This window comes from Oceanobacillus sp. CF4.6 (genome assembly GCF_051262635.1).
Classification (GTDB): domain Bacteria; phylum Bacillota; class Bacilli; order Bacillales; family Amphibacillaceae; genus Oceanobacillus.
The window spans coordinates 115,344-173,014 of sequence record NZ_JBIMEX010000003.1; the positions used below are offsets into that span (position 1 = coordinate 115,344).

General features: G+C 40.9%; 55 protein-coding genes (1 of these 55 only partly in view). 2 read left to right on the plus strand and 53 right to left on the minus strand.

The features are described from left to right. The first annotated feature begins 13 nt into the window (after positions 1-13). Complete coding sequence (locus ACHABU_RS07450) at positions 14-196, plus strand: hypothetical protein (RefSeq protein WP_435763900.1); 183 nt, start codon at positions 14-16, stop codon at positions 194-196. A gap of 296 nt (positions 197-492) precedes the next feature. On the opposite strand, the gene ACHABU_RS07455 is transcribed toward ACHABU_RS07450, so the two are convergent. From ACHABU_RS07455 to spoIIR, 34 genes are all read right to left on the minus strand, one after another. Further along, the gene (locus tag ACHABU_RS07455; RefSeq protein WP_435763902.1) at positions 493-1,506 is read right to left on the minus strand and encodes an AimR family lysis-lysogeny pheromone receptor; all 1,014 of its coding nucleotides are present in this window, start codon (positions 1,504-1,506) and stop codon (positions 493-495) included. Between the two features lie 200 nt (positions 1,507-1,706). Then, complete coding sequence (locus tag ACHABU_RS07460; protein ID WP_435763904.1) at positions 1,707-2,606, minus strand: peptidoglycan DD-metalloendopeptidase family protein; 900 nt, start codon at positions 2,604-2,606, stop codon at positions 1,707-1,709. Between the two features lie 712 nt (positions 2,607-3,318). After that, entirely contained in the window at positions 3,319-4,500 is a 1,182-nt protein-coding gene (gene spoIID / locus ACHABU_RS07465; protein ID WP_435763906.1) for a stage II sporulation protein D, read from the minus strand. A gap of 121 nt (positions 4,501-4,621) precedes the next feature. Next, a complete protein-coding gene (locus tag ACHABU_RS07470) occupies positions 4,622-5,638 on the minus strand; it encodes an ABC transporter ATP-binding protein (RefSeq protein ID WP_435763908.1) in 1,017 nt (338 codons plus the stop codon). 2 nt (positions 5,639-5,640) lie between these two features. Beyond that, positions 5,641-6,594 (minus strand): NlpC/P60 family protein, encoded by a 954-nt coding sequence (locus ACHABU_RS07475; protein WP_435763910.1) that lies wholly within the window; start codon positions 6,592-6,594, stop codon positions 5,641-5,643. A gap of 360 nt (positions 6,595-6,954) precedes the next feature. Continuing rightward, the gene (locus ACHABU_RS07480; protein ID WP_435763912.1) at positions 6,955-8,049 is read right to left on the minus strand and encodes a dipeptide epimerase; all 1,095 of its coding nucleotides are present in this window, start codon (positions 8,047-8,049) and stop codon (positions 6,955-6,957) included. Between the two features lie 55 nt (positions 8,050-8,104). Beyond that, a complete protein-coding gene (locus ACHABU_RS07485; protein ID WP_435763914.1) occupies positions 8,105-9,022 on the minus strand; it encodes a S66 peptidase family protein in 918 nt (305 codons plus the stop codon). Between the two features lie 285 nt (positions 9,023-9,307). Further along, complete coding sequence (locus ACHABU_RS07490; protein ID WP_435763916.1) at positions 9,308-10,987, minus strand: peptide ABC transporter substrate-binding protein; 1,680 nt, start codon at positions 10,985-10,987, stop codon at positions 9,308-9,310. 16 nt (positions 10,988-11,003) lie between these two features. After that, entirely contained in the window at positions 11,004-12,005 is a 1,002-nt protein-coding gene (locus ACHABU_RS07495; RefSeq protein ID WP_435763918.1) for an ABC transporter ATP-binding protein, read from the minus strand. Positions 12,006-12,013: 8 nt separating this feature from the next. After that, entirely contained in the window at positions 12,014-12,970 is a 957-nt protein-coding gene (locus tag ACHABU_RS07500; RefSeq protein ID WP_435763920.1) for an ABC transporter permease, read from the minus strand. Position 12,971: 1 nt separating this feature from the next. Continuing rightward, positions 12,972-13,904, minus strand: coding sequence for an ABC transporter permease (locus ACHABU_RS07505; RefSeq protein WP_435763922.1), 933 nt, complete (start codon positions 13,902-13,904; stop codon positions 12,972-12,974). 47 nt (positions 13,905-13,951) lie between these two features. Continuing rightward, on the minus strand, positions 13,952-14,776 hold the full coding sequence (locus ACHABU_RS07510) for a M55 family metallopeptidase (protein WP_435763924.1): 825 nt from the start codon (positions 14,774-14,776) through the stop codon (positions 13,952-13,954). 294 nt (positions 14,777-15,070) lie between these two features. Further along, positions 15,071-16,408, minus strand: a complete 1,338-nt coding sequence (murA, locus tag ACHABU_RS07515; RefSeq protein WP_435763926.1) for a UDP-N-acetylglucosamine 1-carboxyvinyltransferase — start codon at positions 16,406-16,408, stop codon at positions 15,071-15,073. A gap of 35 nt (positions 16,409-16,443) precedes the next feature. Next, a complete protein-coding gene (locus ACHABU_RS07520; RefSeq protein WP_435763928.1) occupies positions 16,444-17,157 on the minus strand; it encodes a YwmB family TATA-box binding protein in 714 nt (237 codons plus the stop codon). An 82-nt stretch (positions 17,158-17,239) separates the two neighbouring features. Beyond that, positions 17,240-17,470 carry a DUF1146 family protein gene (locus tag ACHABU_RS07525; protein ID WP_435763930.1) on the minus strand — a complete coding sequence of 77 codons (231 nt, stop codon included), beginning with the start codon at positions 17,468-17,470 and terminating at the stop codon, positions 17,240-17,242. Between the two features lie 214 nt (positions 17,471-17,684). Continuing rightward, positions 17,685-18,080, minus strand: a complete 396-nt coding sequence (locus ACHABU_RS07530) for a F0F1 ATP synthase subunit epsilon (RefSeq protein ID WP_435763932.1) — start codon at positions 18,078-18,080, stop codon at positions 17,685-17,687. Positions 18,081-18,183: 103 nt separating this feature from the next. After that, complete coding sequence (gene atpD, locus ACHABU_RS07535; protein WP_435763934.1) at positions 18,184-19,578, minus strand: F0F1 ATP synthase subunit beta; 1,395 nt, start codon at positions 19,576-19,578, stop codon at positions 18,184-18,186. Between the two features lie 39 nt (positions 19,579-19,617). Next, complete coding sequence (gene atpG / locus ACHABU_RS07540) at positions 19,618-20,478, minus strand: ATP synthase F1 subunit gamma (RefSeq protein ID WP_435763936.1); 861 nt, start codon at positions 20,476-20,478, stop codon at positions 19,618-19,620. A 128-nt stretch (positions 20,479-20,606) separates the two neighbouring features. After that, entirely contained in the window at positions 20,607-22,118 is a 1,512-nt protein-coding gene (gene atpA / locus ACHABU_RS07545; RefSeq protein ID WP_435763938.1) for a F0F1 ATP synthase subunit alpha, read from the minus strand. A 19-nt stretch (positions 22,119-22,137) separates the two neighbouring features. Then, the gene (locus ACHABU_RS07550; RefSeq protein ID WP_435763940.1) at positions 22,138-22,683 is read right to left on the minus strand and encodes a F0F1 ATP synthase subunit delta; all 546 of its coding nucleotides are present in this window, start codon (positions 22,681-22,683) and stop codon (positions 22,138-22,140) included. Beyond that, positions 22,680-23,207 (minus strand): F0F1 ATP synthase subunit B, encoded by a 528-nt coding sequence (gene atpF, locus ACHABU_RS07555; protein ID WP_435763942.1) that lies wholly within the window; start codon positions 23,205-23,207, stop codon positions 22,680-22,682. Before atpF ends, ACHABU_RS07550 begins: the two co-directional genes overlap by 4 nt. A gap of 134 nt (positions 23,208-23,341) precedes the next feature. Further along, the gene (gene atpE, locus ACHABU_RS07560; RefSeq protein WP_435763944.1) at positions 23,342-23,554 is read right to left on the minus strand and encodes a F0F1 ATP synthase subunit C; all 213 of its coding nucleotides are present in this window, start codon (positions 23,552-23,554) and stop codon (positions 23,342-23,344) included. Positions 23,555-23,598: 44 nt separating this feature from the next. Beyond that, the gene (atpB, locus tag ACHABU_RS07565) at positions 23,599-24,315 is read right to left on the minus strand and encodes a F0F1 ATP synthase subunit A (RefSeq protein ID WP_435763946.1); all 717 of its coding nucleotides are present in this window, start codon (positions 24,313-24,315) and stop codon (positions 23,599-23,601) included. A gap of 122 nt (positions 24,316-24,437) precedes the next feature. After that, entirely contained in the window at positions 24,438-24,815 is a 378-nt protein-coding gene (locus ACHABU_RS07570) for an ATP synthase subunit I (protein WP_435763948.1), read from the minus strand. Positions 24,816-25,388: 573 nt separating this feature from the next. Then, complete coding sequence (locus ACHABU_RS07575) at positions 25,389-27,575, minus strand: S8 family serine peptidase (protein ID WP_435763950.1); 2,187 nt, start codon at positions 27,573-27,575, stop codon at positions 25,389-25,391. A gap of 283 nt (positions 27,576-27,858) precedes the next feature. Continuing rightward, positions 27,859-28,488 (minus strand): uracil phosphoribosyltransferase, encoded by a 630-nt coding sequence (gene upp / locus ACHABU_RS07580; protein WP_435763952.1) that lies wholly within the window; start codon positions 28,486-28,488, stop codon positions 27,859-27,861. Between the two features lie 134 nt (positions 28,489-28,622). Then, on the minus strand, positions 28,623-29,858 hold the full coding sequence (glyA, locus tag ACHABU_RS07585; protein WP_435763954.1) for a serine hydroxymethyltransferase: 1,236 nt from the start codon (positions 29,856-29,858) through the stop codon (positions 28,623-28,625). Between the two features lie 70 nt (positions 29,859-29,928). After that, positions 29,929-30,504, minus strand: coding sequence for a TIGR01440 family protein (locus ACHABU_RS07590; protein WP_435763956.1), 576 nt, complete (start codon positions 30,502-30,504; stop codon positions 29,929-29,931). Between the two features lie 110 nt (positions 30,505-30,614). Continuing rightward, positions 30,615-31,907 carry a methyl-accepting chemotaxis protein gene (locus ACHABU_RS07595; RefSeq protein WP_435763958.1) on the minus strand — a complete coding sequence of 431 codons (1,293 nt, stop codon included), beginning with the start codon at positions 31,905-31,907 and terminating at the stop codon, positions 30,615-30,617. Between the two features lie 14 nt (positions 31,908-31,921). Beyond that, entirely contained in the window at positions 31,922-32,527 is a 606-nt protein-coding gene (locus ACHABU_RS07600) for a low molecular weight protein arginine phosphatase (protein ID WP_435763960.1), read from the minus strand. Between the two features lie 814 nt (positions 32,528-33,341). Beyond that, entirely contained in the window at positions 33,342-33,890 is a 549-nt protein-coding gene (locus tag ACHABU_RS07605; RefSeq protein WP_435763962.1) for a manganese efflux pump MntP, read from the minus strand. A 115-nt stretch (positions 33,891-34,005) separates the two neighbouring features. Next, positions 34,006-35,031, minus strand: coding sequence for an L-threonylcarbamoyladenylate synthase (locus ACHABU_RS07610; RefSeq protein WP_435764195.1), 1,026 nt, complete (start codon positions 35,029-35,031; stop codon positions 34,006-34,008). A 210-nt stretch (positions 35,032-35,241) separates the two neighbouring features. Continuing rightward, the gene (locus ACHABU_RS07615; protein WP_435763964.1) at positions 35,242-35,643 is read right to left on the minus strand and encodes a hypothetical protein; all 402 of its coding nucleotides are present in this window, start codon (positions 35,641-35,643) and stop codon (positions 35,242-35,244) included. A gap of 76 nt (positions 35,644-35,719) precedes the next feature. After that, on the minus strand, positions 35,720-36,325 hold the full coding sequence (spoIIR, locus tag ACHABU_RS07620; protein ID WP_435763966.1) for a stage II sporulation protein R: 606 nt from the start codon (positions 36,323-36,325) through the stop codon (positions 35,720-35,722). A 455-nt stretch (positions 36,326-36,780) separates the two neighbouring features. Here spoIIR and ACHABU_RS07625 point away from each other — a divergent pair, with 455 nt between their 5' ends. Continuing rightward, complete coding sequence (locus ACHABU_RS07625; protein WP_435763968.1) at positions 36,781-36,912, plus strand: hypothetical protein; 132 nt, start codon at positions 36,781-36,783, stop codon at positions 36,910-36,912. Positions 36,913-37,011: 99 nt separating this feature from the next. Here ACHABU_RS07625 and prmC read toward each other — a convergent pair whose 3' ends face one another. The 19 genes from prmC to ACHABU_RS07720 form a co-directional block, all read right to left on the minus strand. Beyond that, positions 37,012-37,881 carry a peptide chain release factor N(5)-glutamine methyltransferase gene (prmC, locus tag ACHABU_RS07630; RefSeq protein WP_435763970.1) on the minus strand — a complete coding sequence of 290 codons (870 nt, stop codon included), beginning with the start codon at positions 37,879-37,881 and terminating at the stop codon, positions 37,012-37,014. 1 nt (position 37,882) lies between these two features. Then, positions 37,883-38,953 (minus strand): peptide chain release factor 1, encoded by a 1,071-nt coding sequence (prfA, locus tag ACHABU_RS07635; RefSeq protein WP_435763972.1) that lies wholly within the window; start codon positions 38,951-38,953, stop codon positions 37,883-37,885. Between the two features lie 285 nt (positions 38,954-39,238). Continuing rightward, a complete protein-coding gene (locus ACHABU_RS07640; protein ID WP_435763974.1) occupies positions 39,239-39,367 on the minus strand; it encodes a hypothetical protein in 129 nt (42 codons plus the stop codon). Positions 39,368-39,539: 172 nt separating this feature from the next. After that, the gene (locus ACHABU_RS07645) at positions 39,540-40,160 is read right to left on the minus strand and encodes a thymidine kinase (RefSeq protein ID WP_435763976.1); all 621 of its coding nucleotides are present in this window, start codon (positions 40,158-40,160) and stop codon (positions 39,540-39,542) included. 174 nt (positions 40,161-40,334) lie between these two features. Further along, a complete protein-coding gene (locus tag ACHABU_RS07650) occupies positions 40,335-40,580 on the minus strand; it encodes a type B 50S ribosomal protein L31 (RefSeq protein ID WP_379497448.1) in 246 nt (81 codons plus the stop codon). A gap of 181 nt (positions 40,581-40,761) precedes the next feature. Further along, the gene (rho, locus tag ACHABU_RS07655; RefSeq protein ID WP_435763979.1) at positions 40,762-42,042 is read right to left on the minus strand and encodes a transcription termination factor Rho; all 1,281 of its coding nucleotides are present in this window, start codon (positions 42,040-42,042) and stop codon (positions 40,762-40,764) included. A 614-nt stretch (positions 42,043-42,656) separates the two neighbouring features. Further along, complete coding sequence (locus tag ACHABU_RS07660; protein WP_435763981.1) at positions 42,657-43,943, minus strand: UDP-N-acetylglucosamine 1-carboxyvinyltransferase; 1,287 nt, start codon at positions 43,941-43,943, stop codon at positions 42,657-42,659. Positions 43,944-44,104: 161 nt separating this feature from the next. Further along, positions 44,105-44,749, minus strand: a complete 645-nt coding sequence (gene fsa / locus ACHABU_RS07665; RefSeq protein ID WP_435763983.1) for a fructose-6-phosphate aldolase — start codon at positions 44,747-44,749, stop codon at positions 44,105-44,107. Between the two features lie 107 nt (positions 44,750-44,856). Continuing rightward, positions 44,857-45,714 carry a class II fructose-1,6-bisphosphate aldolase gene (gene fba / locus ACHABU_RS07670; protein ID WP_435763985.1) on the minus strand — a complete coding sequence of 286 codons (858 nt, stop codon included), beginning with the start codon at positions 45,712-45,714 and terminating at the stop codon, positions 44,857-44,859. Positions 45,715-45,985: 271 nt separating this feature from the next. Beyond that, the gene (locus ACHABU_RS07675) at positions 45,986-46,345 is read right to left on the minus strand and encodes a response regulator (protein WP_435763987.1); all 360 of its coding nucleotides are present in this window, start codon (positions 46,343-46,345) and stop codon (positions 45,986-45,988) included. 170 nt (positions 46,346-46,515) lie between these two features. After that, positions 46,516-48,129, minus strand: coding sequence for a CTP synthase (locus tag ACHABU_RS07680; RefSeq protein WP_435763989.1), 1,614 nt, complete (start codon positions 48,127-48,129; stop codon positions 46,516-46,518). A 180-nt stretch (positions 48,130-48,309) separates the two neighbouring features. After that, positions 48,310-48,795 (minus strand): DNA-directed RNA polymerase subunit delta, encoded by a 486-nt coding sequence (rpoE, locus tag ACHABU_RS07685; protein ID WP_435764198.1) that lies wholly within the window; start codon positions 48,793-48,795, stop codon positions 48,310-48,312. A 514-nt stretch (positions 48,796-49,309) separates the two neighbouring features. Continuing rightward, entirely contained in the window at positions 49,310-52,552 is a 3,243-nt protein-coding gene (gene icmF / locus ACHABU_RS07690) for a fused isobutyryl-CoA mutase/GTPase IcmF (RefSeq protein WP_435763991.1), read from the minus strand. A gap of 85 nt (positions 52,553-52,637) precedes the next feature. After that, entirely contained in the window at positions 52,638-53,246 is a 609-nt protein-coding gene (locus tag ACHABU_RS07695; protein WP_435763993.1) for a TetR/AcrR family transcriptional regulator, read from the minus strand. Next, entirely contained in the window at positions 53,243-54,184 is a 942-nt protein-coding gene (gene meaB / locus ACHABU_RS07700; RefSeq protein WP_435763995.1) for a methylmalonyl Co-A mutase-associated GTPase MeaB, read from the minus strand. The genes ACHABU_RS07695 and meaB overlap by 4 nt, the downstream gene beginning before the upstream one ends. A gap of 225 nt (positions 54,185-54,409) precedes the next feature. Beyond that, a complete protein-coding gene (locus tag ACHABU_RS07705) occupies positions 54,410-55,549 on the minus strand; it encodes an acyl-CoA dehydrogenase (protein WP_435763997.1) in 1,140 nt (379 codons plus the stop codon). A gap of 12 nt (positions 55,550-55,561) precedes the next feature. Next, a complete protein-coding gene (locus tag ACHABU_RS07710) occupies positions 55,562-56,698 on the minus strand; it encodes an acyl-CoA dehydrogenase (RefSeq protein ID WP_435763999.1) in 1,137 nt (378 codons plus the stop codon). A gap of 28 nt (positions 56,699-56,726) precedes the next feature. After that, positions 56,727-57,578, minus strand: coding sequence for a 3-hydroxybutyryl-CoA dehydrogenase (locus ACHABU_RS07715; RefSeq protein ID WP_435764001.1), 852 nt, complete (start codon positions 57,576-57,578; stop codon positions 56,727-56,729). Positions 57,579-57,605: 27 nt separating this feature from the next. Further along, positions 57,606-57,671 carry the 3' end of an acetyl-CoA C-acetyltransferase gene (locus ACHABU_RS07720; protein WP_435764003.1) on the minus strand. 1,122 nt of this gene lie beyond the right edge of the window, so 66 of the gene's 1,188 nt are visible here — the last part of the coding sequence; the start codon falls outside the window, past its right edge — the gene reads right to left on this strand; it ends in the stop codon at positions 57,606-57,608.

Here is a 57,671-nt window from a genome sequence, read left to right on the forward strand (position 1 = left end):
ATATGAGAATTCAATGAACAGCGCTGTAATGAAGAATATTGGGTATGTATCACCGATTCAACAATTTCAACAATTGATTCAAAACGGCTGTGGGGTGAATATTCCATGTGGAAAGCATAAGGAAGATAATTACGACGATGGCACACAAGCTCTCACCTCAGACAATTCGATTGCATGGTTTGTAACATCTTATTAGAATAGTGCCTGCTTTATGATTAAATTTGTACAATTCATGCGTTGGACAAGATGTATTTTTATCTTTTGGAAAAATGGATGAAACAGAAAATACAAATGTTGGTTAGAAAACGGTTATGCGGCGATCTTTTGGACAAACGCTTCATCGATTAGAAAACTTGGCATTCGCCAAGCCTTTGGGCGATGCCTTAGTTGTATGCAGAAAGAAATATGGATATACTTTCTTTACTGCCAAAAAGGCCACTGCATCGTCATATCGAATGACAATTCAGTGGCCTTTTTGAAGGAAAAGATGAATTACAATTCTCGTATCGCATTAATTGGTAGTCTGCTGAAGAAATAATCACTGCGCTTTTCAATAAAGGACGTATACGATTGAAGCAATAGGCCCCTATCCTCTTTCGCTTTTCCTAAATAATAGAGTTGGAAAGCGGTTTTCTGCGGCAAGTTTTCAAGCAATTCGATCGCTTTCGATTTATTTCCTTTTGCAAGTTCCATATGGGCTTGTTCACCAATATCCGTTGTGGTAACGTTGTCCACTTCATTAAAATGGGAAGATAAAAATGGAATGTTTTTATTCTCAAGAATATGAATCAAGCGCGTGTTATTTTGTTCTTTGGAGATCTCCAGTGCTTTGTTCAGATGATACATTCCTTTTTCATAGGTATCAAAGGTGTAGGACAATCCGAGATGGGTGTGAATGCAGGCGTGGATAGATTTACTGTCAATCATATTCAATGAACGATAGGCATATTTCCTTGCCATAATTAATTCATTCCGCATCAAATGATAGATGATATTAATGCGATAAACTCGGATTTTGAAATAGCTTACAATAATTCGCTCTTCTATATTTGAAAAATACTGCTGGTACGTCACCATCAGATTTCCTACTCGATCATATTGAGCTAAACGTTGATAGGCATCTTCCTTAATTACCTCCATCAAAAATAATAATTCAGGTTCATTGGTCGAATATTGAGTGGTATAATTTTGTAATCTCTGTAGGGTTTCATGTGGGTTGTCCTTCCACAGCTGCTGATCCACCATAATCTGGTAAAGGAGCCCCCATAGCCGGTTGGAAGGATTGTCCGACTCCAAATTCTTTTCAATCAGGACTTCAAGTTCATTCGTAAAACCATTCATATATAAATATTCCATACCTTTTTTTTGTATATTCTTTGAGGATGATTGGAGGCAGGTTTTTTTCATCATTTCTTTGACCGAATCTGAATTGTTTTCTTCACTTAATAAATTCATCATCTCTGTTATGGTAAATTCCGATTGCGACGTCATTAACTTTTCCAGCACTAATTTTATTCCTCCTTTTCCCAATAGTGGAAAATTATCTCTATTTTCTGCAACATTAATATAGTATCATATATTACAAGGAAAAATAGGTGTTATCGTTCGACATTTTCCGCATGAATGGTCATTCATTCACTATTGTTATTTTCCAGGAAAAGGAAAAATACCCCTGGTACTCGTATAAGTACCAGGGGTATTTCTAGTTACGCATTTTCATCTTCTACAGTGTCATCGGATTCTTCATCCGTTTCTTCTTCTGTATCATCAGAATCATCTTCTGGTGAATCTTCATCCTCAATCACTTCTTCGGATTCATCTGTAGCGTCTGTTTCCTCATTGACAGCAGCGTCATCTTCTGCTTCTTCTGTCGCATCTGTTTCCTCGTTTACAGCAGAGTCATCTTCTTCAGATACACTTCCTAAGCTGCTTACAGGCTGATTGAAATAGCTTTCCGGGTTTATTTCTTTCCCATCTTTTCTTATTTCAAAATGGACGTGGGTACCGTTGTCTTTCCCAAACAGGTTTTTACCTGCTGTTCCGACTGCATCACCCTGTTTCAATTTGGATCCTGCAGTAACAGTGACTTCATCAAGACTAGCATAGTAGGTTTTCACACCATCTTCATGCGTTAGAACAACAACATTGCCTAATAACGGATCTTCTTTCACTTCTTCGACTGTACCACTAATTGCAGCAATAACGTCGAACGTTTCAGCGTTGGCTGATGCAATATCAACCCCAGTACTCTGATAGAATCTATTATTGTATTCTATCAATGCATTCTCGCGATCTGCTTGTTCTGCGTTGTAATCGAAAAATTTAGTTACGATTTCTGCTTCATCCATGTTGGCTACTGGCATTTGTATTAACTCTTGCTGCTCAATTACTGGTTCTGCTTCCTGTTCATCCAATACTGGAGAATAGTTGTCAGTCAGTTCCTGATCGTCTGTAGCATCTGGGATTTGATTATCCATATTTTGATACCACACCACAACCGATAGTAAAAGTGCTGCAATCGTCAAATACACAGCCGGGAAAAACCATTTCTTCCGGTAAATGCGACTCCATTTATTTTTTGGACCGCCGTTGAACTCTTCATTCATAATTAATCACCTCTGCAACCATTGTGAGCAGAAATGTTAAAATATATACATCCGATTAAAAAAAATTATTGATTTTATGGATTTTTTTATTGTTTTGGGGGAAGTTAAGAGTTTTGAGGGGTCGTTTCTGGTTTGGTTGGAAGTTGGACGTAGTATGGTACAGCGTGGGTTTGGTGGTTGTGTTGCAGGGCGTTTTTAACGTTTATGTGTGTTTATTGTATTTTTTCAGTTTTATAAGTTTTTGTTCCGTATAGAGTTTTTGTTATTTGATAAAATGTATAAATTGCGATTGACTGCTATCCCGCCGTCCGGGATCGCTCTGGGCGGATGCTTTCCGCGGGCACGGCCTCAGCCCCGAAGAGAAAACCACTCTTCAGGTCTTCGGACACGTGCTGTTCCCGCAGGAGTCACCGCCCGCCGCTCACCCGGACTGATGAATCTGTATGATATGATTTTTATAAATCACTAATGCAGTTAGCAGTTTGTAAGCTTAAAACCAGCTCTGGGGAAATATACGAAGACTCCAGCGGGAGGAAAGGCATAGGTGAGACCCCGGAGTGCGGTAGCACGAGGAGGGCTCACCAGCCGCCCGCGGAAAGCGCAGTATATTTCCCCAGTGCGGTCGCCGAAGTTACTTATCCTAGTTTGCATTTCATCTCAATTCAACTCTACAACAATTGTCATGAAAGGGTCAAAATCAAAAATCCCTCGTCTACTTGGAGACGAGGGCTGGTACTGCGTCGTTTATCGTACTGATTGCTACATCCTTATAATAGTATTGAACAATTTCCTCATACGTCTTTCCTTCTTTTGCCATTCCATTCGCGCCATATTGACTCATTCCAATTCCATGTCCAAAGCCTTCTGTAGTGAAAATCAAATGCCCATTGTTTTGTTTAATTTCAAAGTCGCTGGATTTCAAATCGAGCTTTTCCCGGATATCTCTTCCAGTGAACGTATATCCTTCAATGCCAATTTCACTAACACGGCCGCTTTCGGTTCGTTCCAATTCAATGAATAGCGGGGAATCCTTCGGTAAATCTAATTCCAGCGCAGCTTCAACCTGAGCGATCGTATAGGTCTGCTGGCCAAGGAATTGGGGTGAGTCTTTATCCCATGGGCTTTCCACACTTCTTAAATAGGAAATCTCATTCTCCCAATAATCCTCGGAGTTTTCCGTATGCCCATTACTTGTAGAAAAAAATGCTGCAGTAATTGGTGCATCATTAAAGGTTAATATTTGCCCTTTTGTCTCATTTACAGCTTCTTTTATTTTGTTCATCTTTTCTGTGTATTCGCCGCCCCATTCTTTTTGCAGTTCCATTTCACTTTTATAAACTTGATGCTGAACTGTATCTGTTAAATCATAATCGTCTGCTTCATCTCCGTGCAGTAAATGACTCACGGTAAATGTTCTGGCAGCTAGCGCCTGGGCCTTTAATGCTTCCAGTTCAAATTTAGTCGGCATCTCTGAGGCGACAACCCCGGCAACATACGTTTCCAAGGGAACATCCTCTACCATCTCTACATTGGACCGCATGACCGCAACAGAAAATGGCGATGAATCGATTTCCACTGATGGATGCGCACCCGTCTCAGGCGTTGCGATATCCTCTTGTTTATTGTCACCAAAGAAAGCAACAATGGATGCGGGGATTGCCAGGATTAACACGAGCAGAACAGATAAAAAGAATGCTGCCGGCAATTTCCAAGGGCGGGTTTTCCGATTATTAAAATAAAGTGTTTTTCGATTTTTTAAAGGAATGATCTTCTGGATTTGCGTCGTTTGGTTATTGATAAGATTCGTTTTCCTTTGCTGGCTCTTCATTATTTGTTTCTTAAATGAAGATTTCTTTTTTTTCCATGCCTTTGGAACTGGTCGATTTTTTTTCACAGCTTTCCCCCTTGCAGCGATTAAATTGGGTCATTTATTCTAGCATCCCTACTAAACAATTTATACATTGAAGAGCGAAAATAGACCTCATTTTTCAAACGTAATAATTGGGGAAAGTGAATTATTTCGTTGATACGGTTTCCGGCTGCTTTTTGAGCTGCTTTTTATTTTCAATTGTTTCATCATATAAATGACAGGCTACGAAATGGCCTTGCTCTACTTCCTGCCAGACAGGTTGGATTTGTGAACACACTTCCATTGCCATTGGACAACGTGTGCGAAATACACATCCGCTTGGCGGGTTAATTGGGCTTGGTAATTCCCCCTCCAAAATAATTCTTTCTCTTTTCTCCTCGATATCGGGATCCGGTATCGGAATAGCAGAGAGCAAGGCTTGCGTGTATGGGTGCAACGGTTTTTCATAAAGCTCAGCACTATCTGTCAGCTCAACCATATTCCCTAAATACATCACACCAATGCGGTCGGAGAATTGTTTGACCATCGATAAATCATGGGCAATAAACAAAAACGTCAATCCCTTATCTTCTTGCAATTGTTTCATCAGATTAACGACTTGGGCTTGCACAGAAACATCCAATGCAGAGATTGGCTCATCTGCAATAATAAAATCGGGGTTCAATGCCAATGCCCTGGCGATTCCGATTCGCTGACGCTGCCCACCACTGAATTCGTGTGGATAGCGATTGGCATGTTCCCGATTAAGTCCTACTTCTTCCAGCAGTTCGTATACCCGCTCCGTCACTTCTTTTTTTGTTTTATATAACTTATGTACTTCCATCGGCTCCGAAATGACTTCTCGGACGGTTGACCTCGGATTCAAGGATGCATAGGGGTCCTGGAAAATCATCTGCATTTTACGATAGAATTTGAAACGTTCCTTTTCATTCAAGTCATGGACATTTTCATTATCAAAAATAACATCGCCATCTGTTTTCTTATACAGTCCAAGAATCGTCCGTCCAATAGTAGATTTTCCACAACCGGATTCACCAACAAGCCCGAACGTTTCCCCTCTGTTCACATGAAAGCTCACATCATTTACGGCCTGTAATACCTCGCCTTTACCCATTTCAAAATATTTTTTTAGACTTTTGACTTCCAGTATTTTGTTTTCCATCTTTAACTCTCCTCTGCTGCTTGCCAGTATCGCCTTGCTGCACAAAGTTCTTTTTCATATTTTGTTCCTTGAATAGGGGTAATCTCGATTCCTTTTCCAGTTTGAGGAGAGTGGAGCATCTGACCGTCCCGATAATAGATTCCTACATGATGAAGACTTCCTTTTCCTTCTTCATATGCGAAAAAGAGCAAATCACCAGGTTCCATCTGGTCAAAATTCACTTCCACTCCTGCAGCCGCCTGGTCTCCAGCATCTCGCGCAATTTGATAACCGTTCGCCTTATGGACTGCATAGGCAAGGCCAGAGCAATCATAACCAAACGAACTCATTCCACCCCAAAAATAACCCAGACGAATGTAAGGTTCTCCCGCTTTTACAATATCCTGGCCACTTCCTTTGTTAAGGCCTTTATCCGTTTTGAAAATTTGTACCGCATCGATTGGCAAAAATTTGTCACCATGTGGAGTGAAGACCTTTATGCGCGTTGTTCCAGTTTCTTTGACTGGCAAAAACGTCATATAGCTGAGCTTCATAAATGGCTTCCCGTCCTCTGCTTCCAGCCACACCTTGTCGGAAATAACTGCGGCAGTTTCTGCAGTATGCCATTCACCTTTGTTCACCTTCGTTAATTGGGGGATTGGGACCCAACCAGGATAGCCACGTTCATCTTTGTTCGATGGCTGAGAGGGAATAATCACATGGGCCCAGTTGGCAGTAGTTTCCGTAACTAGAACAGGTTCCCCATATAAAATTTGGGTCTGTACCCGATTTTCATCACATAAAGCTAGACTCGCTTCATAGGAAAGACTATCTATCCACTTATCTATGTTCGTCGGATTCGTAGTTCCATATTGATCGATTTCCCGCGCTGATTCTGGATTTGTCCATACCGTAGCCACCTGCGTAGTGGATACCCATAGCTCTTCTGGAAATTGATCAAACGTTTGATTAAACATTCTTGATGCTCCTTTCTTGAATGGGAATGGTTGCTGTGTTGCTTTGATTCGTGCTCTAGCTTGGTGTTCCGCATCGATGGGACGGGATCGCTCAACTTTGCGGCTCCTTTGCGCGACTTCGGGCTGGGATCGCTCAACTTTACTTCCTCATTGCGCGACTTTGGGCCGGGATTGCTCAAATTTTGCGGCTTTTTTGCGCGACTTTGGGTCGCGATCGCTCAACTTTACAGCTTCTTTGCGCGACTTCGGGCCGGGGTCGCTCAACTTTGCGGCTTTTTTGCGCGACTTCGGGCCGGGATTGCTCAACTTTACGACTTCTTTGCGCGACTTCGGGCCGGGGTCGCTCAACTTCCCTTCACACTACTTCACGATAAATGAATGATTAATTGTTTTAATTCCCAGTCCTGGGTCTTTTCCTAATTCAATCCTGCTACCATTATACGTAATCCCGCCATTTGCCATGTCTCCTATGAGCATTAAGGGAGCATCGAAATCATATCTTGTTATATTCGGCTGACTGGCAGCGAAATGCGCCGCAGCTGTAATCCCTATTTTCGTTTCAATCATACTGCCGACCATGCAATCCACATCGTAACTTTGTGCGAGCTTTGCGATTTTCATTGCCTCGTGGATACCGCCAGCTTTCATTAATTTAATATTAATTAAATCAGCCGCTCCCATGGACAGGATTCGCTTCGCATCCTGTGGTGAAAATACACTTTCATCTGCCATGATTGGTGTTTCTGTATGTTGCGTAACGTATTTTAATCCTTCAACGTCATGTGCTTTAACTGGTTGTTCAATTAATTCAATAGAAAGGCCGAGGTCCTCCATCTTTCCAATAGCACGGACTGCTTCTTTTGCCTGCCAGCCTTGATTTGCATCAAGGCGAATCAGTACATCTAGGCCTATTTCCGCTCTGATGGCCTGGATTCGCTTTACGTCGGTCGCAATCTCATCCTTGCCCACTTTAACTTTTAAGACAGAAAACCCGTTATTAATATACTTCCTGGCGTCCGCAGCCATCTCTTCCGGACGATTCACACTGACGGTATAGTCCGTCTCGAGTCGTTCACGATATCCGCCAAGAAATTGATAAAGTGGCATATTCGCCTGTTGTGCGATACAGTCATAAAGCGCCATATCAACTGCAGCTTTTGCACTCGTATTGCGAACCATACTTTTTTCCACTTTTTCAAACAATTGTTCTCTCGCGCTTAGTGATTCACCGATTAGGAGCGGTTTAAAAATCGATTCGATGGCGTACTGAATGCTTGCAAGGCTATCTCCAGTGATTACATGTGTTGGTGGTGCCTCTCCCCAGCCAACAGTGCCATCCTCACAAGCAATTTTAACGATAATTGTTTCTGCAACGGTTACGGTTCTTAGCGCTGTTTTAAAGGGTGTATGCAATGGGATCGCTCCCCGAAAGGTTTCGATTGATGCGATTTCCAAGCTGCTCACCTCCTGAATAGTTTAATAACTTCCTTGTTTAAAAAGGATTCAATATTTATTTAACGCCTGGTTCAATTACGAATGTTCTATCTTTTGTTGATAGGTTAGCAATGGCACCGAGTGGAACGGAGAAATTCGGAAAACAATGGCCGATTTTAAAACCACTCAGTACGGGACCATTAAAATCTGTAAAATAGTCTTCAAAAACCTGATGCCTCGTGAGGGATGGACTTAAGGTTGTCACCGGTTCAGCAAAGTCTCCAAGTACAATTCCTGCAGCATCCGAGAGTTTCCCTGCTAGCCTCAGCTGGTTCAGCATGCTATCAATACGATAAGGTTCCTCTCCAACATCTTCCAGAAGGACTAGTTTATCTTTCGTATGAACCTCATAGGGTGTACCAAGTGTACTAACTAGTAATGATAGATTCCCGCCAACCAATTGCCCCTGTGCAATTCCTGCAGCATATGCTTTTAATGGGTTTATTTTTTCACTATAGCTTAATTCCGTTGGTTCAAAAAGTTGTCGAAACAAACTTCCCGTAAACGTATCAAATTCATCTTTCGCGACATCTGAAGCAAGCATTGGCCCGTGGAATGTAATTAAATCCGTTTGTTGACGTATTGCTGTATGTAAATAGGTTATATCACTGTAGCCCCAAATAATTTTAGGATTTCGTTTGATTAAATCATAATCGATTTGGTCAATAAGACGTCCTGTTCCATAGCCGCCTCGTGCAAATATGATTGCTTTTATTTTCCTGTCTGCAATCATGTCATGAAAATCTTCCAAGCGTTGTTCGTCTGTTCCGGCCAAATAGCCACGAACTTCCTTCATATTTTTCCCCAATTTAACATGGAGCCCCATATTTTCAAAAAAAGGAATTGCCTTGTTTAGTTTTTTCAAATCGGGTGGCCCTGCCGGAGCGATAACTCCAATCGTATCGCCTTTTTTCAATCGAGTTGGACGAATCATTCGCAACCCTGCTTTCCATTAGGATGGTTGTAATCAAAAACTTGTGTATATATAAATGAAAAGGGAGAGGCTCACATACAAAAAATGTAAATGAGCCATTCCCATAATTATTTAGTTATTGCCTATAGCCTTCGCTTTAGTTCTGCTAGCTACGGCGACCAGGGGCTATTGGACTTCCTGAGACCTCCGTACGATAAGTCAACATCAGCTCCCTCTGGTCACTGTGTTTCCTTTATCTCCTCCGGACCAGTCCAGTCCATACGCCCCTAAACGGTCGCCTTCGCTTTAGTTCTTATCCGCAAATTTCAAGTCAAAGTATCCTACTGGGTGGCGTAGGATGCCTTCAATGCTGTCTGCTTCTAGGACTACTGTATTGTAGTAGCGGATTGGCATTGCTACCATTTCTTCAGCAAGTAGTTTTTCAGCTTCATAGAGATACTCGTAACGTTTTTCTTCATCTGTTTCTGATTTACCATTAGCAATCAATTCATCATATTCTGCATTGGACCAGCCCGTACGGTTCATATATGAATCTGTGATAAAGCTTTCCAGGAAGTTAACTGGATCACTGTAGTCATTGATAAATGAACTGCGTGAAAATTGGAGTTCCAGATTTTGCTGTGCTTCCGCAAATACGTTCCATTCCTGGTTTTCCAATGTTACCTTAACGTCAAGATTTTCACTTAGCATGCTTTGCATTGTTTCAGCAACTGCTTTGTTCGTATCACTTGTATTGTACGATAATACGACTGGTGGTAATTCTTCATAACCTTCCTCAGCCATACCTTCTTCAAGTAATTGTTTTGCATAATTCGCATCAAATGATACAAGATCTCCATTTCCATCACGGAAGTCTTCACCAGATGGCGTTGTAAATCCAGGAGATACAAATCCATAGGCAGGTTCTACACCATTTTTAACAACAAAGTCTGCAATATCCTGTCTATTCACAGCATATGCAAATGCCTGTCTGATTTTTTTGTTTTGGAAAGGTTCTTCTGTAATGTTAAAACGGAAAAATTCCAAACCACCATAGTTTCCAATATATACATTATCTCCCTCAAGCAGCTCATCCGATAATTCAGGAGGGACAGTTGCTGTATCAAGGTCTCCTGTTTCAAACATTTGATATTGCGTATTTGTATCGTTTACCATCGCCCAGTGAATTTTATCCAATTTAACGGTGTCCGCATCCCAGTACTCCGGGTTCTTCGCAAATTCCATCTCACTGTCATGTTCCCATGATTCAAGCATAAAAGGTCCGTTTGCTACAAAAGAGTCTGCTTCTGCATGCCAGTCTGGATTCGCTTCTGCTACCTTATGGTTGATTGGGAAGAATGCTGGGTTTGTTAATACATCCAGGAAGAAACCTGTTGGAGCTTCCAACACTACTTCCAATGTCTTTTCATCTATCGCTGTTACAGCAACATCATCTGCTGTACCTTCCCCAGAATTAAAGGCTTCTCCTCCTTCAATAAAGTAAGCGAGGAATGCTGCTGCAGAAGCTGTATCCGGTGAAAGCATGTATTTCCATGCATACACGAAGTCCTCCGCTACTACCGGGTCCCCATTTGACCAGTTCGCATCTTCACGGAGATGGAATGTATAGGTTAACCCATCTTCGGAGAGATCCCAGTCTTCCGCTACTCCGGCTCCTGCAACTGAATCCTGATCTAATCGAGTCAGACCTTCCATTAAGTTGTTAAGTGGATCCCATGAAACGGCATCAAAGCCAATCGATGGATCAAGTGATGTAGGTTCCACGCCATTGTTTAATCGTAGTACCTTTTCCTCGCCTTCACTTTCTTCTTCCTTTGCTTCGGTTTCACTTTCTTCTGTTTCCGTTGTTTCCTCTGCTCCTGCATCATCCGGCTCTTCTTCAGACCCAGCATCTTCATTTGCAGTACATGCGGCAAGTACAACTACTGTCGTTAAAGCAAGTAAAAATAATAGTAACTTCTTCATTCCTTTTCCCCCTTTGTTATTTGATTGCTGCTTCTAAAAGTTGTTTAGCCCGTTCATCCTGAAGCCAGCAGTTCACTTGATGGGAACCTGTTAGCTCGGTATTTGCGGGATAAACTTTATCACACACCTCCATGGCAAATGGACATCTTGCTGTAAAGGGACATCCTACTGGAGGTGAGAATAAATCGGGTGGCGTGCCATCGATTGGAGTCAATCTCGCTTCTTTCAAATCCAATCGTGGAACAGATTTCAATAATCCTTTTGTATACGGGTGCTGCGGTTCATAAAATATTTCACGCTTTGTTCCCGTTTCGATGATTTTACCGGCATACATGACTGCAATCCGGTCCGCAATTTTTGCTACCACACCAAGATCATGTGTAATCAGGATGATGGAAACTCCTGTCGTGTTCTGGATTTTTTCAAAGAGTTCTAGAATTTGCGCCTGAATGGTTACATCCAGTGCGGTTGTTGGTTCATCCGCGATCAAAAGATCGGGCTCACATATTAATGCAATGGCAATAACAATACGTTGTCGCATCCCCCCACTAAACTGATGGGGGTATTGCTTCAAGCGTTCTTCTGGATTGGAAATTCCAACTAGATCCATCATTTCTATCGCTTTTTCCTTAGCCTCTTCACTAGATACTTGTTTATGTTGCCTCAATCCTTCCATCAACTGTGTGCCAATAGTCAATGTAGGATTCAATGCAGTCATTGGGTCCTGAAAAATCATTGATATATCAACGCCACGAATGGAGCGCATTTTCTTCTCTGAATACTTTGCCAGATTTTGTCCTTTAAAACGAATAGAGCCGTTTGTAATTTTGCCCGGAGGATCAGGGATCAGTCGCATGATCGCATTGGATGTTACGCTTTTTCCACAGCCGGATTCACCAACGATTGCGAGCGTTTCCCCTTCGTTTAAATGAAAATCAACTCCACGGACTGCTTTTACCGTTCCACCATATGTACGGAATGTAACGTGGAGATTTTCCACTTCCAGAATTTTTTCCATGTCCTCACCTACTTCCTTAATTTCGGATCAAGTGCATCCTGAAGTCCATCGCCAAGTACGTTGAAAGCAAACATCGTAAAGGAGATAAAGAATGCCGGGAAAAATAATGTCCACCAATTCCCTGACAAAATAGCTCCTAAAGAATCATTCGCCATGACACCCCAACTTGCATAGGGGGACTGGATACCTAAGCCGATAAAACTCAAGAATGCTTCTGCAAAAATGGCTGAAGGAACGGTTAGTGTCATCTGAACAATAATCGGCCCCATCGAGTTTGGAAGTAAATTTTTCCTAATAATTCGGGATGACTTTGTTCCAAATGATTTGGAGGCGAGGACAAATTCATAATTTTTAATTTGCAGAACTTGCCCCCTTACGATTCGAGCCATTCCGACCCATCCCGTGACCGTTAATGCAATAATAATTGTCGATAGACTTGGGCCTAATACGACAAGTAATAAAATAACAACGAGTAAATATGGTAGTCCATATAAAATTTCAATGATCCGCATCATTATGTTATCTGTGCGACCACCTTTATAGCCGGATATACCACCCCAGATAATTCCGACGGTGACATCAATCAACGCAGCCATCAATCCGACAAAGAGTGAAATACGTGCCCCGTACCATGTTCTCGTAAATACATCCCTTCCAGCATTATCAGTGCCAAACCAATGCTCCGATGAAGGGGGCTGATATTGATTCGGTAGGTCCTGTGTATTCACTTCATAAGGAGATAAAATAGGTCCAAAAATTGCCATGACCGCAAGGAGAACCAAAAAGACCAATCCGAGCATCGCCATTTTATTTTTAATCAATCTTCTCCATGCATCCTGCCAGTAGGAAAGGGAGGGTCTCGCAACTGCCTCTGCTTCCCCTTTATCTTTATCCTTCCAATGAAACCAATCATCTGGTATTTGAGAGGGCGAATGTGTTGTCTTTACGTTATTCGTCGTTTTCACTCTATTCCCCTCCTTTTTTATGGAACTTGATACGAGGATCCAAGATTCCATATGCGATATCAACTAGGAAGAGCATTAGAATAAGAAATGCACTATAAAATACCGTTGTTCCCATAATTACCGGGTAATCTCGTTGATTAATACTTTCAACGAAATATTTTCCCATTCCAGGAATCGCAAAAATTTGTTCAATAACAAAGGTTCCTGTTAAAATACTTGCTAGTAATGTTCCCATAATCGTAACAACTGGCATCAGCGCATTTCTGAGTGCGTGCTTGAATACAATTTTCCATGGAGATAATCCCTTCGCACGCGCCATTTTTATGTAATCTTGTGTTAAAACTTCAAGCATTGTCGAACGAGTAAGCCTTGCAATAATTGCCATCGGCCCTGTAGCAAGCGCAATCACCGGCATTACCATATGTGCCGGACTCGACCAAGTTGCGGGTGGTAGGATTTCCAAATTTACAGCTAATTGTTGAATGAGTAATGTAGCCAATATAAAATTTGGTATTGAGATTCCTAATACGGCCAACCCCATGGATAGATAATCTATAAAACCATTATGTTTTAATGCAGCAACAATTCCTAAAATGATTCCGGATATCACCGCAACGATAATCGTTACCATTCCAAGTTCTAATGAAATTGGAAATCCTCTTCCCAGCAGATCGTTAACCGACTGATTCGGTTGCTTGATGGAAGGGCCAAAATCAAAGGTAGCAATCGATTTTAAGTAATTAACATATTGAATGGGATACGGTGCATCCAAATTATAATGCGCTTCCAAATTAGCTTTAATCGTCTCATTGGAAGATTGTTCACTATTAAATGGGGAACCAGGGACACTGACCATTAATATGAATGTCAATGTAATAATAATCCAAAGCGTTACCAACATAATCCCGAAGCGTTTTAATATGTATTTCAGCAAGACTTCCCACCCCCGATGTAAACTGCTTTTCTCTTTTTATACGGTTATTATGAAAATGTTGTGTGCATCGCTAGCTCCGTCATCACGAGCATTGCTTTGTACGCTTCCAGAATATGATCTGCTTCATAGCGGACAATGGTTGTTCCTCGTTCGATTTCTGTTTTCGGCATCAAATTAGCCCATTCCGCCTGCCCGTAATTATTAAATTCAATTTTCAGGATCGGCTTTTCTGGTGGGATCAACGGTTTTACCATATGTCTGTTTTCTAATGCCGCCGTAACTTTTTCCGCTAAAAGCTCTCCTGCCTTCTTAGGTGTTAAGCTTTTGACTGAAGACCTTGAAATCGTTTCCTTTACTGCTACGGTCGTTACATTTGGAATTAACTCCGCAGCCTCTTTTGCTGCCTGATCATCTCCCGCTACCAAAACAACTGGAACTCCGAAATAACCGGCAACATAGGCATTAAATCCCATCTCCCCGACAATGTGATCATTGATATAAAAGTTTCGTACAGCATGAATCATTGAATGGGATAAGACACCGGCTTGTCCAGCCCTTGCATGATATCCAATAAACATCGCAGCTCCATAGGTATGATCCAATCCTTGCAACATCGAGAAAGGTTTTACATCTCCAGTTATTAATAAGGCGTCCGGATGAAGCTCATCAATAAGGATATTATTCATTTTCGAATGACTATCGTTCACAAGTACTTCTTGACATCCAAATTGAAAAGCTGCATCTGCAACAAAATTCGTTTCATCTGTCATCATTTTTCTAGCACGTTCATAATTATGTTTACTGGAATCAATATATGTATCATCAGGCACTCCAGTAATCCCTTCCATATCTACGGATACGTATAGCTTCATGCTGTATCACCTTCACCATCATTTTATTATTGGTAATTTTCTATTAACTTTAACATAGAGTTTACAAAAAGAGAAGATTAATTTTTACTATTAGTCTGAATTTTAGTTGTATTGTAATAGATTCGTAGATTGGCTGTATTTGTGGATAACCTATTTATGATGTGATAGAAGTTATTCAGTTGTGGATATGTATTGATCAGGAGTAGCACCTATTGTTGTTTGAAAAAATGGGCAGAAAAAAACAGGCGAGTCATTGACTTCACCTGTTTCTCCATTTATTCTTAAAATAAAAAATTATGATTGTAATTCAGCTGCTATTCTTGCTTCCTTGTAATCTACTTCTTCTAATGGTTCGATTACATCTCCATTTTCATCGACACGTTCAATATCCGCACCTAATTCAGCTAATTTACCTTCAATGTTAACGTAACCTCTATCTAGATGTTTCAGCTCTGTAACACGTGTATAACCTTCTCCGACCAATCCAGCTAATATTAACGCCGCTGCAGCACGAAGATCCGTCGCTGAGACTTCTGCCCCTTGCAATGCAGATAAACCTTCAATGATGACACTACGGCCTTCTATCTTAATATTTGCATTCATACGTCTGAATTCTTCCACATGCATAAAACGGTTTTCAAATACAGTTTCTGTAATCACACCAGTTCCTTTTGCACGTAACATTAATGCCATCATTTGCGATTGCATATCTGTTGGAAACCCAGGATGTGGCAATGTTTTAATATCCGTTGACTTCAGTTCTTTTGGACCAATTACGCGAATACCGTTATCTTCTTCTAAAACTGTTACATTCATTTCCTCAAGCTTGGATATTACAGAACGTAAATGTTCACTGATTGCATTTTCAATCAGTACATTCCCTCCAGTAATAGCTGCAGCTACCATAAATGTACCTGCTTCAATACGATCTGGGATAATGGAATGCTCTGCACCGTACAGTTTTTCCACACCATGGATGCGGATCGTTTCTGTACCAGCACCAATAATTTTAGCGCCCATTTTATTAAGATAATTGGCTAAGTCTACAATTTCAGGTTCTTTAGCTGCATTCTCAATGATTGATTTTCCGTCTGCAAGTGCAGCAGCGATCATAATATTTTCAGTAGCGCCAACGCTTGGCATATCTAAATAAATTTTAGCACCTTTTAGGCGACCGTCTACGTTTGCTTCAATAAAGCCGTTGCCAACATGAATGTCAGCACCCATTGCTTCGAATCCTTTCAAATGTAGATCAATTGGGCGGGAACCTATTGCACATCCACCTGGCATCGCAACCTTTGCGTGTCCATAACGGGCCAATAATGGTCCCAAAACAAGCACAGAAGCACGCATTTTCCGAACATATTCAAATGGAGCTTCTGTTTCTAGTTGTTTGGAAGCATCCACAAATACGGTATTGCTTTCTGCATTAAATTCTACGTCGGCATTTAAATTTCTTATGACTTCATTGATTGTATACACGTCAGCTAAAACCGGTACATCTTTGATTACACTCGTTCCTTCACTTGCGGTAAGACTTGCGGCAAGTACAGGAAGTACTGCATTTTTAGCACCTTCAACTCTGACAGTGCCATTCAATTGGTGTCCGCCTCTTACGATGATTTTTTCCATGTTTTAAAATCTCCTTCAGATCCAATTTCATTATATTAATATTCATGTATTAGGATAGGTGTTCCTATCGTGTATTCCAGATTCATTTCATCGTCCATTACTACAGCTATTTGCAGATTCATTGGGGCACCCTCTATGAAATAACTTTGCTTCCATAAGTCTGTATACCCGTAAATTATCTTTTCATGCATCGAACTTTCAATTGTATCGAACTGTGTCACGATATGTTGTATGTTAAAATAATTTGTGATTTCCTCAACAAAAATATCAATCTCAATTATACCACTATTTTTAGTTGTCAGCCAAGCAAATGTTTTTAAAGAGTTTGTAAAGAAATTATCTTTAATCAAACGTTTGGTTAATAGATAATCTTCTTGTATCTGTTCGTTCCATTGAATGCCTTCCACAACCACAACTATTTCCGCTTTATATGCCTGGTTTTTAGGTATTACTACACTATAAGATACGTCTAGTCTCACATCTTTGTGAACGTCCCTAAGAAGATATTTTATTACATTATCATCTTCAGTAATAGAGACTAAACGACTATCTTTGAATTCCTTTACAATTCGTTCTGCTTTTTGCTTTCCTATGTTCTCCTTAAAAGTTACCTGCCAGTTTTCAATTGCTATCTTATTTTCTAAAGTGAATGCTGCCAAATCAATCATTTCATCTCTTTCCATTCCATTCACCATTGGTTTCGCTGTTATAAATAGAAGCAACACTAGTATTATAGTAATCTTTCTCATTAAAAAATCCCCCTGACATAAACTATTACTCATAGTTTTGACAAGGGGACCGAGTTACATACAAAACAAATTACGACAATCCTTAAAAAAGATAGATTAAATCATTAGACCATCTGAGTATTTCAAGGAAAAATCCACTAACACCCGTTCCAATAACAATGGTGATAAACAGTAGAAATATTCTTCCCTCCGCAGTTCGTCCCTTTTTCATAATTGGTTCAAAGTTCATAGCAAGTACCAATCGCCATGTTATATAAATAAAGATGATGTGTGAAATCATACTAATTAAAGCCATTTGTCCGATCGAAATCATAAGTAATCCACCTCAATTTAAATTCTATTTGTAACTCTGACATTTATTCATAAAAATGTCAATTGATTGCGTTTCGGAAAAATGGAAAGTCGAATCCTGCAACTTTTTTCTATATCCAATTGCACGTAACTCCATTTCCCGGGAAATATCGACAAAATACAAAAGCAAAAATCTCCTATAACATGTTGTTATAGGAGATTTTGTTTGTACTTTATCAGTTACCCACATTCAGGCGATTCATTGCGCGTTTGAGTGCTAATTCAGCCCGTGTTTTGTCAACAGTGTCTTGTTTTGCTTCAAGACGACGTTCTGCGCGTTCTTTTGCTTCTTTAGCACGTTGAACATCAATCTCTGTCGCTTTTTCAGCAGATTGGGCAAGAATCGTCACTTTATCAGGTTGTACCTCCATAAAGCCACCATTTACAGTTAGTTTTTTCGTCTCCTTACCATTTTTCAGACGAACAGCACTGATTTGTAATGGCGCTACAAGAGGAATATGACCCGGTAATATTCCGATTTCACCAGTTTCAGCTTTACAGACAACCATGTCAAAACTACCTTCTAAAACCGGACCACTAGGAGTAACAACACTCACATCCAGTGTTTTCAATGTAACCCCTCCTAAGACTGGCAAGAAGAAAGCTTTGATGTATATCGTTTATGACATCAAAGCATGTTCAAGGAGTTTCCTTGATCCTTCGAGCAATTGTCTATTATTCCATACCTTTTGCTTTTGCAACTACTTCTTCGATACGCCCTACAAGACGGAATGCATCCTCTGGTAGGTCATCATATTTCCCATCAAGAATCTCTTGGAATCCAGCTACTGTTTCCTGAACAGGTACATAAGAACCTTTTTGTCCCGTGAATTGTTCAGCAACGTGGAAGTTTTGAGACAGGAAGAATTGGATACGACGTGCACGAGAAACGATCATTTTATCTTCGTCACCTAGTTCATCCATACCAAGAATTGCGATAATATCTTGTAATTCTTTATATTTTTGCAATGTTTGCTGCACTTCTGTTGCTACTCTGTAATGTTCATCGCCAACAACTTCTGGATCTAGTGCACGTGAAGTGGATGCTAATGGATCCACCGCAGGATAGATACCTTGCTCAGATAGTTTACGATCCAAGTTTGTCGTCGCATCCAAGTGAGCAAATGTCGTTGCTGGAGCCGGATCTGTATAGTCATCGGCTGGTACATAGATCGCTTGGATTGAAGTTACGGAACCTTTATCTGTAGATGTAATACGTTCCTGTAATTGTCCCATTTCCGTTGCAAGTGTTGGCTGGTAACCAACCGCAGACGGCATCCGACCTAGTAGTGCGGATACTTCAGAACCTGCTTGTGTAAAGCGGAAAATGTTATCGATGAAGAGCAATACGTCTTGCCCTTGATCATCACGGAAATATTCAGCCATTGTAAGTCCTGTTAGTGCTACACGCATACGTGCACCAGGTGGCTCGTTCATTTGTCCAAATACCATCGCTGTTTTCGCGATAACACCGGATTCTTTCATTTCATAGTAAAGGTCATTACCTTCACGTGTACGTTCACCAACACCTGCGAACACGGAAATACCACCATGCTCTTGGGCGATGTTATTGATTAACTCCTGGATTAATACGGTTTTACCTACACCCGCACCACCAAATAGACCGATCTTACCACCTTTAATATATGGTGCTAATAAGTCTACAACTTTAATCCCTGTTTCTAAAATCTCTGTTTCAGTAGACAGGTTTTCAAATTTAGGCGCTGCTCGGTGAATGGGATCTACTCGGACATCTGCTGCTAATGGTTCGTCCAAATCAATCTTTTCACCAAGTACATTAAAGACGCGTCCTAATGTAACATCTCCTACCGGTACAGAAATCGGTCTTCCAAGGTTTTCAACTACTGCTCCACGTTTAACGCCGTCTGTTGAAGACATTGCAATCGTACGAACACTGCGATCACCAAGATGAAGAGCAACTTCCAATGTAAGGTCTGTATTATTTTCATTATGGACAACAATTGCGTTATAAATATCTGGTAACTCGCCGTCTTCGAATTTCACGTCAACGACTGGCCCCATTACTTGAGTAACGTGTCCTTTGCTCATCGATTTCCCTCCTAACTAACTTTAAAGCGTGATTGGGTGCTATTCTTGCGCTGCTACCCCACCAACAATCTCCGTAATTTCCTGCGTAATAGATGCTTGACGTGCACGGTTATAGGTCAATGATAAGTCACCGATAAGGTCTTCCGCATTATCTGTTGCACTTCTCATTGCTGTCATACTCGCCGCATGCTCACTCGCTTTTCCATCTAATAATGCTCCAAAAATTAAGCTTTCTGCATACTGTGGTAAAAGAACTTCTAATATTTGTTCTTGATTCGGATCATATTCATAGTCACTGTTAACTGCACCTTCGTTATGTAAGTTCTCAATAGGAAGCAATTTCTTGGCTGTTACCTGTTGGGAAATTGCACTTACATAGTGGTTATAGATAACATTTAACTCATCAATTTCTCCGTCAATATACATTTGAACTGTTTCTTGGGCAAGTTCTTTGATTTCAGCAAATTTCGGATGATCTGCCACACCAATAATACTTTTTGTAATAGGCAAGTCACGCTTCTTACAATAATCATAGCCCTTACGTCCAACGGCAATGATTGTATATTCATCCTTACTTTGATGTCTTTTTTGGATCTTATTGATTAAGTTTTTCAATACATGACTATTGTATGCTCCAACTAAACCACGGTCAGATGTGATTACCATATAACCGGTTTTCTTCACTTCCCGTTTTGTAAGCATCGGATGCTGGACATCGGTACTGCTATTCGCAATACTTGCTACAACTTCCTGTATTTTATCTGCATACGGTACAAAACCTTTGGCATTCAGTTCTGCTTTACTCATTTTAGAAGCAGATACCATTTGCATTGCACCTGTAATTTGCTTTGTCTTTTTTGTCGAATCAATTCGAGCTTTCAAATCTCTTAGTGATGCCAAGCTTTTTCACCACACTTTCCTGACAGAGGTTGGGTCCGGAAATAATGTTGTTATTCCCGGTCCGATATTCTCTTTTCGAAATCTATTTGGAAGATCTGTTTCTTTTTCAAGTAAAGATCATCAATTCATTAATTGCTTGTCGGTAAAAATGTTTTCTTGAATGTTTCAATCGCTGATCTCATCTCACCATCATCCGGAAGATTACCTGTTTCACGGATTGAAGTAAGCAATTCATTACGATTGCTTTCAAGCCATACATTCATTTCACTTTCGAAACGAAGGACATCTTCCACTGGAATATCATCAAGGAAACCTTTCGTTAATGCAAACAGGATCATTACCTGTTTTTCAACAACCATTGGTTTATGCAATCCTTGTTTCAATACTTCCACTGTACGTTGTCCACGATTCAATTTAGCTTGTGTCGATTTATCAAGATCTGAACCAAATTGTGAGAACGCTTCTAGCTCACGGAATGAAGCCAGGTCAAGACGTAATGTACCTGCTACTTTTTTCATTGCTTTAATTTGCGCAGAACCACCTACACGGGATACAGATAATCCGGCATTAATCGCTGGACGCACACCCGAGAAGAACAAATCAGATTGCAAGAAAATTTGTCCATCTGTAATGGAAATTACGTTTGTTGGAATATATGCAGCAATATCGCCTGCTTGTGTTTCAACGAAAGGAAGTGCAGTTAGAGAACCGCCACCTAATGCGTCACTTAATTTAGCAGCACGTTCCAATAGGCGTGAATGTAAGTAGAATACATCCCCTGGGAATGCTTCACGACCTGGAGGACGACGTAGTAATAGGGAAAGTTCACGATATGCAACAGCTTGTTTAGATAAATCATCATAAACAACCAATACATGCTTACCGTTATACATGAACTCTTCACCCATTGCTACACCTGCATATGGTGCAAGGTATAATAATGGAGCTGGATCAGCTGCACCAGCAGATACGACGATGGTATAATCCAATGCACCATATCTACGGAACGTTTCTACTGTATTTCGAACAGTTGATTCTTTTTGACCAATTGCTACGTAAATACAAATCATATCCTGATCACTTTGATTCAAAATGGTATCGACAGCAACTGTCGTTTTACCAGTCTGACGGTCACCGATAATCAGCTCACGCTGTCCACGACCAATTGGTACTAATGCATCAATCGCTTTGATTCCTGTTTGTAATGGTTCGTCAACTGATTTACGATCCATAACACCAGGTGCCGCGGCTTCAATTGGACGAGACTTAGAAGTTTCAATTGAACCTTTACCATCAATCGGTTGTCCAAGTGCGTTCACAACGCGTCCCAATAATTCGTCTCCAACTGGTACTTGCATGATACGGCCTGTACGACGAACTTCATCGCCTTCTTTAATTTCAGTGTAAGGGCCTAAGATGACAATACCTACGTTGCTTTCCTCTAGGTTTTGTGCTAATCCCATAACACCATTCGAGAATTCAAGCAATTCTCCAGCCATTGCGTTCTCAAGTCCGTGTGCACGTGCGATACCGTCCCCGATTTCAATAACTGTTCCTACATCTTTCACTTCGATGTCTGTATCAAAATTTTCAATTTGCTGTTTAATTAGTGTACTGATTTCTTCAGCATTAATGCTCATACCATTTTCACCCCTATCATCATTTATTTGCAGATACTATTTTTCGAGATATACGGTCTAGTTTTCCGCGTACTGTTCCATCATAAATGGTATTTCCGACACGGATTTTAATTCCTCCAACAATCGAAGGATCTACAACGTTTTCCAGATTGATTGCAGTCTTACCCATTCGTTTTGCGAAGGATACCTGCAATTGCGTTCTTTCAACTTCCGTTAATTCACGAACTGAGTATACGGTTGCATCTGCAATTCCTTTTGCATCATTCACCAATTGGATGAAATGATCAATAATGGATGGAATAGCTGCTGTACGATGTCGCTCAACAAGCAATTTGATTGTATTCACAACATCCGTATGCAAACCTTGAAACACTTCTTGTATAAACTGCTTCTTTTTCTCATTATTAACCTTTGGATGCTTTAGGAATGGAACAAGTTGTTTATTATTATTAAATACTTCACGAACAACACGGAATTCTTTTACAAGCTGTTCCTGTGTGTTCTTTTCTTTTCCCAGTTGAAAAAGAGCATCTGCGTAACGTTTGGCAACTACCTGTTCACTCATCGCTCTTCTCCTACCTCTTTAATGTAATCGTTAATCAATTGTTCTTGATCCTTTTCACTAATTTCTTTTTCAATTACTTTACTTGCAATAAGTACAGACAATGAAGCAACTTTATCTTGAAGCGCCTGCAATGCTTGTTCTTTTTCATTTTGGATATCAGCCTGTGCAGCCTGGATAATCCGGTCAGCTTCTTTACGTGCTGATTCAACAATATCCTGCTCCTGTTTGATACCCGCAGTTTTAGCATCTTCAATCATTTTCTGAGCGTCTTGTTTAACTTGGTTCAACTGAGTTGCTGCGTCAGTGGATGCTTTTTCAGCCTCCAAACGGCTTTTTTCTGCAGATTCAATTTCTCCAGCCACATAATCCTCACGTTCTTGCATCTTATCCATGAGCGGGCCCCAAGCAAATTTCTTCAACAACATCAGTAATACGAGGAAGAAGAATAATTGAACAAGCATGTCTCCGACTCTCAAACCACCGATACTGGCTCCAATTGTCATAAAGTTAATATATGAATGCACCGAATTCACTCCTTTCACCGTGACTTCACATCTATGTGATTTCTTTTATAGTCGAAAGTTGCATAAAGCATAAAGGAATGGCGAAGATTCTATAGTAATGAACTTCGCCATTCTATTTCTAATAAAAATACGATTTACATAAAGATAGCCATAAATGCGATAACTGCTGCGATGATTGGAATGGCCTCTACTAGTGCTACCCCAATAAACATTGTACCTTGTAAGGCACCTCTTAATTCTGGTTGACGAGCGATACCTTCTACTGTTTTACTAACGATCATACCGTTACCAAGACCTGCACCTAATGCTGCTAGTCCGATTGCGATTGCTGCTGCTAAAACTTCCATTGAATATTTCCTCCTTTTATAGTAAACCTAAATTATTTTTTTATTTAATGGTCACTGCTCACTTTATGAGACATATATACCATCGTTAACATGACGAAGACGTACGACTGAATGGCACCAATAAACACACTGAAGCCCATCCATGCAAGCATCGGTAGTGCTGCTCCGAAGAATCCGAAGATAGACGCAGTTCCTAAACCTACCAATAGACTCAATAATACTTCCCCTGCATAAATATTACCAAATAGACGAAGACCCAATGTTAATGTATTGGTGAACTCCTCGATTATTTTAAACGGCAACATCAAAGGTACCGGGCTGACATACCCTTTTAAATAATTTTTTGTCCCCCGTACTTTAATTCCATAAAAATGGGTTAATATAATAACCATTGCGGATAATGTTAATGTCGCATCGGCTGTAGGTGATTTCCACCATAAGTCATGTCCGAACACACCGACAGTCATTACACCAGCAAGGTTACTTACAAGGATGTAAAAAATTAACGTTAATCCAAGTGGGAGAAATACCTTCCCTGTTTTCCAATCCATTGTGTCGTTGACAATACCTTTTACAAATTCAACAGCCCATTCCATGAAATTTTGCATCCCGGTTGGTTTCATTTGAAGTTTGCGGCTTGCCCACACACAAAAAACGAAAACAATCAGTGATACCATAAATACCATGAAAACGTTGGATAAGTTAAAATCCAGCCAGGAGATGCCAAAGACGTCTTCAACTATTGGAGCTGTATGATCCAAATTTATCACCCCTTTGCACTACTTTACTTAAGCGCATGTTCAATAAGTCAAGTTGACCTCCTTTTAAACATACACGATAAGAATCCGTTCATACCCTGCCCGTGTCAGTGGTCTAGTTGTGATTATTCCTTGTTTTTAATGAGTCGTATACTAACATCCAACCCAATCACGATGTAAGAAGAGATGATACCAAAAACAACGGCAATAATATGAAAGGTCTCATTAAAACGAAGTGCGATTAGTATAGCAAGTATCGTTGCGGCAAGTCTTGAAAATGTTCCCAGTCCACCCCGCACTTTCCCTGTTTCTGCAATCGCTTTACCTAGAGCTTTTGTTTTGTACTGCAATAGCCATAAGTTATAGAAACTTACTGCGCCGCCCAATAACAAACCATAAAAAACACGGTCATGCGATGAAAAACCAGATCCTATTACGATGATTGCTAGAAGATAGAGCATCCATTTACGCTGTCGGGTTACCATCTTATCGTATTCTGACATAATCTACTCTACTCTCCTAAACCCTTAAACAAATGCAAGCTTTTGTTTTTCATAATAGCGGTCCTGATTACTATCCTTTATAAGGGTAACGACCAGATCATAGCTTTCATGTAGATCGATGGCTGCTAAATTACAAGCAGGCTTTGACGATTCACAGACCAAAAAGCACTTATGTAACAGAAGTCATTTGTATGGGGAATTATTACCCTAACTCATTGTCGGATATTGTGTTATAACCATTCAACAAATTATAAGAATAATTGCGACAAAATATAACACATTCCACCCCACATTAAGCAAGTTTACATTAGCCTAACTACAGTTGTCAATCCGTAACCTGAGATTATTTTATTTAATTAGAAAACCCTGATTTATCTAGAAAAATAGGATGTTTTTCCCATTAAAATTTATCCATTCAGGACCTTGAACAACTTCAGCTAGTCTCTTACTTAAAAGTTATGGTAATAGAAAACGACCTGAACTTCATTATAAATGAAATTCAGGTCTTATAATATGACATTTCTGTGAACGCTCTTTTACACGATTTTTAAGTGGCTGGTGAATTTTCTAAAATCACTCCAAATAGATAATGGATTGATTGCTCTCATATTCTCCGTTTTCAAGATAGACAGTCACTAACGCGAGGTAATAGCCACCTTGACCGGCTTCTTTTTTACTTATTTCTCCTTCATGAAGGCCTGCCTGCAGATCTTGGGCATCCAATAATTTCCTATCAAAAAGGAGGCTCTCCGGGTTATAGAGATCTACTTCAACGCGTCTTGCCGGTTCCGTAAGATAGATTTTGTAATTATAATCATCATCCGAGAAACTTTTCAGAGAAAATTCAAATCCTGCCGTTTTGGGCTGATCTGCATGTTGATTCACAAAAATATACGGTAGTTGGTACGCTTCATCCCTTTTATTTAAAGTAAGCCAGCCTTGATGTACTCCTTCTTCAAGGCGAGCGGTTGTTATATGAAGTTCAATTGGGATTGTCTTTTTCTCCTTTGCCTCCAGTGTAAACGATTGTGGGAGGTTCCAATTTATTCCGTTTTGTTTCTTTGGATAGTTAAACGTGTATGTTTGTTTTTCTTCCGTCATATTCTCAATGTTGAGATCAAAAACTAGTTCCTCTCTGTAATTGTCCACCTTTCCAAAGTTAAGCTGTGGATTATGAATAATGGTTGTTGTTTCAATGGCCGCTTCCGGTCTAATCGCTCCCATTCCCTGGACGGTCGGATCCAGTTTCTCTGGATCTTTGAAGAGGTCGGATGTTGTTTTTATTGCTCCAATAATTTGGTCCCTTGTCCAGTCGGGATGGGCTTCCTTGATTAAAGCCACGGCCCCTGTAACATGTGGTGCCGCCATACTCGTTCCATCCATCTGTTCATAACCCCCAGGAACCGTACTTAAAATCCCTGTTCCTGGAGCAAGTACATCTGGCTTGATATTCCAATTTACCGTAACCGGGCCTCTGGAACTGAAAGGTGCTGTTGTACTTTCCTGGTTCCAATAACGAGTACCCATATAAAGGTGTTTCCTTTCCGATTGCGTTTTTAACCATTCCCCATCTTCTTTGGAAATCGCAACTACTGGAATGTTGACCGGATTTTGTTCATGTTCCAGTGACCCTTGAAATGCCCCGTTTTCATTATTGTAGATAACAGCAGCAATTGCCCCTTTCTGCTCTGCCATCTTCGCTAATTCATAAAAAGGAACCTCTCCGCGCTTAAGCAATGCTATCTTTCCGCTCATGGATTCATTTGGGGAAGTGGCTTCGACAATTTGATAGGATTTCGTAATATCCCACAGCGGAGATCCTGCCATTTCCGTTAACTGGATGGCCTTTTCCTGTAATGATTCATACAAAAAAGGGATTTTCATTGGTGACATGGATGCCCCTACAGATAATGCTTGATCAGCTGTCGCCGGTGAGCCAACTGTCCAGTCACCAGGTCCACTATTTCCATTTGCAATAACGACAGGGATTCCCATTTCAGAAGCACGGTTAACTGCCATGCTTGTCGGATAGTCCGGCACATTTACATTGTTCCCGAGCGAAAGATTAATTACATCGACGCCATCTTCAATCGCCTTTTCCATTGCGGCGAGCACTTGCATCGATGTCCCGGCACCACCTGGACCGAGCGCTCGATAGGCATAAATTTCCGCGTCAGGTGCAACGCCTTTTATCTCGCCATCTGCAGCAATGATGCCTGCAACATGTGACCCATGTGAAGTAGGAATACCTTGTTCTGGGAGGCTCTCCATTGGATCATCATCGAGGTCGACGAGGTCATATCCAGACTGATAGTTTTTTTGAAGGTCCGCGTGTTCGTAATCAATACCCGTATCGATGACCCCAACTTTTACTCCTTTTCCAGTGTATTCGGTTGTATTTAATTCGTATGGCTGCAGCAATACGTCTTCGGTGCTCAATCTGTCACTAGACTTTTTCCATTGTATTGCTTCATATTTCTGTACGGAATGAATGCCTTTAATAAACTCTAACGATTCCATCCGCTCCAAATTTTTGGGAGTTCCCTGTAATGCTAAACCATTAAACAATTTTTCGTAAACTGCAATCACCTCGATAAATGGATGATACGTTTCGATGTATTCTTTATGGACATTTGGTTCTCCCTCCACTTCGATGATAATGGACTGAAGATCTTCTACTTTTTCTTGTGCATAATTTGTTGTTGGAGTGAGTGTGGTCAGGAAGATAATTAGAAATAGGAATAATGTCGATTTTCGCATCGTTGCAGCCCTCCTTCTTATGGATTAGGATTTGGAGAAATGTGGAGATTATGCATTGGGGTTGAAGTTGCGCGGTTGTGGCCTGAAAACTTATTCAGCGAATTTTTGTCATATATCAGCGAATCCAACATTTTATCGGCGAATTTAAAATATTTATCGGCGAATCGTTATTTCTAAACTTAAAAAAGCTGCTACCTCCTACAATAAAGGAAGATAACAGCTCTTTTAAATAAAATTCGACAAAATTCGGGTAGTGACAGGCACCGAATTTAGTGCACCGAATTTATTTTGTGCCGAAGAGGCGGTCGCCGGCGTCGCCTAGGCCAGGGACGATGTAACCATGGTCGTCGAGTTTTTCATCCATTGCAGCAAGGTATATATCCACATCCGGATGTTCCTTTTTGATAACTTCTACGCCTTCTGGTGCTGCAACTAAACACATGAGACGAATGTTTTTTGCGCCGCGATTTTTCAAAGCGTATATCGCATCATTAGCTGAACCGCCTGTAGCTAGCATTGGATCGATAACAATCAGTTCACGTTCTTCGATGTCAGAAGGTAATTTCACATAGTATTCAACAGGCTTTAACGTCTTCGGGTCGCGGTATAATCCGACATGTCCCACTTTTGCAGCAGGGATCAGTTTGCGTACGCCATCCACCATGCCAAGTCCGGCACGCAGAATTGGCACGAGGCCGATTTTCTTACCAGCTAACTTTTTGGATTCTGCTTTCATTACTGGTGTTTCTACTTCTACATCTCTGAGTGGAAGGTCTCTTGTTATTTCAAACGCCATGAGCATTGCTACTTCATCAACTAGTTCACGAAATTCTTTTGTTCCTGTATTTTTATCTCTTATGTACGTTAATTTATGTTGAATTAACGGATGATCAAGTACGAATACGTTTCCCATTGTTAGATCACTCCTTCAAATTAGTTCTATCTTTAAAAGTGTACTTAAAAAAAGCCAAGCTTTCAAGTTTAGGCGGTATCTTGTTAACAAAACGTATTAAGGATGCCCCAAATAATGGGACATCCTTAATTATTTTATGCATATAATAGGAATTTTTCAGTTAGGGCAAGAACACGATCTGTCGCTTCTTTCAATTTCGCTTCGTCTTCATGGTTATGAAGTGTAAGGGAAATGATTGCTGCAATTTCTTTCATTTCCTCTTCACCGAATCCGCGCGTTGTAACAGCTGCTGTACCTATCCGGATACCACTTGTTACGAATGGACTTTCTTTGTCAAATGGAATTGTGTTTTTATTGGTTGTAATTCCGATATCATCCAACGCTTTTTCTGCAATTTTTCCTGTCAGGTTAAGTGGAGTGACATCCAACAATAGTAGATGGTTGTCCGTGCCGTCTGAAACAATGCGGACACCTTCACTTTTCAGTGCCTCACCGAGTACTTTTGCATTTTGAACAATATTTTTTGCATACGTCTTAAAGTCAGGGGATAATGCCTCTTTAAAGGATACTGCTTTCGCGGCAATCACATGCATTAATGGACCACCTTGAACTCCAGGGAAAATCGATTTATCGATCTGTTTCGCATATTTCTCTTTACAAAGAATCATCCCGCCACGAGGGCCACGTAATGTTTTATGTGTTGTTGTTGTGACAAAATCTGCATGGGCTACAGGATTTTCATGCTCGCCTGTTGCTACAAGTCCTGCGATATGCGCCATGTCAACCATCAAATACGCGTCGACTGCATCAGCAATTTCACGGAATTTGGCAAAATCAAGCTTGCGGGAATACGCACTTGCACCAGCAACAATCATTTTTGGTTTTACTTCTTTTGCCTTTTCCAGTACAACATCATAGTCCAGCTGTTCTGTTTCTTTCTCGACACCATAGTCAACAAAATTATAAAGTTTACCACTAAAGTTAACTGGGCTGCCATGTGTTAAATGTCCGCCGTGATTTAAATTCATGCCAAGTACGGTGTCACCAGGCTCAAGTACGGAAAAGTATACAGCCATATTTGCTTGTGCGCCTGAATGTGGCTGTACGTTCGCATGTTCTGCACCAAATAGCTCTTTTGCGCGATCACGAGCTAGGTTTTCTACTACATCGACATGTTCACAGCCGCCATAGTATCTTTTTCCTGGATACCCTTCCGCATATTTATTCGTTAAAATGGATCCCATTGCCTGCATCACCGCTTCTGATACAAAGTTCTCTGATGCGATTAGCTCAATTTTTTCCTGTTGGCGTTTCTTTTCTGCCTGCATTGCTTCAAATACTTCCAAATCTGCTTGTTGTACATGTTCCATTCGTAAATCCCCCTTTGTAAATTCGCAAAAAATATATATATTAGGGACAATGAGTCGTCCCGTCAATCATTTAGTTACACGTATCATTCAAACGAGTATCCTCATAATTGGCACGACTGCCACCAATCAATTTCGGGCGGGTATGTGCCGCTTGCAACCTTGCATTTCCAATACTCCGTTGTTCAAAACGAAGTGGCACGGCAACATGCTTTAGGTGCATGCCAATCATTGTTTCGCCAATATCCATCCCCGCATGTGCCCGAGCTTGAATACTTTCAACAACAACCGGATCTTTCATCTGTTTAAAAGCATAAGATGCCATCGAGCCTCCTGCCGTTCGAACAGGAATTACCGCTACCTCATCAAGCATATAGCGGGAAGCTGTTTCCCTTTCAACAACAATTGCGCGATTCAAGTGTTCACAGCATTGAAAAGCGAGCTGTACGCCTGTTTTCTCTTGCAACACTTTCATTTCGTTGAAAATCACTTCAGCAATTTGCTCACTACCTGATGTACCAATATGTAGACCTGCAACTTCACTTGTCGAACAGCCGAGTACAAATAGCTCTCCTTCTCGTAAATAATCGCTTGTAATCCACTGCTCTGTAATCGTCAACATGTCCTGTTGTGCCTTTTCATATGCCATTATTTTTTCACCAATCCTTGTATATTGTCAAGATTCTTTCGACCTACAGTACGATAGAACGTGGCTATTTTTACGTGTTTCATTTCAACAGGTTGATTACGTTGTGGCACTTACCTTACTTTAAATTGATTGATCTGCTTATTCAGGTTTTGTGCCTGTTCTTCCATCTTTTGTGCAAGTTTGTCCACTTGCTCCATTGTGGACACTTGTTCCTGTATGGCGGCATTTACTTCTTCTGTTCCCGCCGACGTTTCTTCAGCAATCGCTGCTACTTCTTGTGATTGTCTGACTGTATCCTGAATGGACTCCAGTTGTTGATCAACAAGGTTTGTAATCATTGCAATTTCTGTAGCAACTACATTCACCGAACCGGACATCTGTTCAATTGTTCTATTCGTGCTTTCCCCGTTTGCTGCCTCTTTTTTGGCATTGGTTACATTATCATTGATTTTTTCCACAACAAGATTAACATCATCCTGAATGGCTTCGATTAAACCTGAAATTCGTTGAACAGCATGTGCACTTTGGTCTGCTAGTTTACGGATTTCTTCTGCAACCACCGCAAATCCTCTACCATGTTCACCAGCACGAGCAGCTTCAATAGAGGCATTTAACGCGAGTAAATTCGTTTGCTCTGCAATCTCACCTACCATTGTAATAATTGTTTCCACTTGGATTGCATTCTGTTTGAGGTGATCCACGTCCTTTAAGGAAAGCTCCTGGTCATCAGCCAATCGTTGGATACCTTGTACAAGTTGGTTTACGACTTTTTTGCTTTCATTTAACGTATCGAGCATTTCCGTTGATTTTCCTTTGGATTGTTCTGCTTTTTCCTGTACTTTCCGCGCCAATTCCGTTGCAACTTCCACAGCTTCCGCGGTATTCTGAATTGCTTCGGAGGAATTTTCCGCACCATTGGAGATTTCATGGATGGATTCACCAATGAGTGCCGAGTGCTGTGCTGCCATATGGGATGCTTCTTTCATTTGCATAACTGTTTCATTTGTACTTTCAAAATGCTCATCAATATTATGTACCATTTTATTAAGATTTTGCAGCATCGCATCAACTGCAATGGAAAGCGCACGGATTTCGTCATCCGACTTCGGAATATGAACTTTCTGATTTAAATTACCACTCGCTGCAATGGATGCAACCTTTTCCAATTTCTCCATTGGTTTTGTAATCAGTCCAGCAGCGAAAAATGCAAGTGCACCCGACCAGAAAATACCAAGTAATAAAATGGCAATCGCATACCATTCCAATGAAATCTGCCAAAATTCCTGTACGTAGTCATATAGAACATAAATAAACAATGCACTGAACGAGTATGTAATAATCGCCAAAACGGTTGTAAAGATTACTAGTTTCAAACGCAGACCAAAACTATATTTCTTATCCATGTCTGTTCCCCCGGCTACTTCTTTAATTTTCTTATTAACAAGTCTATGTTGTTATCCAGTTCACCCAACGTTTCCTGGTAGGTTTGCAGATTTCCACCGAACGGGTCTGAAATATCATAATTAATCAGGTTGGACTCCAGTCTTTGAATCTTAGAGATATCTTCACTTAAATATATCTCCACTTGCTTTTGCAACTCGACACCATCCATTTTCGATTGGTTATTACGGATGAATGTGGAGCGTTTCAATTCATATTCTGCATAGGCCTTCCTTAATACCTGCCATACTTCTTTATCGGCCTCTGAAACATATTCTTTAAGTGTATAATACTTATCCTGCTGCTCTGGAAAGTCTATAATAAGAGATTGCTTATGCTGGGTGGTCATTGTAAGTACAACATCTGACCATTGCAACAATTTTTTTGTCACCGGCTGGGACTCATGGTTCACTTGTACTCCACGCTCATTAAGTGCTTGAATCGCGTTTTCATTTGCACGGAGATTCTTACTGGCAAAGATTCCGGCCGATTGGACGCTTGCCTGTGGCATTTTATGCTTCAATAATGCTTCCGCCATCGGGCTTCTGCAAGTATTTCCTGTACATACAAACAAAATATTCATCGTGAAACCTCCGTTTATTAACTCTATGACAAATATACCATATTTCCGATTAAAAATAGAAGGAAGTTTCCAATTAAACTGAAAACCCCGACAAAAGTGGAAGGGATCAGACAAAGAAATGGCCAACGAAAACCAGCTCGACCTGAGCCAAGCTTCGGCAGGACATGAGGGAGTTCAACTTTGCCACGTGATGACTGTCTTCGTTGAACTTCTTTTAAATTTTTGGCTTTGGAATTTGGAGTGAATGAAGTTGGTTTATCTTGCCATGGGGTGAGGGAAGTGAAATAGCCGTTAGTTGCTGGGGCTGGACGTGGCAGGTTAGATCGCAATTACTCGTCCTAGCGAAACGAATTGTTGTTGTTTCATAAAATATATAAACTGCGATACAAGAAAAGTAACTTCGGCGACCGCTCTGGGAAATATACTTCGCTTTCCGCGGGCGGCTGGTGAGCCCCTTCATGCTGACGCATTTCAGTGTCTCACCTATGCCTTTCCTCCCGCTGGAGTCTTCGTATATTTCCCAGAGCTGTTGTGGTGTCAATAGTGGAATGAATGACAGGAAGAACTCAATTGATTAGATAATACTTTCCACTATCATGGCAGTTGATTGGAGCGGAGGACAGTTGACTCCTGCGGGAACAGCACGTGTCTGAAGACCCCACAGCGGCGGTCTTCCGCGAGGAGGCTGAAGCCGTGCCCTAAGGTGCGCAATTGTCCGTAGCGGAAATCAACCAGCAGTTATATCGCATTTTATCTCAACTCCGCGGTAAATAGAAAGCTACTAACAAGACCGATATAGCTTATACTTCTTACGCTAACCGAAAAGAATATATAATCCAAAGCCGCATAATATACTTCCGCCTAGCAATTCGCTATATGTTCCTAAATAGCCATGTACTTTCCGCCCAAGGAGCATGCCTAGCCATGTCAGTGCACAGCTGGCAGCTCCAAACAGAAATAAAGTCAGGAAAATCTTCACCCCTGAGATCCCAAGCCCTAATCCAACCGTAAAGCTATCGATACTGACACTGAATGCAATTAGAATCAAACCTGCACCGACTGGGAGGACCCTACTTTTCACTTCATGATTAAAAGCGGAGAAAAACATTTGTGCACCAATAACAAACAGTAAAACACCACCTGCAAGTGTCGTTAATTCACCGATTTGATTGGAAATTGCTTTACCAAGCAGAATTCCAAGAAATGGCATAATGATATGAAAGATTCCTATTACTAGCCCGATGACCGCTATCCGCTTCAGTCTAATTCGTTGCATTCCCATGCCAAGACTTACAGAAAATGCATCCATACTAAGTGCTATTGCTAGAAACAATAATGAGATAAATTCACTGGAAAAAGACATTCATAATCCCCCTTGGACATGCTTGTTAACTATATGCATGTCCAAGGAGACATATGAATGCCTTTTGGTGTAGATAATTGTGTTGGATGTACGGTCAACACGTACTGCTTCTTTTTTATTTAACGATATATTCTGTAGCAGCTTTTCTTAATCTGTTCATGACCGCCTGGCCAATTCCAGCCTCTGTAAACACTTCGCAAATAATAATATCCACATCACCTTGTTTGAATCTTCTAAGTCCCTCATATAAATGAATAGCGATTTCATTTATATTTTCACCAAGGGAGATTATTTCTTCAGCATTGATCTGTTTTGCCGTTTGTTGACTGGCAAGCACCCCTACCCGATTGCCATTAAATTTCTCCTGATCAACCATCGCCTGGATGCTTTCGTGTGTTCCTTCCACAAGCCATAAAGGAACTTCAGGCGAATAATGTTTATATTTCATCCCTGGAGATTTTGGTTTTTCTTTTGTGTTCGCAAGTCCGGGATCCATCATTACGGGGCGAACCACTTCTTCCAGTTGCTCCTTCGTAATTCCACCGGGTCTTAGAATAATGGGGATATCCTGTGTACAGTCAATTACAGTCGATTCCAATCCTACACCTGTTGGTCCACCATCCAATAAGCCAGAAATTTTCCCATTCAGGTCTTCCCATACATGATCTGCCATAGTTGGACTCGGCTTTCCTGATAAATTGGCACTTGGTGCGGCTACTGGCACATCTGCTTTTTTCAATAGTGCTTGTGCAACCGGATGATCAGGGATACGAACACCAATTGTGGATAAGCCCGCAGTAACATTCTGTGCACAGGTCCCATTGCTCGGTAAAACATAGGTTATCGGTCCAGGAGAAAACGCCTTGATTAATTTTTCTGTATATACTGGCATGTTATCCACAAGTCTTCTCAATTGATCTACAGTTGCAACATGTGCGATTAGTGGATTATCCTGTGGTCTTCCTTTTGCCTTGAAAATTTTTGCAACCGCCGCTTCATTTGTTGCATCAGCACCTAGTCCATAGACTGTCTCTGTCGGAAAGGCAACCGTTGCACCTTGCTTGATAAGCTCTGCAGCTTCATCAACTGCCTGATTATTATAGGTTTCATCATTTTTTATATTCCAGCGCATTGTATCTATCATTATTGCTACCTCATTTCTATCCTTTATTTTAGAGGATAGAAATGATTTACGCAAAATGTGGATAACATGTATCATCCTTTAATAGTTATTAACAGGATGATACATGTTATCCACAATTATATGATTTTATTAACATCATATTACCACTTATGCACAGGCGGTTGTGTATAATGTGTGTAACTTTTAGGCGATTTTTGAATATTCCCTTTAAGAGACATTGTATGCCCACCAACTCCCATTTGTCATAGGGTACTTATCCTCAAGCATTTTCTCTTTTTGTGGATGGAACTGTAATGCTTCTAGCAAAATATCCACAACTGGTTGATGACTGTGTACATAAATACTTTTTGCATTACGCTCCTTTGCTAACGTTAGAATAGCCTCCAACAGAAATGGAAGTCTTCCGGCTTCGGACTGCGTAATATAAAGCTGCTTTAGCCAAAAGATATCTTCTTTCAATTGATCCAAGACAAAGCATCCTTCAATCTTATTTTTCATTTCCACCACATAGCCGTTTTCGTAAACATTTTTTTGATTCACATTCGTATTTTTTCCGAAAAATTCTTCCAACTGGACGTACGACGCCTCTTTAGCAAGTATTATTTTCAAATGATTCACCTCGATTAATCGTTTTGATAGAAATATGATGTACCTTTTCTTTCATCCTATGCATTTAATAGAGGAACTATGACCAACCGAACCATTCAAAAAGGAAAAACTTTACTTCTGTTTCTTCCTCCACATTTTCAGCAACTTCTGTATCTTCACTGCTTTCCGCTTCGGCTACGGATGTACCGTTAAAAAAGTCGAGAAAACATAATGGAGGGAACAGTACACACCACCAGTTTGCTCCTTTACCTTCACCAATCGTAATTAAAATTGCTTCATATTCCCCTGCAGGATACAAATAATTACCATATAGTTTAGTAGGAAATGTTACATTCTTGCTATACTCTACTTCAAATACATTATCTTTTCCCGCTTTTTCCAGCGTTTCTGCAACAATCGCATTGAGTTCCGGAATACGGGAATCTATTAATGCACGAGCTTCTTCAATATCTGTTATATACTGCACCCATTCTGTAACCTGTTCATTGACACGATCACGGACAAGCCGTTTTATTCCCTGATCTTCCTCGTTGTCACTGTTGGCTAAAATTCTCAGGCGGATAGCTTCTTCCGGGATCACCTTATAATCGGCCTCATTTATTGCTTGTTCACTAGCTCCATTTAAAGGTATCGATAAAAATAATATAAAAAAGATAAGTACAATAAAAAGTAGCTTCTTCATTTTAAAATTCCCCTCTCCAACTGTATAATTGCCAGTATGGACAGGGGAAAATATTTTTAAACTCGTATTCTATGAATATATTAAATTTCTATTATTTAATCTAGTTTTTTTATTACCGGATATTTTATACACTCCCAAGTAACTGCTGGTTTTCTATCCGTATGCAGAAACTTCGGCGACCGCTCTGGGAAATATACTTCGCTTTCCGCGGGCGGCTGGTGAGCCTCTTCATGCTAAAGCATTTCAGAGTCTCACCTATGCCTTTCCTCCCGCAGGAGTCTTCGTATATTTCCCAGAGCTGGTGTTAAGCCTACAAAAGATTAACAGCTTAGTGATATTAGATAAAAATCGTATCACAACTGTACCAGTCCGGGTGAGCGGCGGGCGGTGACTCCTGCGGGAAAAGCACGTGTCCGAAGACCCCGCAGAGTGGTCTTCTCGAGGAGGCTGAGGCCGTGCCCGCGGAAAGCATCCGCCCAGAGCGATCCCAGACGGCGATAGAAGCACACGATTTTGGATATCAGCTAGTAATTACGTCGCATTTTATCTCAACTGCGACGATTACAATACAACCAACATTAAAATAGCCTTATTTTTACCTATTTTAGCAAGGTGTTTCGTAGAGATATATCCCACTTATCTATTTGGACATCTTTTACTGCTGTGAAAGCTGCGTAATTATAAACTTAAGCCGTTTTATTGATCTTAGCTGACACGATCCGGTCTTTTTTATTAATATCCTGGATGGTCGTGATGTTGCTCTTTGGAAATACTTCATGGATGAGCATATGCAATGCTTCACTTTGCTCATGTCCGATTTCAAAAGCTAGCAATCCTCTTTTTCTTATTACTTTCGGTGCTTGACCAATAATCTTTTGATATGCTGCCAGTCCATCGTCTTCAGCAAATAGAGCAAGATCTGGATCAAAATTTTTCACCGTGTCCGATAAGGAGGGTGCATCTGCTTTTGCAATATAAGGTGGATTGGAGACGATGATATCTGCCTGGATCGTTTCATCCATCATCGGTTGCAAGAAATCTCCTTGCAAAAAGGTGACATTGGCTTGCAGTTTTTCTGCGTTCCGTTTGGCGACCATGAGGGCATCTTTTGAGATGTCGGTTGCATAAACGGTTGCATGTGGCAGTTCCAGGGCTAGGGTGATGGCTATGACACCACTACCTGTACCGATATCAACGATAGTTAGCCGCTCGTCACTGTTTTCCGCCGTATGGATGACATGCTGTACAAGCTCTTCTGTCTCCGGCCTAGGTATGAGTACATGTTTATTGACAGTAAATTCCCTGCCATAAAAACTCTCCATCCCTGTCAGATGCTGAACTGGGATACCCGTTTCTGCATGTTTTTCAATATCAGCTTGAAATCGATCTACTATATCCTGTGGGATGGGATCCTGCATCAACATGAAAAATTGCGACCGTGTTACTTGTAAATGATGTTGCAGGAGGATCTCCGCGACCCGGGCTTCACGATTGTGTTTTTCTAAAAAAAGAGAAGCCCAACGAAGGACTTCAAATTGCTTGGTTGATTGTGTCATCTTATTCTCCAATCTGTTCCAGACGCTTTGCTTGCTCTTCCATAATTAATGCATCGATAAATTCTTCCAATTTACCTTGCACAATTTGATCCAGCTTCTGAATCGTAAGCCCGATACGGTGATCTGTCACACGGTTTTGCGGGAAATTGTACGTACGGATACGCTCCGAACGATCACCGGTTCCTACTGCCGATTTTCTGTTCTCATCATACTCCGCCTGTGCTTCTTGGTTGAATTTATCATACACACGGGCACGCAATATTTTCATTGCTTTTTCTTTATTTTTAATTTGTGATTTTTCATCCTGTATGGAAACGACAGTACCAGTTGGTTCATGCGTCAGACGTACCGCAGACATCGTTGTATTTACACTTTGCCCACCAGGTCCACTCGATGTAAAAGTATCCACACGAATATCCTTATCATGAATTTCCACTTCGACTTCTTCTGCTTCAGGTAAAACAGCAACCGTTGCAGTTGACGTATGGATCCGTCCACCAGATTCTGTCTCTGGCACCCGTTGTACACGATGTGCTCCATTTTCATACTTCAGTTTGGAAAAAACATCTTTCCCGTCAATCATAAAGATGATTTCTTTATAGCCACCAACACCTGTGGAACTTGCTTCCATTATTTCCGTTTTCCACCCCTGGCTCTCGGCATAACGGGTATACATGCGATATAAATCCCCAGCAAACAATGCCGCTTCATCTCCACCCGCTGCACCGCGAATTTCCATAAACACGTTTTTATCATCATTTGGATCTTTTGGAAGCAGGAGAATTCTCATTTTCTCTTCCAACTCTTTTTTGGTTTCATTAAGCTCATCAATTTCAAGCTTCACCATATCGTGCATATCAGCATCCAATTTATCTTCCAGCATTGCCTTTGCATCTTTCAACTGACTTGATACATCATTATATTCACGATATACCTGCACAATATCCTGCAGTCCTGACTGTTCCTTCGAATATTCACGCAGTTTTTTCGTGTCACTTATAATTTCTGGATCACTCAGCATCTCATTCAATTTATTATAACGATCTTCCAATGTTTGTAAACGATCTAACATCACGGACACCTCTTTCTGATTAACAGTCTAATTATAGTATAAGCAGGTATTGTGGTCAATTGGCGGCGGATGGTTTGGGTGCGGGTGTTGGTGTTGGTTCGCGGGCCGGGTGGGTGCGGGAGTGAGACTACTCCGAATAGAGATCAAAAATTTTATCGGCGGATTTTCCGATTTTATCGGTGGATATAGCCAGTTTATCGGCGGTTTTCCTGATTTATCGGCGATTTTGGAAATTTTACGGCGAATTCAGTACTTTTATCGGCGAATTGATAAGTACGACTCTTTTTATTGCCAGTTTCTTTTTTTCAGATCGGTTACTACTCTCTCTTTTTTCGGATGATAAATGGCAATCCTACTTTCTAACGCCTCTAACTTTAACACTTCGATTAATTTGTCATGTTGCTTCACAATCATTTTATAAAATCACTCCTTTTCATGAATCCTATTTCTACAACCGAGTGCTCATTTCCTCCTTTATTTTTCAACTTAGTTGTTTATTCCGCGTTTTTTTCGATTATTCCGCGAATGTATTAACTTTATCCGCCAATCATCATTAAAAAAGCACCCACGCTGGATGCTTTTCATTCTATTTCACAGCTTTTATCTGATTTTGAATCAGGTTGCTGGTTGGTTTGTTGGGTACGTCATGGTGATGGCGACATCTTGGTTCATAGGACTCGGATGCGCCGACAAGGATGATTGGATCATCGTAGGATGCCGGATGGCCGTTAATCAGGCGCTGGGTGCGACTTGCTGGAGATCCACATATTGGGCAGATTGCATTCAGTTTGGTTACGGATTCGCTGAGTGCCATCAGCTTTGGTACCGGTCCGAATGGTTCGCCACGGAAATCTGTGTCCAGTCCTGCTGTAATTACGCGGATGCCTCTGTTCGCAAGTTCTTCAGCGATTTCTACAACTAACTCATCAAAAAATTGGACTTCATCTATTCCAACAATGTCAACATTGTGATCAATATGGTCAAGTATTTCTACTGATTTTTGAATGGGACGAGCAATGGTGGATGTGCCGTTGTGAGAGACGACTGCTGTATCATCATAGCGGTCATCGATGGCCGGTTTGAATACGCGGACGGATAAATTTGCGTAGGTTGCTCTGCGCACGCGGCGAATCAGTTCTTCTGATTTTCCGGAAAACATGCTACCGCATATTACCTCCACCCAGCCGCTTTGTTTCATTACATACATGTTGTGAACCCCTCTCATCACGGTAAATTATCTTTATGTACCGTGATTAGTTTACCACTAATTTCGACATAACTAACCTTTTTCTCAAATATAAAAGTAAAAAAACAGGCAAAATATAGACATTTTGCCTGTCCTTCTAGAATTGATAAGAGCTAGGCAATCGCCTCAGCCTTCTTATTTCATATTATATTTTTTCTTGAATCGGTCTACACGGCCGCCGACTTTGTCTGCTTTTTGTTTACCTGTGTAGAATGGGTGTGAATCAGAGCTGATCTCGACTTTGATTAATGGGTATGTGTTACCATCTTCCCATTCAATTGTTTCGTTAGATCCTCTTGTTGATCCGCTCAAGAATTTGTACTCTGAACTAGTATCAAGAAAAACTACTTTCCTGTACTCTGGATGAATATCCTTTTTCATGTTCTTCCACTCCTTTTTGCCCTGAGTCCTGAGAAACAGAGTTATTGCAAGAGCCGTCATAGGTGGCATTACACCTTATCTAAACTCACATAGAAAGATTATACCAGTCTGGCAGTACGATTGCAATAGGGGCAAACTTATTTTTCCCAAAGTCATGGGATAATAAGTTACGGCTCTTTCCCTATTTGGACATGCCTTTTCGCTTCATTTCCTCATCCATTGCCTGTAAAAACTCTTCGTTGTTTTTTGATGCTTTTAGTCGTTTTAGGAAGCGTTCGAGGAAATCATGTGAATCTTGCATCGTTTTACGAATTGCCCACATTTTATCTAAGTGACCTTTATCAACGAGCAGTTCTTCTTTACGGGTTCCGGAACGTAACACGTCTATGGCAGGGAAAATTCTGCGTTCTGCCAAACTACGGGCGAGATGGAGTTCCATATTACCTGTACCCTTAAATTCTTCGTAAATAACATCATCCATACGGGATCCTGTTTCTACAAGTGCTGTTGCCAGGATGGTGAAACTTCCGCCTTCTTCGATATTTCTTGCTGCCCCGAAGAAACGTTTCGGACGATGGAATGCAGCTGGGTCAATCCCACCTGAAAGCGTACGTCCACTTGGTGGGATAACCAAGTTATATGCACGGGCCAAGCGTGTAATACTATCCATAAGTACAATAACATCCCGTTTGTGCTCTACTAAACGCATTGCACGTTCCAGTACAAGCTCAGATACTTTGATATGACTTTCTGGCACTTCATCAAATGTTGAACTAACGACATCCACATCTGGTGCTACGGATCGTTCAATATCTGTTACTTCTTCCGGACGTTCATCAACCAACAGAATAATCAGCTTTGCTTCGGGATGATTTTTTGAAATGCTGTTTGCAATTTCTTTAATCAACATTGTTTTACCAGCCTTTGGTGGTGCAACAATTAGGCCACGCTGTCCGAATCCGACCGGTGTCATGAGATCCATAATTCGGCTTGAAAGTATGTGTGATTCTGTTTCTAATTTAATTGCACGATCTGGATAAAGAGCGGTCAAGCCAGGAAAGTGTATCCGTTCCTTTGATGAATCCGGGTCTTCGTCGTTAACTGCATCCACATGCAATAAACCATAATATCGTTCATTTTCTTTCGGAGGACGTACTTTACCAGATACCTTATCCCCATTTCTTAAGTCGAAACGACGGATTTGGGATGCGGAAATGTAGATGTCTTCAGCACTTGGCGAATAGTTAATGGGTCTCAGGAAACCGAACCCCTCTGAAGGGATGATTTCCAGCACGCCATTCATAAACAGAAAACCGTCCTTCTCTGCCTGCGCTTTTAAAATTGCAAAAATAAGTTCTTTTTTGGTCAGTTTAGAATAGTAAGATACTTTATATTCTTTGGCCAATGTATAAATTTCTTTTAATGTCATTGTCTCTAAATTAGAGATTGTTAATGTGTCCATTCAATCACCACGCCTATTCCTTTGATCTTTTGTTAGGAAGGTTTACCTTTTCTGCGGGAAAAATTGCGATGTTGCTTATTGATTACCGCATTTTTAACCACGATTAATTACATAAAATTAACAAAAAATAAATAATTGCTGTATAAAATTGTTTTGATTTTTCCACTTCTAATGGAAGGATGTCCTTGAAGAAATGCAGAGTTTAACAGAAGCTTTAATAGAAGTCTCAAGATTCTTTTTACTAATGATGGACACAGTTTTCCGTGTACAAATAGATTCGCCAAGATATGCCTGTATTAAACATATATTATATTACTCTTTTAGAAGGCAATATTCAATATCATTTTAATAAATATTTAATATTAATGCTTTATTCGTGCCTTGTATGAAATGGAGAAGTTCTTTGATAGATACTATAGTTATAGAAAAGGAAGCCAACATACCATTGGCTTCCTTTATTCATTTAGCAATTTATTTAAGGCTTCTCATCCAAAAAAAATATCTTTATAAGGGTTGGTCATGGTGTAAGATTTTGAACGGTTAGCTGCAGCGACCAGGGTCTAGTGGACATCCTTAGACCTCCGTAAGTCCCTAAACGGTCGCTACCGCTATTGTTATGAATTTTGAAATTGTAAAATTTCTTGTTCCGTCATTTCTTCGCGCCAGATTTTTGCGCCGAGGTTGGTTAATTTCTCTGTAATTCTTTGATAGCCTCGGTCAATATGCTCCACTCCGGTAACTTCTGTAATGCCATTGGACATTAGACCGGCAATCACCAGTGCAGCACCGGCACGGAGGTCGGTTGCTTTCACTCTTGCACCTTCCAATTGAACAGGACCGGAAATAATTACAGATCCACCTTCCACCTTAATGACAGCATTCATTCTTCTTAGTTCATCAATATGTTTCAGTCTTGCAGAATAGATTGTATCTGTTACAACACCTGTACCGGTTGCTTTTGTTAATAGTGTTGTGAATGGCTGCTGAAGATCTGTTGGAAATCCAGGGTAAACGAGTGTTTTTACGTCCACGCTCTTTAATGGGCTTCTTCTGGCGATGTAAAGTTGTTCATCGCTTTCCTCTACAGTGACATTCATTTCACGTAACTTTGCAATGAGTGACTCCATGTGCTGGGAAATAACATTATCAATAATAACTTCTTTCCCCTGCGCAGCAGCTGCAATTGCATATGTGCCTGCTTCGATGCGGTCCGGAATGATGGTGTGATTACATCCATGCAGTGAGGAGACACCTTCAATACGAATCACATCTGTACCTACACCTTTAATTTTTGCACCCATATTGGTAAGTAATGTTGCAACATCAATAATTTCTGGTTCTTTCGCTGCATTTTCAATTACTGTTTTACCTTTTGCCTTTACGGCAGCAAGCATTATATTAATGGTTGCACCTACACTGACCACATCCAAATAAATCCTGGCACCTCTCAGCTCTTTTGCACGCAAATAGATAGCACCTTGTTCATTTGTGACTTCGGCTCCGAGTGCTTCAAAGCCTTTAATATGCTGATCGATAGGTCGTGGACCAAGATAGCAGCCTCCCGGGAGTCCAATAACAGCTTTATTGAACTTACCAAGCATCGCTCCCATAAAATAATAGGAGGCACGCAGCTTTTTCACCTTCCCATTCGGCAATGGCATTGCAACCATCTTTTCAGGGTTGATTGTCATCGCCTGTCCATTTAGGGATACACTCCCACCAATTTCTTCCAGAAGGTCACCTAGTGTTTGAACATCAGAGATCTCCGGAAGTCCTTCGATGGTAACCGCTGAATCTGCCAAAATGGATGCTGGCAACAAAGCTACCGCACTGTTCTTTGCTCCGCTGACTCGAACTTCGCCATTTAATTCATGGCCACCTTCAATTAACAATTTCTGCATTTGAATACCTCGTTCCTGAGAGGTTGTCCAAAGAAATATTTGAACACACGTCATTTCATGTAGTAGTTCGGTCCTGGAAAATTTACAAGACCGATGCTTGTTACCAAGTACTAGAACTAACTCTTGTACTTATCTTTTTCATTTTTGCCAATTTCATACAATTATTTTTGATTATTCCAATCTGCCATGAATTTTTCAATTCCTTGATCTGTTAATGGATGTTTCACAAGTGAAGCTAAAACATTATAAGGTATTGTTGCAATATGTGCTCCATTTACCGCTGCATCTGTAACATGTAGTGGATGGCGGATTGATGCAGCAATGATCTCTGTGCTAATATCATGACGATCGAAAATTTCTGCAATTGTTGCTACTAATGTCATTCCGTCTTGACCGATATCATCCAGACGTCCAAGGAATGGTGATACATAGGTTGCTCCTGCACGTGCAGCAAGTAATGCTTGGTTAGCATTGAAGATCAATGTAACATTTGTTTTAATGTTTAGGTCACTAAATGCTTTAACAGCTTTTAGTCCTTCCAATGTCATTGGGACTTTCACAGTAATGTTTGGTGCGATTGCAGCCAATTCCTTACCTTCTTCAATCATACCTGCTGCATCTTCAGCGATAACTTCTGCACTAACAGATCCAACTTTTACTTCTGAAGTTATTTCACGTAGACGTTCATGAAAAGAAACGCCTTCTTTAGCAACCAGACTAGGGTTTGTAGTAACTCCTGCTAACACTCCAAGTTCATTAGCCTGACGAATTTCCTCAATGTTTGCTGTATCAATAAAAAATTTCATGTATAGTCACCTTCGCTTTTCCTATATTTTTTGTGTATGTACGTAAAAGCTGAACCAAAAGGAACAGCTTTAAACTTTATTTATTTTGATCTTGTAGCCTTCCGCTCCTATAAAGCTTGTTGTGCAGAGCCGAATTCACGCATTTTACCTTTAACTGTTGCTTTAATTGCTTCAGAACCAGGTCCTAAGTATTTACGTGGATCATAAAGATTTGGTTTTGCGTTCAAAGTTTCGCGAACTGCTTTTGCTTGTGCAAGTTGATTCTCTGTATTTACATTAATTTTTGCTGTTCCCAATGAAATTGCTTTTTTAATATCTTTTGTTGGGATTCCTGTACCACCATGTAATACTAAAGGAACTTGTACAAGATTTAGGATTTCTTCCATTTCAGCAAAGCCTAGGTTTGGTTCTCCGTCATATTCGCCATGTACAGACCCTAAAGCCGGTGCAAGACAGTCAATGCCAGCTTCAGTAACAAGCTGTTTACAATCATCTTTATCCGCGTACATAACACCACCGATTACGCCATCTTCTTCTCCACCTACTGTACCAACCTCAGCTTCAACAGACACACCATGAAGATGAGCAAGCTCTACAACTTTTTGAGTTAAAGCAATATTTTCTTCTATTGGAGAATGTGAAGCATCAATCATTACAGAAGTAAATCCTGCATGGATAGCTTGTGCACATTTATCAAAGCTTGAACCATGGTCTAAATGGATAGCAACCGGAACAGTCGTACCATATGATTCCATTAATGATTTTACCATTGCAACAACAACGTTAAAACCACCCATATATTTACCAGCGCCTTCAGAAACACCTAGAATAACTGGTGACTTTTCTTCTTCTGCAGCCTGCAGGATTGCTTGGATATACTCTAGATTGTTGATATTGAACTGTCCTACTGCATAACCATTCTGTTTTCCATTTTCAAGCATTTCTTTCATAGATACTAACGGCATTGGAAAATCCTCCTTAGAACTTTTATTCATAGAGCGCGTTCAAAAATTCCGGTAAAAATGACATTGATGTTTCTAGTTGGCTTGCTACCTGCGCCTGTCACGTATTAAATCCATGCATTCCGTTAACAAGAGCTTCGCCACTTCAAACTTCTCAGGTCTTTTATCCTTCTATTTGAACTATACTCAAAAAACCTTAACTAATTTTACTTACAGTATAAGAATACCAACTCCTACTGTTTGGCGCAACAAGTAAGGAATGCAGAAAAAAATCTTACAGCAAAATTTCTTCGACTTGCACGCAGAAATCCTTTATATTAAAAGGTTTTGCAATAACTTTTTTGACCAAATTATTTTTTTCAATTTCTTCTCTAATATTTTCAGCCATACCACTCATTAATATTACAGAGATATCAATTTTCTCTTTTTCTAATATGTTTAAAACCTCTTTTCCATCGATGATCGGCAGTTTGTAATCTAAAATCATTAAATCAAATGACTTTTGATTTATTTTATCCAACGCTTCTTTACCCGTTTTCGCTAGTGAAACCCGATAACCTTCACTGGTTAAAATATCGTTTAAAAGCAAACGGATTCCTGGCTGATCATCAACGACTAATATCTCTTTTGGCATATGTATTTCCCCCTAATCTCGAATATCCCCCTCGTTTATTAGTTCGATGCAACTCAAAATAATCCTGCTTAATTTCAAATAATTCCCAAATCAACTCATTTAAATTGATTCGAAATACAGAAAAGACCACTCCTCTGGAATTCCTCCATATGAGCGGCCCTTAATTTTGTTTATTTCGTTTTACTGTTTTGTTTTACAGAGGCACCGATAAAGCCTTTGAATAAGCTTTGGGCTCTTGTAGGACGGGATGTGAACTCAGGGTGGAATTGACAAGCGATAAACCATGGGTGGTCCTCAAGTTCAATCGTTTCCACTAATCGGCCATCCGGGCTTGTACCAGAGAAGATAAAGCCTTTTTCAGCCATTTGTTCACGATAGTCATTATTGAATTCATAACGGTGGCGGTGACGTTCTTCAATTGTGTCTGCTCCGTTATATGCTTCTTTTGTTTTCGTACCTTCTTGCAATTTACATGGGTATGCTCCAAGTCTTAACGTACCACCCATATCCGAAATATTTTTCTGTTCAGGCAATAGGTCGATAATTGGATATGGCGTATTCGGATTAATTTCGGCCGAATGTGCACCTTCAAGCCCTACGACATTACGAGCAAATTCAACGGACGCAAGTTGCATACCAAGGCAAATTCCAAAGAATGGAATATTGTTTTCACGCGCATAGCGAATTGCTTCAATTTTACCATCAATTCCACGGTCTCCGAAGCCACCTGGAACGAGAATTCCATCCACTTGTGACAGTTCAGATTCAATTGCTTCTGTATTTAATTGCTCGGAGTTAATCCAGTGAACATTAATGTCCGCATCAAAATCATATCCTGCGTGCTTCAGCGACTCCACTACAGATAAATAAGCGTCCGGAAGCTCAACATATTTTCCTACTAGGCCAATGTCGATTTTTTTACTTAAATTCCTAACTTTGGATACGAGTTTTTTCCATTCATCCATATCTGCTTCTCCACAGTCCAGACCAAAGTGATCGCAAGTTAATTGATCGAGTTTTTGCTCTTGGAGTGCGATTGGAACCTGGTACAATGTATCGGCATCAAGCATTTCAATAACCGCTTTTTCATTGATATCACAGAACAATGCGATTTTCTCTTTCGCTTCTTTGCTGACTGGGAACTCGGTACGTAACACGATCACGTCCGGCTGAATACCTAATGAACGTAATTCTTTCACGCTGTGTTGGGTTGGTTTTGTTTTCATTTCACCAGCAACTTTAATATATGGCACAAGGGTACAATGCAAGTACATGACACTATCTCTACCTACATCACTCTTGATCTGGCGGATAGCTTCAAGGAATGGCAAGGATTCGATATCACCAACCGTACCACCGATTTCCGTAATGACAACATCTGCACCTGTTGCTTCGCCTGCACGGTAAACCTGTTCTTTAATTTCATTTGTAATATGCGGAATTACTTGGACTGTCCCTCCAAGATAATCGCCACGGCGTTCTTTTCGAATGACACTGGAATATACTTTTCCTGTTGTAATATTACTGTATTTCGTTAAATCAATATCAATAAAACGCTCATAATGTCCCAAATCCAAGTCCGTTTCTGCGCCATCCGTTGTTACAAATACTTCACCATGCTGATACGGGCTCATTGTTCCCGGGTCCACATTAATGTATGGGTCAAATTTTTGGATAGTCACTTTTAACCCACGATTTTTCAGTAGGCGGCCAAGTGAAGCAGCTGTAATTCCTTTACCTAATGAAGAAACAACTCCACCGGTTACAAATATATATTTAGTCACGATTCATCCTTCTTTCTACCTTGTCTTATAATGTTAGTATCTTTATTATTGCTTAACAACTTGAAAATAAAATAAGAAAAGCGTTTCCCCATGATACCTGGGGAAACGCTTTTGGTTTTTGAATTCAAAGAGCCCAATAAAGATTGTACTCATACTCCTTCAAAATGTCAAGCAACCCTTTTATTTCTTATCCTTATCCTTATCGTCGTCGGTTTCTTCTTCCAAATCTTCATCATCATCTTCGTCAAAGTCGTCATCCAAATCGTCATCGTCAAGGTCGTCGTCATCAAAGTCATCGGCTACAACTTCTGCAATATCGTCGTCCACGATATCTAGTTCTTCAGCTTCAACAGCTTTCTTTTTCTTCTTTTTAACTTTTTTCTTTTTCGGTACTTCTGTTAACTCTTCTTCCGCCTGTTCGACTGGATACCAGCGCTTAAGGCCCCACATTCCAGAGCCAAGTGTAATAAACCTGCCATCCACATTCAAATCCGTATAGAACTGCGAGATATTTTCTTTCTTATGTTTCGCCGAAAATCCTTTGATCTCAGCAATTTTATCGAATAGTTCTCTGAAATTAACTGCTTTCTTCTCTTCGAATAAGATTTTAGTTGCCATTTCCATCATTGACATATCTTTTAATTCTTCGCGGCTATAATTATCCATGCTCACGGCCATGCACTCCCTTTACTAAAATATTAAAGGCTTTTGTTACGCCTAGATTTATATTCATGAACTTCACGTACTTAAAATACATTCTTAACTATACCATTTTTCATTTAGAATAAACATATCTTACATTATAATCAATTATATATGCAAGACGCCAGAATTAAAGCATGAAAACGTGAGATTAAATTGATTTCACAAGTTTCCATGCTTTTTGTTTTTTTATATGGACGGATTATTGGGCAAGCCCGCTGCTTTTCTTTTGCGCTTTTCGGCGTTTTGCTTATGCCTGCGTTTCTGGTCAGTCGCCTCCGCATTTCATTTTTGTCCAGTTTCGCGTGGGCTAGCGACTACGGGGCATAGGCAAGCCCGCTGCACTTTTCATTTTTGTCCAGCTGCGGCTCCTAGAAACTCCGGTCATAAGCAATCCACCTACAAGCGCCAAGACCATGCGCTTTTCGGCGTTTTGCTTATGCCTGCGTTTCTGAACAGTCGCCTCCGCATTTCTCTTTTACATATTCCTTCTATACTGTCCTCCGACTTCATAGAGGGCAGTTGTGATTTGGCCTAGGCTTGCTACTTTGACGGTTTCGAGTAGTTCTTGGAATACGTTTCCGCCGGATGCTGCAATGTGCTTGAGGCGTTGCAATGCTTCTTCCACTTTGTCTTTGTGGGTATTCTGGAACTTTCTTAATTCGGTAATTTGATGTTCTTTTTCTTCCTTGGAAGCACGTGCCAGTTCCATGGAATCCATTTTTTCATCTGATGGTGGATTCGGATTTAGATAGGTATTGACGCCGACAATGGGAAGTTCTCCGGAATGTTTTTTACCTTCATAATACATGGACTCTTCCTGAATTTTCCCACGTTGGTATTGACGCTCCATTGCACCAAGCACCCCTCCACGGTCATTCATTTTCTCAAATTCCTGCAATACCGCTTCTTCCACAAGATCTGTCAGTTCATCCACAATGAACGAACCTTGCAGGGAATTCTCATTTTTCGCAAGACCGAATTCTTTGTTGATAATCATTTGGATAGCCATGGCGCGTCTTACCGATTCTTCTGTTGGAGTCGTAATGGCCTCATCATACGCATTCGTATGCAATGAATTCGTATTATCCTGAATTGCTAATACCGCCTGCAACGTTGTACGGATATCATTGAAATCAATTTCCTGTGCATGCAAGGAGCGACCCGATGTCTGAATATGATATTTCAGTTTCTGACTTCGTTCATTGGCACCATATTTATCGCGCATCGTAATTGCCCAAATCCTGCGTGCAACACGACCGATAACCGTATATTCCGGATCCAGTCCATTGGAAAAGAAGAAAGATAAATTCTGTGCAAATTTATTCACATCCATCCCTCTGCTTAAATAGTACTCCACATACGTAAACCCGTTTGCCAATGTAAAAGCAAGCTGTGTAATTGGATTTGCACCCGCTTCTGCAATATGATATCCCGAAATGGAGACGGAATAATAATTACGGACATTTTTTTCAATGAAATATTCCTGAATGTCGCCCATCATTCGCAATGCAAATTCGGTGGAAAAGATACATGTATTTTGCCCTTGGTCTTCTTTTAAAATATCGGCCTGTACGGTGCCTCGGATAACAGAAATGGTTTTATCCTTCAATTCCACATACTCTTTTTCGTTTAGATCACGACCGTTTTCCGCTTTAAATATCTCCACTTGCTGATCAATTGCTGTATTGAAATACATAGCCAAAATAATTGGTGCAGGGCCATTGATTGTCATTGAAACCGATGTAAGCGGATTCGTTAAATCGAAACCAGCATACAGCTTTTTCATATCTTCTAGCGTACAAATATTAACTCCACTTTCGCCAACCTTCCCGTATATATCAGGGCGTTCGGCTGGGTCCTCCCCGTACAATGTCACCGAGTCAAAGGCAGTCGACAGTCTTTTTGCGTCATCGTTTTTAGAAAGATAGTGAAAGCGGCGGTTGGTCCGTTCCGGGGTTCCTTCACCTGCAAACTGGCGAGTTGGGTCCTCCCCTTTTCGTTTAAATGGAAAAACACCTGCTGTAAACGGGAAGAATCCCGGCACATTTTCCTTCAGCAGCCATGTTAGACGTTCGCCCCAATCCTGGAATCTTGGGAATGCCACTTTTGGAATTTTAAGGCCAGATAATGATTCGGTTGTTATATCCATGTCAATTTCCTTATCTCTGATGGAAAAAGTCATTGTGTCTCCACGATAGCTTTCGTTCAGAGCATCCCAGGAGTGAAGCAGTTTTTTTGCCTCGGGGTCTAATTGTTCACGATATTGATCAATCGTTTGATCAAGAACTTCCATAACCGTTTCATCTTCCACTACTTCTTTCGTTCCCTCCAGCTGATAAAGCTTTCTAGCGATAGTGCTCTGTTTATCAACTCGCTGGTGATAGTTCCGAATATGTGTTGCGATTTCACGTAAATAGTCTCTACGATCATTGTTAATGATGCTGTTTTGTTTCTCTGAAATAATATTTCTCTCAAAATCTATCGTTTCATCCCAATGGTATTGAGCGTTCAATGTATCAATAAGTGATGCAAATAACGCATTTGTACCAGCATCATTAAACTGACTTGCAATGGTTCCATACACAGGAAATTTGTTTTTATCCTGGTGGAAAAGCATATGGCTCCGTTCATATTGTTTGCGGACCTGATTCAGGGCATCCTCTGAACCTTTTTGTTCGAATTTGTTAATGACGATAAAATCTGCATAATCAATCATGTCAATTTTTTCCAGTTGTGTAGGTGCACCGAATTCTGCTGTCATGACATACATGGAAAGATTTGTGATTTCCGTGATAGCCGCATCACCCTGACCAATCCCGCTCGTTTCAATAATAATAAAGTCATAGCCAGAAGCACGGACAACATCAATAACGTCCTGAATGGCTCTTGACAGTTCCGATCTGGAATCTCGTGTTGCCAAGGACCGCATGTAAACCCGGTCCGTGAAAATAGCATTCATGCGGATACGGTCTCCAAGCAATGCGCCACCTGTTTTCCTTTTTGTTGGATCGATGGATATGATTGCCACTTTTTTACCATTCACTTCATTCATAAAACGACGAATTAACTCATCTGTCAATGAACTTTTACCTGCACCACCTGTTCCGGTAATTCCAAGTACTGGAATATCCTTGTTTCCTTTTTCTTTTAAAGATTCGAGAACCCGCTGTTTTTCGTCTGGATCACTTTGATCGCTTTCCACGTACGTAATAAATTTTGCAATTGCCTTCCGATCGCTCTGCTGAAGTTTTTCCAAATCCTTTTTCATATCGATGGGTGGGATAAAATCAGACTGTTCAAGCATGCGGTTAATCATGCCCTGCAATCCGTATTTACGTCCATCTTCCGGTGAAAAAATCCAATCCACGCCATAGTCATGAAGTTCTTTAATTTCTCGTGGGATAATCGTACCGCCACCACCGCCATATACTTTGATGTGCTCAGCACCAAGTTCCTTCAATAGGTCAACCATATATTTAAAGTATTCTACATGTCCGCCTTGATAGGATGACATGGCAATAGCTTGAACATCCTCCTGAATAGCAGCATGAACTACTTCTTCCACCGATCTGTTATGTCCTAGGTGAATAACCTCTGCACCACTTGCCTGCAGGATTCTCCTCATAATATTGATGGATGCATCATGCCCGTCAAATAAACTCGATGCGGTCACAAACCGGACAGGGTTTTTCGGTGAATACACGTTAACTTGTTCCATCATTCATCCTCCTCGTTTAGGAAATAAAGCGATTTCATTTTTTATCCCGCTTTAACGGGCAATAAGATTCTTACTGATTGAAGGTTCACTCTATTACGTAATCAATAAGCTTCATTTGCATACCTACATATTCATCCAGCGAAAATTGTTTTTGTAAAATCCATCTGCGGAAGCCCCACATATGACCTTCAACAACAATATTATTTGCCAGCAGCACTACTTCCTGCTTCGAAAGTTTATCTTCCGTACACGCAGTAATGACCTTTTCGATGAGTCCTACCATATCGCGCTCTTTCTGTAGGACATAAGCTCTTGTTTCCTTTTTCAATGATTTGACTTCCTGGTAAAGGATTACAATCTCATCCTGCATCTCATCCATTAAGTAATAAAAAGAACGAATGGCTTTTTGCATATTGGGAATGGATGGATACTCCAAGTCAACAGCTTGTGCAATTCGTTCCCTCACTTGCTCATGGATGGAATCACAGACAAGGAATAAGACATCTTCTTTTGTCCGAATATATTCATAGAGTGTTCCAATGCTGAACCCAGACTCTTTTGCGATTTCCCTTGTGGTCGTTCGATGGAATCCTTTTTCTTTAAAAAGTTTAATGGCACCCTTGATGATTTGGTTTCTCCGTATTGTTATTAATTCCTGGTCTTTAACGGATGAATGGATCTTTTCCTCGGTCATGTTGCCATTCCTCCTTCCTTTTTCCACTTTGCAAACAAGTCACTCGCCAACTGGTATGGATCTGTATCTGCTTCGATGGAAGGAAGGTCATCGCTTTTTTCCATAAATGATTTTATATCTCGCCAGATTTCTTCGCGTATTAATTCATGCACCTCAAGTTCAAGCTGTTGTTCACGCTGTTTTTTCCCGCTCTGTGTGGAATATAAATATTCATGATGTTCGTTTATTTTCCCCCATAGTTCATCGATTCCTTTGTTTTCGGTAGTTATTGTCTTCACGATTGGGATAATATGATCTTCTGTTGCCGAACTCATCACAAGCTCTCGTAGAAGTGCTTTCAGCTTTCCAACCCCGTGCAAATCAGCCTTGTTGATAACAAAGAGATCAGCAATTTCCATAATTCCAGCCTTAAAGATCTGGAGTACATCGCCACTGTTTGGGGTGAGGACGACAGCTGTTGTGTCGACTACTTTCATAATATCGAGTTCAGATTGACCAACTCCAACCGTTTCGACAATGACAACATCAAATCCAAACGCATCGCATATTCGTATCGAATCTTTTGTACCGCGGGAAAGGCCACCGAGACTGCCCCGGGTTGCCATACTCCGAATATAGACCCCATTATCTGTAAAATGCTGATTCATTCGTACACGGTCACCAAGCAGTGCACCACCGCTGAACGGACTAGTAGGGTCTACAGCAAGGATAGCAACGGTTTTTCCCTCATCACGTATAAGCGTAATGAGCCGGTTCACGAGCGAACTTTTCCCAGCACCTGGTGAACCGGTAATTCCGATATAGATGGCGTGTTTATCCAGTGAAAAGACATCGCTCAGTAGCTCAAGCTTTTCTGGATGGTCGTTTTCCACCATGGTAATCGCCCTTGCTAGTGCGCGTACATCCTTTTGTTTCATCCGTTCAACGATTTCATGCATGTTGGAACTCCTCTCTGTGAATTGCCGCTACTCAATTGTGGGAGATGAGGTACTGATTATTACCTCCACTCGTCATTTTTTATCGGCGATTACTGGTAGGTTATCGGCGATTTTTTCGATTTTTTCGGCTGAATTTCCTGGTTTATCGGCTGATTTTCATTTTTATCGGCGAATTTCACTACTTTATCCCCGACTCGGCTTTTTAAGAATCTCTCCCTCGTATGTCTACTTCGTCAGCATTCTCCCTATAACTAGACGCTGAATTTCATTTGTTCCTTCGTAAATTTGCGTTATTTTTGCATCGCGCATGTAACGTTCAACTGGGTAGTCCTTCGTATAGCCGTAGCCGCCAAATACTTGTACTGCTTCGACGGTAATGCGCATTGCTGCATCTCCGGCATACAATTTAGACATTGCGGATGCTTTTCCATATGGAAGCCCCTCTGATTCGAGCCATGCAGCTTGATAGGTTAATAGACGGGCTGCTTCAATTTCGGTTGCCATATCAGCAAGTTTAAAGGAAATCCCTTGGTTATTTGCGATTGGCTTGCCGAATTGTTCACGGCCTTTTGCGTATTCTACAGCTGCATCGAGCGCGCCTTGAGCGATTCCTAACGCTTGAGCTGCGATTCCGTTTCTGCCACCATCCAGCGTTGACATAGCAATTTTAAAGCCTTCCCCTTCAGCACCGAGCATGTTTTCTTTCGGGATACGGCAGTTTTCAAAAATTAATTCCGTCGTTGGAGAGGAGCGAATTCCCAGTTTTCTTTCTTTTTTACCGAATGTGAATCCTTCCGTACCCTTTTCAACGATAAATGCACTGATTCCCTTATGTTTTGCATCGGCATCTGTTTTGGCGAATACGATATAGATATCTGCAACCCCACCATTGGTAATCCAAACTTTATTTCCGTTTAAAACATAATGATCGCCATCTTCCTTGGCGGTTGTTTTCATCGCTACGACATCACTGCCGGCATTTGGCTCTGATAATGCATAGGCTCCCAATGCTTCGCCGATGGCCAGTCGTCGCAGGAAGTTTTTCTTCTGTTCTTCGTTTCCATATTTATAGATTGGCCAGCTTGCAAGTGATAGATGCGCAGACAAGGTTACACCGGTAGATGCACAGACTCTGGACAGCTCTTCCACTGCAATCACATAACTGACAAAATCCGATCCAATTCCACCGTACTCTTCCGGCCATGGAATTCCAGACAATCCGAGCTCCGCCATTTTATCAAAAATGCTACGGTCAAAGCGTTCTTCCTCATCCCGTTCGGCGGCTGTTGGTTTTACTTCCTTTTCTGCAAAATCTCGGACCATTTTACGGAGCATTTCCTGCTCTTCGGTTAAATTAAAATTCATCTTCATCTCTCCTTAATTCTTTAATAAATGCTTGGCAATAACAATATGTTGAATTTCATTTGTTCCTTCATAAATTTCTGTTACCTTTGCATCGCGGAATAGCCGCTCCACAGGGTATTCCTTCGTATAACCATACCCACCAAATATTTGAACGGCTTCAATTGCATTCGTCATTGCAGCTTTTGTCGCAACCATTTTTGCCATGGAGGTTTCTTTTCCACATGGAATTCCCTTTTCAATTAAGGATGCTGCATGGTAGGTTAATAGTTTTGCCGATTCAACTGCTGTTGCCATTTCCGCCAGTTTAAAAGAAATGCCTTGATTAACTGCGATCGGTTTACCGAATTGTTCTCTTTCCTTTGCATAGGCTACTGCATAATCAAGTGCTGCCTCGGCAATTCCAAGTCCTTGAGCCGCAATCCCGATCCGGCCAATATTTAAGTTGGCCATCGCAATTTGAAACCCTTTGCCCTCTTCACCTAATCGATTCGCTTTAGGAACGACACAGTTATCAAAAATCAGTTGGACGGTGTTTGAGCCATGGAGTCCCATCTTCTTTTCCTTCTTCCCTATGACAAGACCAGGTGAATCCTTTTCAACGATAAACGCACTGATATCTTTGGCGTTTTCACCAGTCCTCGCAAAGGTGATATATGTATCTGCCACACCGCCATTGGTGATGAAAGCCTTGGAACCATTCAATATATAGTTGCCGCCATCCTTTTTGGCAGTTGTTTTCAGACTGCTGGCATCCGAACCTGCACTAGGCTCTGTCAGTGCAAAGGCACCGAGGTACTCCCCACTTGCAAGTTTCGGAATAAATCTTTTTTTCTGTGCTTCATTCCCAAAATATAAAATTGGATTTGTTCCAACTGATGTATGGACAGATAATATGACTCCAACAGTTGCACTCACTTTCGAAAGCTCGTGAATCGTACTGATATAGGACGTGAAGTCCATTCCACCGCCACCATATTTTTCAGGGATTGGTATTCCCATTAAGCCAAGCTCACCCATTTTGCGGACAACTTCAATCGGAAATCGGTCTTCCGCTTCCATTCGATCAATTTCACCGGCGACTTCTTTCTGGGCAAAATCACGAACCATTTTCCGTACCATATTCTGTTCTTCGGTAAAATTCATTATCATATTCATACACCTCTCTTAGGGTGAGTTACTAGTTGTATTGATAGAATCCTCGACCGGATTTCTTGCCTAGCCAGCCTGCCTTTACGTATTGTCTCAGTAAAGGGCACGGGCGATATTTACTGTCTCCAAAGCCTTCATGGAGGACTTCCATAATATAAAGACACGTATCCAGTCCGATGAAGTCTGCCAGGGTGAGTGGTCCCATTGGGTGATTCATCCCGAGTTTCATGACACGATCAACATCTTCAGGTGAAGCGACACCTTCATATACCGTATAAATCGCTTCATTGATCATCGGCATCAGGATACGATTGGAGACAAATCCAGGGAAATCTTTCACTTCGACAGGCGTCTTATTCAGCTCATCTGTCATCGCTTTAATCGTTTCATAGGTTTCATCACTCGTTTGAAGTCCTCGGATGATTTCCACTAGTTTCATAATTGGAACCGGATTCATAAAATGCATCCCGATGACCTGGTCGGGTCGATCGGTAGCAGCAGCAATTTCAGTTATTGGTAAGGAGGATGTATTGGAAGCAAGGATCGCATGCTTTGGCGCATACTGATCCAATTCACGGAAAATATTTGTTTTCACATCCATATTTTCAACGACCGCTTCAATAACCAAATCACATGCAGCTGCATCCTTTAAATCACTGGAGGGGGATAATCGATTCATCGTTACGGATTTGTCTTCTGCTGACATTTTCCCCTTTTCCACATTACGGGCAAGCAGTTTTTCTATATTTTTGAGACCCTTTTGCAGTGCTTCTTCGTTCATATCATGGAGCAGTACGTCAAAACCGGACTGCGCACAAACTTGCGCAATTCCCGCCCCCATTTGTCCTGCACCAATAACCATTACATTTTTAATTGACATTCGTGATACTCCTCCTTGAATGAATTATTAAGCCTTCGGGACTTCGATCAACACTGCGTCACCTTGCCCGCCACCACTGCAGATCGCTGCAAT

Bases quoted from the DNA above. Each gene is read 5' to 3' on its own strand.
- ACHABU_RS07550 (WP_435763940.1), bottom strand. From the start codon at position 22,683: ATGAGTGAACAGGTAGTTGCCAAACGTTACGCAGATGCTCTTTTTCAA.
- fba (WP_435763985.1), bottom strand. From the start codon at position 45,714: ATGCCGTTAGTATCTATGAAAGAAATGCTTGAAAATGGAAAACAGAAT.
- ACHABU_RS07605 (WP_435763962.1), bottom strand. From the start codon at position 33,890: ATGTCTTTTTCCAGTGAATTTATCTCATTATTGTTTCTAGCAATAGCA.
- ACHABU_RS07660 (WP_435763981.1), bottom strand. From the start codon at position 43,943: ATGCAGAAATTGTTAATTGAAGGTGGCCATGAATTAAATGGCGAAGTT.
- upp (WP_435763952.1), bottom strand. From the start codon at position 28,488: ATGGGAAACGTATTCGTACTTGATCATCCGTTAATTCAACATAAATTA.
- ACHABU_RS07520 (WP_435763928.1), bottom strand. From the start codon at position 17,157: ATGAGAAAGATTACTATAATACTAGTGTTGCTTCTATTTATAACAGCG.
- murA (WP_435763926.1), bottom strand. From the start codon at position 16,408: ATGGAAAAAATCATCGTAAGAGGCGGACACCAATTGAATGGCACTGTC.
- rho (WP_435763979.1), bottom strand. From the start codon at position 42,042: ATGGACACATTAACAATCTCTAATTTAGAGACAATGACATTAAAAGAA.
- ACHABU_RS07705 (WP_435763997.1), bottom strand. From the start codon at position 55,549: ATGAATTTTAATTTAACCGAAGAGCAGGAAATGCTCCGTAAAATGGTC.
- ACHABU_RS07525 (WP_435763930.1), bottom strand. From the start codon at position 17,470: ATGATTTCGATCGGACAAATGGCTTTAATTAGTATGATTTCACACATC.
- meaB (WP_435763995.1), bottom strand. From the start codon at position 54,184: ATGCATGAAATCGTTGAACGGATGAAACAAAAGGATGTACGCGCACTA.
- ACHABU_RS07475 (WP_435763910.1), bottom strand. From the start codon at position 6,594: ATGTTTAATCAAACGTTTGATCAATTTCCAGAAGAGCTATGGGTATCC.
- ACHABU_RS07490 (WP_435763916.1), bottom strand. From the start codon at position 10,987: ATGAAGAAGTTACTATTATTTTTACTTGCTTTAACGACAGTAGTTGTA.
- ACHABU_RS07695 (WP_435763993.1), bottom strand. From the start codon at position 53,246: ATGACCGAGGAAAAGATCCATTCATCCGTTAAAGACCAGGAATTAATA.
- spoIIR (WP_435763966.1), bottom strand. From the start codon at position 36,325: ATGAAGAAGCTACTTTTTATTGTACTTATCTTTTTTATATTATTTTTA.
- ACHABU_RS07715 (WP_435764001.1), bottom strand. From the start codon at position 57,578: ATGTCAATTAAAAATGTAATGGTTATTGGTGCAGGACAAATGGGGGCG.
- ACHABU_RS07495 (WP_435763918.1), bottom strand. From the start codon at position 12,005: ATGGAAAAAATTCTGGAAGTGGAAAATCTCCACGTTACATTCCGTACA.
- ACHABU_RS07600 (WP_435763960.1), bottom strand. From the start codon at position 32,527: ATGAATATTTTGTTTGTATGTACAGGAAATACTTGCAGAAGCCCGATG.
- ACHABU_RS07675 (WP_435763987.1), bottom strand. From the start codon at position 46,345: ATGCCAAAAGAGATATTAGTCGTTGATGATCAGCCAGGAATCCGTTTG.
- icmF (WP_435763991.1), bottom strand. From the start codon at position 52,552: ATGGAACAAGTTAACGTGTATTCACCGAAAAACCCTGTCCGGTTTGTG.
- ACHABU_RS07590 (WP_435763956.1), bottom strand. From the start codon at position 30,504: ATGGCATATGAAAAGGCACAACAGGACATGTTGACGATTACAGAGCAG.
- fsa (WP_435763983.1), bottom strand. From the start codon at position 44,749: ATGAAATTTTTTATTGATACAGCAAACATTGAGGAAATTCGTCAGGCT.
- prfA (WP_435763972.1), bottom strand. From the start codon at position 38,953: ATGTTAGATCGTTTACAAACATTGGAAGATCGTTATAATAAATTGAAT.
- ACHABU_RS07510 (WP_435763924.1), bottom strand. From the start codon at position 14,776: ATGAAGCTATACGTATCCGTAGATATGGAAGGGATTACTGGAGTGCCT.
- prmC (WP_435763970.1), bottom strand. From the start codon at position 37,881: ATGACACAATCAACCAAGCAATTTGAAGTCCTTCGTTGGGCTTCTCTT.
- ACHABU_RS07470 (WP_435763908.1), bottom strand. From the start codon at position 5,638: ATGGAAAACAAAATACTGGAAGTCAAAAGTCTAAAAAAATATTTTGAA.
- glyA (WP_435763954.1), bottom strand. From the start codon at position 29,858: ATGGAACATGTACAACAAGCAGATTTGGAAGTATTTGAAGCAATGCAG.
- ACHABU_RS07450 (WP_435763900.1), top strand. From the start codon at position 14: ATGAACAGCGCTGTAATGAAGAATATTGGGTATGTATCACCGATTCAA.
- ACHABU_RS07650 (WP_379497448.1), bottom strand. From the start codon at position 40,580: ATGAAAAAGGATATTCATCCAGAGTACAGGAAAGTAGTTTTTCTTGAT.
- rpoE (WP_435764198.1), bottom strand. From the start codon at position 48,795: ATGGATAATTATAGCCGCGAAGAATTAAAAGATATGTCAATGATGGAA.
- ACHABU_RS07575 (WP_435763950.1), bottom strand. From the start codon at position 27,575: ATGCGAAAATCGACATTATTCCTATTTCTAATTATCTTCCTGACCACA.
- atpA (WP_435763938.1), bottom strand. From the start codon at position 22,118: ATGAGCATTAATGCTGAAGAAATCAGTACACTAATTAAACAGCAAATT.
- ACHABU_RS07485 (WP_435763914.1), bottom strand. From the start codon at position 9,022: ATGATTCGTCCAACTCGATTGAAAAAAGGCGATACGATTGGAGTTATC.
- ACHABU_RS07595 (WP_435763958.1), bottom strand. From the start codon at position 31,907: ATGGATAAGAAATATAGTTTTGGTCTGCGTTTGAAACTAGTAATCTTT.
- atpE (WP_435763944.1), bottom strand. From the start codon at position 23,554: ATGGAAGTTTTAGCAGCAGCAATCGCAATCGGACTAGCAGCATTAGGT.
- ACHABU_RS07640 (WP_435763974.1), bottom strand. From the start codon at position 39,367: ATGATTGTGAAGCAACATGACAAATTAATCGAAGTGTTAAAGTTAGAG.
- ACHABU_RS07570 (WP_435763948.1), bottom strand. From the start codon at position 24,815: ATGTCAGAATACGATAAGATGGTAACCCGACAGCGTAAATGGATGCTC.
- atpD (WP_435763934.1), bottom strand. From the start codon at position 19,578: ATGAGCAAAGGACACGTTACTCAAGTAATGGGGCCAGTCGTTGACGTG.
- ACHABU_RS07460 (WP_435763904.1), bottom strand. From the start codon at position 2,606: ATGAATGAAGAGTTCAACGGCGGTCCAAAAAATAAATGGAGTCGCATT.
- ACHABU_RS07710 (WP_435763999.1), bottom strand. From the start codon at position 56,698: ATGATAATGAATTTTACCGAAGAACAGAATATGGTACGGAAAATGGTT.
- ACHABU_RS07645 (WP_435763976.1), bottom strand. From the start codon at position 40,160: ATGTATGTAATGAAACAAAGCGGCTGGGTGGAGGTAATATGCGGTAGC.